Below are 57,671 nucleotides of genomic sequence, written 5' to 3'. Positions count from 1 at the left end.
AACTTTCTTTTAGGAAGTATGGGAATATATTTTGGAGCTTACTCCTTTAATTCTTATTTAACAGAAGAAGAGTTTAATATTCAAAGGATGCATATTGATGGAAACTCTGATAGACGAAGTATAAATGAAGGATATTATGATCCTTATAAAACTTTAATGATACATAGATTAGATTTAAAACCATTAAATTTTGTTAGAGTTTCAATAAATGAACTTAATTTAATTGGCGGTAAACTCCCTGATATTGTAGATTTAAATTTTATGAATATCCTTCATAATACATATGGTGAAGGATATTCCAATGCAATGTTTGCCATTGATGGAGAAATAGTACCTTTAAATGGGATAAAAATATATGGTGAATTGGCTATGGATGATTTTGTTGTTCCTTTGACAGAATCTGGAGCAGAAAGTTATAAGCCTACTGCATTAGCATGGGCATATGGTATTAAATCAGCTTTTAAGAAAAATAATTTTTATTTTACAGCTAAATATGAAGAATATAAAATTTACTCTTGGATGTATAATAGATGGCAAGAATTATTAAAATTCACAGGAAGATATATTGATGATAAAATTTATGATATTCCAATGGGATATGACTATGGAAGTGGTATTGAAAGTAAATTGATTTCTCTAGAGTTTTTAAAAAGTAATGTTGATATAAAAATAATGTTTGAAAAAATAAATCAAGGAGAGATTAATTTAAATACATCTTATTTTGATACTGATTTAAAAGGTAATACAGAAACATGGGAAGGGCCGTATGGCGATATTAAAGAGTATTATTATACTACATTAAACCTAGATTTAAATAACTTATTTTTCGAAGTAAAATTTGATAAATTTTTGCCTATTGAATATAAAATAAATTATAAAATTATATTTTAAAGGAGTTGAGGGGATTGAAAGTTGGATTAATATTTGGAACTAGGCCTGAAGCTATTAAAATGGCGCCTGTATATCATACTTTAAAAGAATATGGGATTGACACAAAGATTATTGCAACTGCACAGCATAGAGAGATGCTAGATCAAGTCTTAAAACTTTTTGAAATATCTCCATATTATGATTTAAATGTTATGACTCATAGGCAAACATTGCCAGAACTAACAAAAAATTTAATTGATAAAATAGATAAAATAATGAAAAATGAAAATTTTGATTATATTTTAGTACAAGGTGATACAACATCAACTTTTGTAGGAGCTTTAATTTCTTTTTACTATAAAATACCAGTTGGCCATATTGAGGCAGGTTTAAGAACTGATAATATATATAATCCTTTTCCTGAAGAAATGAATAGAAGGCTTACTAGTGTTATTAGTTCTTTACATTTTCCACCAACTAAAATATCTAAAAATAACTTATTAAAAGAAGGAATTTCCGAAGAAAATATTTTTATTACTGGAAATACTGTTATTGATGCATTGTTATGGGTTATAGATAAAAATAAAGATAAAATAGAAGAAATATTAAAAAAGTATAATTTATTAGATAAAAAATATATTTTAATGACTATGCATAGAAGAGAAAATTGGGGAGATCCAATGAAAAATGTAATGCAAGCAATAAAAGAGTTTTTATCAAAAAACAAAGATATTTATTTAGTATTTCCAGTTCATTTAAATCCAGCTGTAAGAGAAATAGTTTTTCCGGAATTAGAAAAGTTAGAAAATGCAATATTAATAGATCCGTTAGAATATCTCGAATTTACAGCAATAATGTCTGGAGCATATTTTATTATGACAGATTCAGGAGGCATTCAAGAAGAAGCTCCAGCTTTAGGAAAACCTACATTGGTATTAAGAGAAACTACGGAAAGACCTGAAGCTATTGAAGCTGGAACTGCTAAATTAATAGGTACAAATAAAGAAAATGTTTTAAAATATATAAATAAGCTATCTTTTGATAATGATTATTATTCTAAAATGTCAAAAGCAAAAAATCCATTTGGTGATGGAAAAGCTTCAATGAGAATTGCAAAAATTCTTTTAAAAGAACCTGTTGAGGAATTTAATATATAGTTCATAAATGCCAGCAAAAAGCTGGCATTTGTTTTTTATTTAATAGATGTTCTTATTAAAGTATCAAGGGCTGATGAAAATGAAAAAGTTAATGTATATAAATTTTTTGAAGGTATATAATATGTTCCGAATTCAAAATTTATAGGAATATTTTCATCAGTAATAATATAAAATTCTGGTGAAATATTAAATGTTATTCCAAATAAGTTTTCATTATCTATTAGTTTATATATGGCATTTAAATTATAATCCATGTCACCTATTGACAATATGTTAAATATATTTATTCTATTATCTGAATTATCAGAAAAATTAATTAGTTCTAAATTTATTCCATATATTTCTTTTACAAAATTATACAGCATAGGATCATTATCATATAATAACGAAATTTTGTCTAATAACGGATTAAAAATAGCATTATTTGAATATTTTAATTCTAAACTAAAAGAGTTTAATATTGGTAAATAATTATCAAATAAATAAGCAATATCAGCTGTATATGCATTTGTAAATGAATTTTCAGAATTAATAATATAATAACTACCAGTAAAATATAATCCTAAATTGTATAAGTTATCATAAATTATGGTTGGATTTAAATAATAATTGTCTGTATCTGTAAATTCACCGTTTAAAATAAATGTTGTTGAATAAGCTAATGCGTTTGAGAAGCTACCAATATCTAAATCTTTTGGAATTGAAATTTTAAATTGACCTATTAAATTTTGATATGAATAGTATAAACTTTTTAAATAACTCAAATTTAATCCAAACCATGGATTTGGATTAAAGGAAATTTTTGAATTTAATCCTAAATCTAACATATCAAAATTTTCAGAATATAATGAATAATAACCTAGTCCTAAACTATAATATGGGAATTTTTCAAAAGATAGTATTGATGAATTTCGATAATAATTATTAAATTCAAAACTTGTTTTAAAGTTTATTTCATAAGCATCAAATTTTGATATATTATTATTTAGTAAGTTAGACTTTATTAAAATTGGATAATGATTATTATGTCTTTCGACGTCAAAAGTATGCATTTGTGGATCAATATCTATAGCTATTATTTCGTTTTTGTTTAATTCAATGTTTTCTATTGTAATAATTTCTTTAGTTCCATCTTCTGTTAAAATTCTAACTTTTGTTGGAATTTTCATATTATTTAGATCAACAATTATTTTATCTTCTTTGCTTTTTATAGATGCGTCAAAGTTATTTTGATTAAAAAATAAGTCATGTAAAACATCTTTATCAACATATTCTGAAAGAAAATCAATAAAATCATTTTCTGAAGGATTTTTTTCATTATATTTATAATAGTATTCTGAAAGAAGGTGTTTAAATTTCTCTTTTCCTAAAAAATCTTCAAGAGATAACATAGCTCTTTTTCCCTTATTATAATATATATATGAAGTAAAATTTGCAGGTATTTTATCTATATCATCAGTTATAGAATTATTTATATTATAATAATTTAAGTTAAATAATCCATTTTGATCTAATTCTGAAAAGTTCTTTACTAATAATTCAGAAAAACTATCAGTTAAAATATCAGGTAAATAAATATTATATAATCTATCATCGCCATATTTTTCATACATAGAAATTTGAGCTGCATAATCAGCTAAAGATTCACTCATAAAATTATTTTTAGCAAAATCAACTCCAACTCCAATTCCAAACCACATATGAGCTAGTTCATGAGAAACTACATAAAAAGTCATAGGTTCTAATAATCCAGGTAAAAGTAAATCTGCTGTGGTAAAAAAACCGTCTCCTAATAGGAACATTCCATCAGCAGCCATACCATACATTCCTGGATAAGGATCTTGAAAAACATTAATATTTGTATACTTTAATTTTCCAAAATTTATTGTGTGTAATTCTAAAGCTTTAATTACATGTGAAGCCATTATAGCAGATCTTTGTTCTTGCCCTTTTCTATACCATATATTTACTGAATAATCTTTAGATTCTAACTTTAAATTTCTATACGAATCCTTTTTTACAAAAACAATGGGCATAGAAACGTATTTACCTTCAGAAAAATATTTATCATTTATTTTTTTTCCAGATAATATAGGTGCATATACCTTATTATTCTTAACTTTTATCGCAATATTGTGATGAACAAGAGAATAATCACTATTTTTATCAATTAGAATAGGGTACCAACCAAATCTCCAAATAAAAATATCATTAAAAGCTACATTATCAGGAGAACTTTTATCCAAAAAATATGTTTTAAAAGTAATTTTTATAATTTTTTTATTTGTATCAACTTTTAAAATTCCATTTTTCTTTTGATAATCTCTAAATTTTTTTGAATGATAATCTAAAAAAGAAAAATTTAAGTTATCATTATTTTTATCAGTTACACTTATTATTTCAATTCTATTTTTAATCTTTGGTTCAAATAATGCATTAATATATGGATTTTCATGGCTATCTAAATTTGGAAATAATGCAAAATATGGTTCTTCGTCATTTTCTAAAATAACAGTTAATTCACCTAAAATAGCTTTTTCTTTTTCTAATAATTCTATGTTTAAATCATAATTTGCTGAAAATAAGAATACGTTTATAAAAATAAATAGAAAAAAAATTATTTTTTTCATTTTATTCTCCTCCTAAATGTTCTTTTAAAAAGATATAAGCATCTTCCTTTGTATATCCAATATTTTCAAGTAGTTCTATTGCAAATTCCTTATTGATTTTTCCGCTTATATACAACTCTAATATCTTTTGTTCTTCAATAGTTAATAAATTATCATTTAGTAAATTATTATTTTTCTGAACACTGCTATTTTGATTAATAGTTTTCTCATTATTTTGATTTGTTTTAATATTAGTTCTTTCAATAAATAAATCCCCGCTTAATGTGTTAAAAATAATATATCTTTCATCAGATTCTTCAAATTTTACAGGGATATTTGTATTAATATCTCCGGATAAAGATGATTCTTTTTTTAAATAAATTTCTTTTTCTCCATTAATATATAGATGTGCATCTCCAGAAACTGACTTTATTTTTACTAATTTAAAATTTTCGTGCAAATAATCTATTACGCAATCTCCAGAAACTGTTTTTATATAAAATGATTTAATAGAAGAGTTATGAGTTTCTAAATCCCCGCTTGTACCGTTAATAATGAGAGAGTTTATTTTAGAATTATTGATATCTACATCTCCAGATACATTTTTTATATTAAATTTGTCAAGTAATATGTTATTTGCTGAAATATCTGAACTAACAGTATTTATGCGTATATTTAATACATCTTGATTTATATATAAATTAGCGTCTAAATCATTTGATTGAGTAAATTGGAAACCAAAAATTTTTGATAAAAAGCTTTCATTTTTTGGTTTGATATTTATATACCAAACATCGTTTTTTACAAAATTTTCTATTTCAATGTTTTTTGTTAAATCTTCTATTTCAAATGAATTATTAGTACTTGAATTAATAGTAATATCAACATTAACACAATTTATTTCTACATTTGAAAATGTATTATCTGGTTTTAAAATCATTATTTATCACCTCTTCTAAGAAGTTCTTTTGCTTCTTCAGGAGTGATTTCGCCTTTTTCTATTTTTTCTAAAATTAATAAAGTATCAATATTAGATTTTTTCTCTTCAAATCCCATAGCTCTAACTACACCTTCTAAACGAGCCTTAGCTGTTGGATATGAAATTCCAATTTCCTTTTGAACATCAGAAAGATTTCCTCTATTTTTGATAAAAATTTTTAAAAAATAAAGCTGTTCGTCAGATAATTTTGCAAAATCATCTAAATGAAAACTTCCTTTAATAGTAACATCGCATTCTGGGCATTTTAGCTCAGAAATAATAAGCTCTTTTCCACAAACAGGACAATGAGTTAATCTTTTATTTTTCTTCATTTTTTTCACCTTCCTTTTAGGAGTATATATAAATAATACCACCTGACTTTAAAAAAGTCAAGTGGTATTTTAGTATTTTTAAATATAGAATTATAATATTTAATAAAAATTACAATATACTATAATATTTTTATATTGTCTATTAAATTTTCTGAATTTAAAATATATTCCATATCTTTTTCATTGACACTTTTTATATAATCATTTAAAACAACAACTTCAAAATTTTTTTCTAATGCGGTTTTTATTGTTGCTAAAACACAAACGTCACCTGCTAATCCTAAAATAGCTAATTTTTTAATATTTTTTTCTTTTAAAAATTCTTCTAATCCATTTGAATTTTTTAAATTAATGTCTTCATAAAATGCTGAATAACTATCAGTACTTTCAGTAGTTCCTTTTTTTACAAGATAATCGTATTGATTTATAAATAATTCATTACCATATGTTCCTTTTATACAATGTGGTGGCCATGTATTAAAAGAAATATGATTTTCAGGGTGATCATCTTTACTTGCAATTATTAAATAGTTTTCTTTTTTTGCGCTAAATAAAAAGTTGTTTACAGAATTTATCCAATCTTCATTTGTTCCATTTACTGGGAGTTCATTTTCGCACCTTAATGTAAATCCGTTTTGACAGTCGACACATAAAATAGCTGTGTTATTAGAATTAAAATTTAAATCTTTTAATTTTTTTATAATTTCCATAATATCACCTCCAAATATATTCTATAACTCATTATATAAATATATTATACTATAATTATGAGAAAATCATAAATATAATGAAAAAATTTTCATTATCTTAATTAAATTGGATTTATTTAAGAATATACAAGGTTTTTTAAGTATAATAAGTATGGTATAATCACAATGGAAAAAAATATCAAGGAGGGATATAGATGGCAAAAATGATTAGAAAAAATTATTTATTAGCACCTGGACCAACACCAGTTCCTATTGATTTATTATTAGAAGGAGCAAGAGATACAATTCATCACAGAACACCTCAATATTTAGAAATTCAAAAAATTGCTTTAGAAGGAGCAAAATATATATTTAGAACAGAAAATCCTGTATTTATATTATCTTCTTCAGGTACAGGAGCAATGGAAACAGCAGTTGCAAATACATTAAACCCTGGAGATAAAGCAATTGTTGTAGTAGCTGGAAAATTTGGAGAAAGATGGATGGAAATATGTAAAGCATATGGAATAGATCCTATTGTTGTAGATTTAGAGTGGGGAGATTATGTAAGACCTGAAACTATTAAAGAGTTATTAGAAAAAAATCCAGATACTAAAGCTGTATTTACTACATTAAGTGAAACATCTACTGGAACAGTTCACCCAATTAAAGAAATTGCTGATATAGTTAAAGAAACAAATGCAATTATAGCTGTTGATGCGATTAGTGGTATGCTAGCTCAACCATTAGAAATGGATGCTTGGAACTTAGATATAGTTGTAACTGGAGTACAAAAAGGATTTATGATGCCTCCAGGTATTGCGTTAATAAGTGTAAGTGAAAAAGCTTGGAAAGTTATTGAAGAAAATAAAAATCATCATTATTATTTTGATTTAAAAGCTTACAAGAAAAAATATCCAGATTCACCATATACACCACCAGTTAATTTGGTATATCAATTAGCAAAATCTGTACAAATGATAGAAGAAGAAGGAATAGAAAATGTTTGGGAAAGACATAGAATAATGGCTGATGCTACTAGAGCAGCTGTTCAAGCTATGGGATTAGAGTTATTTGCTAAAAATCCTGGTAATGTTTTAACATCAATAAAAGTTCCTGAAGGTGTTGATGGAGGAAAGATATTAAAATATTTAAGAGATGAAGAAGGGGTAACATTTGCAGGTGGTCAAGAACATTTAAAAGGTAAAATTATTAGAATTGCACATTTAGGTTATATGTCAAAATATGATGTTATAGTTGGAATTAGTGCATTGGAAATGGCATTGAAAAAATTTGGATACGATGTTGAATTAGGTTCTGGTGTAAAAGCTGCTCAAGAAGTATTTATGAAAGAAGGTGTTTAATATGTGGATACATATTAATGACCCATTAGATTCAGAAGCTACAGAAAAATTAAAAAATGCATTACCTAATGCAAAAATTACAATAGAGCATTTTGAACAAGGTGTGTTAAAGGAAAAAGTTAAAGATTTTGATGTTTTAGTAGTTAGAAGCGCAACCAAAGCTACAAGAGAGATTATCGAAAATGGTAAAAATTTAAAATTAATAGCTAGAGCGGGAATGGGTTTAGATAATGTTGACTTGGAAGCTGCTAAAGAAAAAGGAATAAAAGTAATAAATACACCTGGAGCTAATTCTTTATCTGTTGCAGAACTAGTTGTTGGTTATATATTGGCAATTTATAGACATATTGTTACTGGTACAGTTACTTTAAGAGAAGGTAAATGGGAAAAGAAAAACTTAAAAGGCTTTGAATTAACAGGAAAAACATTAGGTATAGTTGGATTTGGAAATATTGGTAAATTAGTGAGAAAATTAGTTACAGGTTTTGATATGAATGTTTTAGTTTTTGATGTTTTTGAAATTCCTGAAGAAATTCAAAAAGAACATAATGTAAAACAAGTTTCACTAGAAGAATTAATTAAGAATTCTGATATTATTACATTACATGTTCCATTAACTGATAAAACTAAACATTTAATATCTGAAAAAGAGTTTGAAATGATGAAAGATAATGTAGTTATTATTAATGCTGCACGTGGTGGAGTGGTTGACGAAGAAGCATTATTAAAGTATTTAGAAAATGGTAAAGTGTTAGGAGCTGGATTAGATGTATTTGAAACTGAACCACCAAAAACTGATGTCCAAATGAAATTGTTAAATCATCCTATGGTTGTTGGTACTCCTCATATTGGGGCTACAACAAAAGAGGCACAAAAAAGAGTAGGATTAGAGTTAGTTGATAAAATAATAGAGTTTGTTAAGAATGCGTAATTTGTTAAAATAACTTAATATATTTTGAGAAAATTTGAGTTATAATAATACAGTGATTATTTTATGAGATGGAGGTGTTTAGGGTGAAAGTATTTGTAGATCAAGACGCATGTATCGGATGTGGAGTATGTGAAAATTTATGTCCAGATGTATTCAAAATCAATGATGAAGGTAAAGCAGAAACATTAATGGCTGAAACAGATTTACCTTGTGCACAAGATGCAGCAGATTCTTGTCCAACACAAGCTATTTCAGTAGAAGAATAATCACATTATGGCAGCCCGCAAGGGCTGCTTTTTTTTATTTTGATATTTTAAAAAAATATTGTATAATATGGATGAAATAAAACATATGTGTATATGGAGGGGCAAATATGAAAAAAAGCAAAGTTATAGTAGTTACCTCGGGGAAGGGAGGGGTAGGTAAAACTACTATCTCAGCTAATATTGGAACATCTTTAGCTTTATTGGGGTATGATGTTTGTTTAATTGATGCGGATATAGGATTAAAGAATTTAGATTTAGTGTTGGGATTAGAAAATAGAATTGTATATACTATATTAGATGTTATAAAAGGTGGTAAGTCGCCTTTAGAAGCTGTAGTTAAACACAAGCAAATAAAAAAATTAAATTTATTAGCTTCTTCACAAATTGCTAATAAGGATATGATATCTCCAGATGATATGAAAATGATTATAAACGAATTATCAAAGCATTTTGATTATATAATAGTTGATTCTCCAGCGGGTATTGAAAGAGGATTTAAAAACGCTGTAGTTGCAGCTCAACATGCAATTGTTGTAACCACTCCAGAGTTAACTGCAATAAGTGATGCGGATAGGGTTATAGGATTATTAGAAAATGAAAAATTTAGTGAAGATAGAATATCTTTAATAGTAAATAGAGTGAAAATGCATATGGTTAATAAAAATGAAATGCTTTCGCCAGAAGATATTAGAAATGGACTAGCTGTTGAATTATTAGGTATTATACCTGATAGCGAAGATATTATAATTGCTACAAATAAGGGAATACCAATTACATTGGAAGACAGTTCAAAAATTTCTAATATATTTATGAATATAGCTCAAAGGATTTCTGGAAAGGAAAATCCTATAGATAATGATTTTGCATTGTTAAAGGAAAATAGTAAAAAAGGCTTTAAGGGATTCCTGCAAAAAATGTTTGGTGGCAGGTGATGATGATGGGTTGGTTTAATTTTGGAAGAAAAAAAGCAAGTAGAGATGTAGCCTTAAAAAGAATGCAAAGTTTAGTTGGCGGAAGAAGAGAAAATATTTCTAATATATCTAGAAATTCTGGAAATGTTGCAGTAGTTGATAGATATGATGTATCAATAAACACTAATGAAATAACTAAAGTTATTAGAGATTATGTTAGAAAAAAAGCAAAAATAGATGATAAAAATGTAAAAATTCATATTAGTAAAGATGAAAATGGATATACTATAGTAACAAATATATTTTTTAGATGAGGTGAAAGAATGTTAAAAGAATTCACATTAAATACTTCATCTAGAAGTGAGTTTATTGATATAACAAATGAGATAAGAAATTTTATTAAAGAAAGTAAAATAAATAATGGAATAGCAATAATTCATATCCCACACACTACAGCGGGGGTAACGATTAATGAAAATGCTGATCCATCAGTTAAAAATGATATGAAACAATTTCTTAATAAGTTAATACCAGAGGAACCATATTTTAATCATTTTGAAGGAAATTCTGATTCTCATATAAAATCTACATTAGTAGGTCCGTCATTAACTTTGATTATAGAAAATAATGATATTTTATTAGGAACTTGGCAGTGTGTATATTTTTGTGAATTTGATGGACCAAGAAGAAGAAAGTTTTACGTTAAAATATTTAGAGATAAATAATCCCTCGTTTTGAGGGATTATTTTGATATAATATATTAATTTGGAAGTGATAAAATGCAAGAAATATTATATACACCTGAAAAAATACTTATAAACGAAGGAGAAATAAATGAATATTTAATTTTATTAAAAGAAGGAAAATTAGAAACATTTTCTAATTTTTGTGATTATAAAGCAATTGAAAATAACGGTATTTTTGGAAGTGAAATTATTTTACCAGGAATAAAATCATTTGAATCAGTTAGAGTTGTTGAAAATAGCAGAGTTGTTTTAATGGAAAAAGAATTGATAGAAAAATTTTTACTTTCAAATTATAGTTTGATAGTTTATTTAATAAAAAAATATATTTCAAAAATTATTAGTTTAAATAATAAGATGTTTAATTCTATGAAAAATGAAAACGAAAATATTGCTGATAAAAATTTATCTAAAGAAGAAATATCTAAGAAATATTTAAATATTTATAGAAGAAAGAAATTTAACCATATTGAGGATGAAGAAATAAAAAAATACTTTAAAGCAAGAAATTTATTTAATAAAGGTAATATAAAAGAAGCTTTGGAAGAATTAAAGAAGATACATTATTCAGAGTTTGATATATACTTCCAAGCTGAGATTGAAATTTGGAAATATTTATGTACAATTTTATTGTTTCCGGATAAAAAATACTATTTAGAAAAAACATTAAAGGAGAAATACCATTTTATTAGAGAGTTATTTTCATTTGAAATTTTTGAAAGGATTATAACAAATTCTCATTTGGAAAAACCTTTAGTAACTTATTTAAAAAGTGGGTATTTGATTCCGGCAAATACTGTTTTATTTTATGAGGGAGAATTTGGAGAATGGGCATTTATGATTTTATCAGGAAATGTAAGGGTATCTAAAATTAATGCCGAAGAGGAAAAATTACTTGCTATATTATCAAATGAAGAAGTAGTAGGGGAAATTGCATGTTTTAAAAATGTATTAAGAACAGCAACCGTATTTACATCTACTCCTTTACAGATAATTATAATTGAAAAAGATAATTTAGATGAATTAGTAAAAGGAAATCCAAATTTCGGTTTAAAAATAGTGAAGAATCTTATAAAAAGGTTAGATTTTGAAAGATATTGGAATTCGCCATTGTCTTTTGAAGAAAAATTAAACTATATGATAAAAAAATATGGTAAAAATATATTGAACAGTTCAAAATTAAAATCTGAAGAAATATATGATTTATTTAGATTGAATAATATTAATAAAAATGAATTAGTAAAATATCTTTTTAAATCGAATATAGCTACTTTGAGGCCAGATGGTACATTAAAGTTTTTATAGGAGGGAAAAATGAAAGTTCTATTATATTCTGAAGGAAAAAGTTTATTTAATGTTTCTGGAGTTGGAAGAGCTTTAAAGCATCAAATGGAAGCATTGGATTTAGCAGGAGTGGATTTTACATTAGATCCAAAAGATGAATATGATATAGCTCATGTAAATACAGTGGGTATTTTAAGTGAAAAAGTTATAAAACAAGCAAAAAAAAGAAATAAAAAAGTTATAGTTCATACACACACAACATATGAAGATTTCAAAAATAGTTTTATTTTAAGTAATCAATTAGCTCCTATTTTGAAAAAAAGGTTAATAAATATATATAAAATGGCAGATCTATTAATTTCACCATCTGAATATACTAAGCATTTAATTCAATCATATGGAATAAAAAATCCTATAGAAGTTGTTTCTAATGGTGTTGATACAAATAAATTTAATTGTGAAAAGTTTAAAGAAAAAAATTTTAAGAAAAATTTAAATTTAAAAGGACCATTGATTTTATCAGTTGGATTACCTTTTGAAAGAAAAGGTATTTTAGATTTTTATAAATTAGCAAAAGAGTTGCCTTATTATAACTTTGTTTGGGTAGGTGCAAAATTAAATGTAATACCTAAAAGGATAAAAAAGATATTAAAAAATGAATTACCTAATTTATTATTTCCAGGTTTTTTGTCAGATGAAATGTTAATGTCGGCATTTTGTGAAGCTGATATATTTTTATTTCCTAGTTATGAGGAAAATGAAGGTATTGTGGTTTTAGAAGCTTTGTCATCAAAAACACCATTAATTATTAGAGATATACCTGTTTATAATAATTGGCTTAAACACGGAGAAAATTGTTTAAAATCAAAAAATTTAGAAGATTTCATAAATAATATAAATTCTATTATAAACAAAAATATTAATGTTGAAAAATTAAGAGAAAATGGAAGAAAAATCGCAGAAGAGAGAGATTTAAAAATAATAGGGTTAAAGCTTAAAAAAATATATGGTGATATATATGAAAAAAAAGAAAAATGATATTATAGGTATAATTTCTTCAATTCTAATAGGAATATTTGTGATAATATTTTTAGAGAAACTATATAATACTAGTATAATTAATGAAATAAAAAAATTAAAATTAGCTGATATTGCTATAGTTTTTTTAATTTATTTTATTGGATATATTATTGATACTATTAGATATAAAATCATCTTAAAACAATTTGAAACAAAAATCAGTTTTTTTCAGTTATTGTATAATAATGTAATGGGATTGTTTTTTTCATCAATAACCCCCTTTGCTGCAGGAGGACAACCTTATCAAATTTATCATTTGAATAAGCATGGTCTTGATATTGAACATTCTACTAACATAGTTGTTTCAAGATTTATAACAGCAATGATACTTAATTTAGTAATAGCATTAACCTCATACAGAAAGGTCATAAATTCTTTATACGGAACGACAATTGAATCAGCGCTTATTAATATTGGATTAATTGTTTCATTTGTGATTACAATATTAATAATGTTGGTATTTATAAATTCTAATATTATTGTAAATATGATTGATAATTTCAAATCCAAGAAAATTAAAAAGCTAAAAGACAAATATTTAAAATGGTCAAATAATTTGAAAGTAAGTATTAAGTTTCTTTGGAGTGAAAAGTTACATATAATGATTTTAGATATTATTTTAAATATAATAATTTTATCTTTGCAATCATATGCTTTATATTATTTATTTTTGAAATATGCCAATTTAAACAATAATTTTAATAATTTTATAATTGTTTTTGGTTCTATGATGTTGTTAAATATGGTTGTATATTATATACCTACACCAGGAGCTAGTGGAACAATAGAAGCTACATATCAATTAGTGTTTTCTTCAATATTAAAAATACATAAAGGCGTTTTTTTATCTATTATAGGCTGGAGATTTGCAACGTATTATCTACAAATCTTATTTGGAATATTATTAAGAATTTTTGTAAAAACATTTATTAAAGAAGAAAATTAGGAGGGAAAATGAGAAATTTAATAGTTACAGCATGTAATGAAAAATATGAAAAATTTTTATATAATGATTGGTATATGTCGTTAAAGAATAATGTCAATCTTTACAATATAGACATATTAATTATTGATTTTGGTCTAAGTGAAAATATTATAAATAAGTTAAAGAAGGAAAAAAATATAATTATAAAAAAGGCTAATACTAAAGGTAATATTGTAAATGCACGATTTTTTGAATTATATAAATTTTTAACTGAAAACGTTAATTATAAAAATATTTTAAGTTGTGATTCTGGAGATATAATATTTCAAAATGATATTTCTAAAATATTAAATTCAGAAATAATAAATTTTATGGCAGTATGCGAAGATATAAAGCCACCAATGGATATAATTTTAAATAATGATAATATATCTAATGATTTAAAAAAAGATATTAAAGATTTATTAGAAAACAAAAAAATGATAAATGCTGGAGTTATTTTTGGCAATAGAGAATCTTTTATTTCATTACTAGAATTTATTATTAATAATATTAGAGATTTAAATGTATGGGGTTTAGATCAACTATTGATTAATTATTATCTATATAAATATGGATTTAAAGAATTAGATGATGAATATAACTTCATTCCTACCACTCATATAAGTTCTTTTGATATAAAAGATGGAAAAATATACAAAAGTAATGGGGAATTAGTATCTATTGTGCATAATGCTGGAGGAAAATCTTTTTTTAGACCATTAAAAAATTTTGGATATAAAAACAATAAGATTAGATTAAATAAAACTTTAGTTAAATCTTTGAGATTTGTGTATAAAGTTTTTAATAGAAATAAAGGGGTGTGAAATAATGAATATAGGTATATTTTCAGATGTATACTTCCCTCAAAAAAATGGTGTTTCAACTGCAGTAAAATTATATAAGGAAGAAATGGAAAAACTAGGACATAATGTATATTTATTTGTTCCTAAATATTCAAAAGATTATAAAAGAAGTGAAAAAAATGTATTTGAATTTCCTGCAATAAAGTTTTTATTTGAAAAAGAACAAAGAATAGCATTACCTATATCTACAGATATTTTTAAGATTAAAGATTTAAATTTAGATATAATTCATTCACAAGATCCTTTTTCTATGGGGATATTTGCAGAGTTTTTAGCAAAATTATTAAAAATAAAACATGTTGGTACTCATCATACTATGTATGAATATTATAGAAACTATTTACCTTTGATTATCAGACCGACTTTAAAACAAACACAAAGAATGATTAAAAATTGGTGCTTAAAATTAGATAAAGTAATCTCACCAACTAATAATATTAAAGAATTATTAGTTAGTTATGGTGTTCCAGATGAACACATAGTAGTAATACCTACGGGAATAGATATTAATAAATTTAATAATCCAGTTGAATGGGATATTAGAAAAGAATACGATATTTCTTCAGAAGAAAAAATAATATTATTTGTTGGAAGACTTGGCCCTGAAAAGAATATAGATTTTTTAATTAAAGTCATTCATAAAGTATATCATGAGGAAAAAAATATAAAATTTGTTATTGTTGGAGATGGTGTTGAGAGGGAAAAATTAGAAGATATTGTAATTGATTATGATTTACATGAAAAAGTCATCTTTACAGGAGGGCAACCTAGAGAAAAAGTGTTAGATGCCTATAAACAAGCAGATTTATTTATATTTGCCTCCTATACTGAAACACAAGGTTTAGTTGTGTTAGAGTCTATGGCAGCTGGTACACCTGTAGTTGCATTGGGGAAAATGGGAGTATATGATTTATTGAATCATGAAAATGCCGGAGGAATAATGATTGAAGAATTAAATGAAGATGATTTTTCTCATGAGATATTAAGAGTATTGAGAAATAAAGATTTGCATAAAAAATTATCAGAAAATGCAATTAATTTTGTTAAAGAAAATTATTCAATTGAAGTATCAGTAAAAAGAATTTTAGAAGTATATGAAAACCTTTTAAATATTGACAAAAAATAACTTTTATGATAAAATAATCTTGGTAGTGGGTGCTTAGCTCAGTGGGAGAGCGCTTCCTTGACGCGGAAGAGGTCGCAGGTTCAATCCCTGCAGCACCCACCATTTTTTTATAAAGGGGAGAAATTATGAATATTCTATTTCTTTCAATTGTTTTTTCAATGATTTTTCAATTGTTAGGTAAATATTTAAACTTATACAGGACATTTATGGCAAAAAAATATATTAATGAAAAAGATTTAAAGGTATCAATAATTATTCCTGTTTATAATGAAGAAGAAGTAATTGAAAAAAGTATAAGAACTATTTTAAATAATACGTGCGATAATTTTGAAATAATAGTAATAGATGATAATTCAAAAGATAATACATATGATATTGTAAAAAATATAAAAGATGATAGAGTAAAAATTTATAAAAAGTTAGGTGCAAAAGGTAAAGCCCAATCTATAAATGAAGCAATAAAATATATAGATGGGGATGTAGTTTTGTTTTTAGATGCTGATACGTTATTACCAGATAACTTTATAGAAGAACATATTAAATATTTTTCTAATGAAAAAGTTAATATGATTTATGTTGACTTTGAAGCTTATAATTATAGGAATAAAATGATATATGATTTTCAAGAAATTTATTTTGAATTTGCTAGAAATATTTTATATTCGAATTTGTTTTCTAAAGCTGTATTTATGGGGAATGGGGTTTTTATTAGAAAGAAAATATTAGATAAAGTAATACCTCTTAAAGATGAAACACTTGTAGATGATGTTAATTTATATATTAAATTAAATCAAATAGGAATTTCTCAAAGATTTATATTAGAACCTAAAACTAAAATTCAATATGCTACAAATTTTAAAGATTTATTTTTTCAACACAAAAGATGGTATGTAGGAGGTTTAACGGAATTATTTGAATTTGCTGCTAAAGGTAATAAAAATTTATGGTGGGTAATATTTATTATTCTTTTTGTAATATTCTTTCCTATAATCACTATTATTTTTTCACTATTTAAAGGATATTTGATACTCAACTATTTATTTAAATTCTTGGTTATAATCTATGGGATTATTGCTGGAACATTATTTATAAGTAAAAATATTCGGTGGAATAGGTATTTATTTAATTTGATTATAACAATACCTTTTATGTTATCTTTTGAATATGTGATTTTGATTTATTCTTTTATTTCATTAAAAAATAAGGAAAATAAATGGTATAAAGTTAAAAGAGAAAAAATATAATGGCCAGTGATGGCCATTATATTCTGGATATTTTACCAAAATTTGTATTCTTAACAATTCCAGCAATTAATAAAAATAGAATTATGTAAAAGAATTCTGAAAAGTTATTTCCCATAGTTACCCAAAAAGGTAGTTTGTTCAATAAAAGAATTAAAGCAATAGAATAAGAAAATCCTTCCAAACCTCTCAAAAGAATTCGTTTCATTAAAAATTTATAAAAATATGATTCTCTAGTATATCCAAAAGATAAAATCATAGACCTAAATCTACTATCAAATTTATCTTTAGCAGTAATAAAAGATCTAACATAAAAAATAATTAATATAATATATAATAGAAAATTTGATAATTTGGAATTTTCCACCTTTAAAATATTTATTATAATAACCGATAAAGTAAATACATAAGTATTCATCATTTCAAAAAAATAAGGTATTTTTTTATTAGTAATAATATAATATTGTGCAATAAAAAAAGCTATAAAAGATGCTATAAAACATTCAAATAATATATAAAAAAGATAATACATATATTACTCCTCTCTATTACCTTTTATATTCTGATTTTTGTTTTCTATATCAGCTTTTGCTTCAAAAATTGTAGCAACTGAACCTAAAACTCCAACTACATCATAAGGAATAAATAATTTTGAAGCATTTCCGTTAGCAATATCTTTAAGAGCTTCTAAATATTTTACAGTTAGTAGATCTTTAGTAGGTTTCCCTTCATGAATAGCATTAAATACGTTTATAATGGCCTGTGCTTGACCTTTAGCCTCGACTTCATATTTGTATTTTTGAGCTTCTGCAACTCTTTTTACAGATTCTGCTTGACCTTCAGCTTTTAGAATTGCAGATCTTTTGTCCCCTTCAGCTCTTAATATAGCAGCTTGCTTATAACCTTCTGCTTCTAAAACGGCAGCTCTTTTCATTCTTTCGGCTTTCATTTGTTTGCTCATAGCTTCCATTATATCATTTGGTGGATCTATTTTCTTTATTTCAACTCTAGTGACTTTTACTCCCCATTTATCTGTAGCTTCATCCAAAACTTCTCTTAGTCTAGTATTTATCATTTCTCTTGAAGTTAAGGTTTGATCTAACTCCAATTCCCCTATAACATTTCTTAAATTTGTTTGAGCTAATTTAATTGCAGCAATTTCGAAATTATTAACATTATATATAACTCTAAAAGATTCTGTTACTTCGTAATATATTACAGCATCAACAGTTACAATTACATTATCTTTTGTAATAACTTCTTGTGGAGGAACATCAATAACTCTTTCTCTCATATCAACTTTAATTAATCTATCAAGAAAAGGTATAATAAATTGTAAACCAGGCTGAGCTTCTCTATGGAATTTACCTAATCTTTCTATTAAACCTTTTTCATATGGTCTAATAATTTTTAAACTAGTAGATGCTAAAAATAATAAAAATAAAGCTATAATACCATAATAAAACATAATACCCCCTCCTTAAGATATTTTCTTTACAATTAAAATATTAGATTCTCTTTTTAAAACTATTATTTTATCCCCTTTATTTATATTTCCTTCATCAGAGTACGCTTTCCATTCCTCGCTATAAACTTTAACGATTCCGGGTTCTTCAGTATTAAAATCAGTTAATGCAATTCCTTTTTTTTCAATCAATTCATCTAAATGAAATAATTTAGTTTGTTTTGGTTCTAGCCATTTTTTAACAATTTTTTTAGAAAATAACCATAGTATTGCAGATAATATAATAAAAACTGCTGATGTAATAAACTTGTTTGTAATAAATATACCTAAAATTGATGTAATAAAAGCACTAATACCAAACCATAAAAAAAAGAATGAAGGAGTTAATACTTCTAATACTATAAAAATAATCCCCATAATAAGCCAAAATTGCCATTCTAACATTTTATCCCCCCTTTTTTATTTTTATATTATAGAGATCTCTTCAGGGTGAACAATATGAAATTCTATATTATCAAATTCATTTTTTAAATCTTTTAATATTTTATCAATTAATTTATTATACCTACTAGACACATGATATAATATAACTTTTTTTGGTGATATTTGTTTTAATAAAACCTTTATTTCATCTAAAGAAGTATGATTCCTTAATTTTCTATCAGATTCTTTTATGAATGTACATTCATGTAATAGAATATCAGAATCTTCTATTATATCAGGAGATATTGGCAAAGAATCTCCGCTAATAGTAATTAATTTTTTTGTGTATTCTTCTGTAATATAATCTTTTCCATAATCACTTACAAGTTTTTTAATTTTTTCACCTGATAAATTAATGAATTCGTTTTTTAATTTTTTTCTTTTTTCAATAATTTGAAATCCTAACGATTTTTCTCCGGGGGTATGTCTAGTTTTAAAGGCACTTAAAAAACGATTGTTTCTTAATTCTACAATATCATTGTGTTCAATCTCTTTTATAGTTATATTAAATCTAAGATGTCTATTCATGGATTTAATAAAATTTAGATATTCAGATATATTTTTTGAATTTTTAGGAAAATATATTTCTAAATCTTTTTCTCTGCTTCCCATAGCATTATTTCTGGTATTAATAAATCCCCATAATCCTGCAATATGATCAACATGTGAATGAGAAAGAAAAATTTTTTCTATACTATATATTTTATTTCCTAATGCAGCACTTATGCCTTCACCGACATCAAATAATAATCTATCTGGTTTATAATAAATCCATGTTGTATATAATGCTTTTGAACGTATTATAAATTCCAATATAATTCACCATCCATATCTATTCCAGTGGCTCAACTTTCAATTTGATTTCACCTTTTACACCTTCTGGTAATTTAACTTTTAATGAATATAATCCAATTTCCTTTATATTAATTTTTTCATCAAACCATCTTTTATCAAATTCTAAATTTGTAGATTCTTTTATCAATTTAGCAACATCATTTGCAGTAATTGAACCAAATAGTTTACCATTGCTACCAGATTTAATTTTTATTATATAAACTCTTTCTTGCAATTTTTTCAACAATTGTTCATTTTTCTCTTTTCTTTTTTGTTTTACTTCATTTTTAACTTCTTGGATTTTTTTAACATGTTTAATCTCTCCTTCTTTAGCTTCTACTGCTAATCCTCTTGGAATTAAAAAATTTCTTCCATAACCATCAGAAACCTTAACAATTTCACCTTTTTTTCCAACTTTAGCAACATCTTTTAATAACATAACCTTCATATTATCGCCCTCCTAATCATTTTAATTTAAGTATACCACAATTGTTTTAAAAAATAGTTTTCAATTATTAAAAAAAGAAGGAGGCAACGCCTCCTTCTATTATTCGCTTACAAAAGGTAATAAAGCCATTTGTCTTGATCTTTTAATAGCTGTTTTAACCATTCTTTGATGTTTAGAACAATTTCCATTTAATCTTTTTGGAACAATTTTACCTTTTTCGTTCATGAAATCTTTTAATAAATCTGTATTTTTATAATCTATATATTCAACTTTCATTGAGCATAATTTACATTTTTTAACTCTTCTAGGTCTTCTGTTAAATGCCATTTTATTCACCTCCTAAAAATTTGGTGGAGTATCATCATCTGGATTTACATCGTCAATTGGAAAAAACTGTGGAAAATTATCATTTGAGAAATCATCCAAATCATCAGATACTTCATCTATTGTCGGTTCAATAACTTCTATATTTGAATTATTTTCAAAATTATCTGTTATATATGCATCTCTGCTAGCTTTTGATTCCATAAATTGTATTGCTGATGCAGAAACTTCAGCTCTTTCCTTATAATTATTGTTTTGGTCTCTCCAAGTATTAATTCTTAGTGATCCTTCCACTAAAATTAATACACCTTTTTTTAAATAATTTTCAGCAAATTCAGCTCTTTTCCCAAATACTACAATTCTTATAAAATCTGTTTTTTGACCATTGAAATCGCTGTTCCAATTAGGTCTATCAACAGCAATAGTAAAATTTGCCACTTTGTCACCAGAAGTAGTCATCCTAACTTCCGGATCGCGAGTAAGTCTCCCAACTAAGATTACTCTATTAAATGAATAACTCATATTTTCATCCCTATCATTCTTCTGTATTTACAGGTTCTTCAACAACGACTTCTTGATTTTCAACAGCTTTATTTTCTTTATTTTTTTCTGCTTTTTCTAAATCTTCTCTTCTAAATACTTGCCATCTAAATGTATTTTGGCTATTAATTCTAAATAATCCATCCAATTCATTAACTTTTTCAGGAGAAGCTTTGAAAATACCCCAAGTATAATCTCCTTCAGTATATCCTTGATGGGTTCTATAAGCTAATTTTCTCATACCCCATCTTTCCCAGTGTTGAACATTTCCTCCAACTTTCTCTTCTATCCAACCTTTAACCTTTTCAACTTCCGCGTTTCTTGCTTCTTCTGATAATTCAGGAGAAACAATAAACATAACTTCGTAAATTCTTTCCTTCATACTACACCTCCTCGGACAATTTTGGCCCTTTAAAAGAGCGGAATTTTTTTCCATAGTATTATACCAAAAAAAATTCTAAATAAAAAGAATTTAACATAAATTTATTCAAAATAAAAATTTATTGAAACTAAATTGCAAGTTATTCAAAATTATGCTATACTTAAATTAGGAGGTAATTACATGAATCAACAAGTTTTTGTATCCTTTGATTTAGAAACAACAGGATTAAAACCTTATTTAGGAGATAGAATAATTGAAATAGCTGCAATACCTATTTTCAATGGAAAAATAAAAAGAAAGTATGAATTTCATACATTAGTTAATCCAAATATTAAAATTCCAGTAGAAGGTTCACAATTTCATAAATTAAATAATAAAGATATTGAAAATGCTCCTACAATAATTGAAGTTTTTCCAAAGTTTAAAGAATATATATCTGACACTATTTTAGTTTCACATAATATAAAAATGGATATGATGTTTTTAGATTTAGCAGCAAAAGAAAGTGGGATTTTACCTGTTGATAATTATTATATTGACACACTTGAAATTGCTAAAGAACTATTAGGTAAAGGACCTTACTCATTAGAACATTTAGCTAAAAAATTTAATGTATATGTTGGTAAATCACATAGAGCATATGAAGATGCGTTGATGACAGCAAGAGTGTTTTTATTTTTTGTTAATAAATTTGGGATAAAAAGTTTAAGGGATTTCATAAAAAAATGGAGGGGGTAGTATGATAAAAAATTATATTCTTGACACAAATGTTTTAATTCATGATCCAAAAGCTATATTTAATTTTGAAGATAACAATGTTTTGATTCCATTTCCTGTATTAGAAGAAATAGATGATTTAAAAACAAGAAGTGAAAGAACTGGTGCTGCTGCTCGAGAAGTTAATAGAATATTTGATAATTTAAGAAAAAATGGAAATTTAAGGGATGGAATTAAACTTGAAAATGGTGGTCTTTTAAAGATTATCACATTAGACAGTAAAAATTTAGAAATTCCTAAATATTTAGGAAAGAAAGTTGACGATTTTATTCTATATTATGCTTTGCATGTAAAAAATGAAAGTAAAATTCCCACCTATTTAGTAACTAAAGATTTAAATTTAAGAATAAAAGCTGAAGCTGTTGGTGTGGAAACTCAAGATTATTTAACCGATAGAATAGAATATGAAAATTATTTTACGGGATATATTGATCTTAAGGTAGAAAAATCTTTAATTGATAAAGAAAAAATAAATATCAATCTATTAAATTTAGATGAAAAACCATCACCAAACACATATTTTGATTTAAATGAAGGGAATTATTATAGATATTCAGAAAAAGAAAAATCATTATTAAAACTAGATATTTCTCTATTTACTAATGTATTTGGGATAAATCCGAGAAATAGAGAACAAATTTTTGCATTTGATGCATTGTTAAATGATGAAATACCTTTAGTTACTTTAGTTGGGAGTGCTGGTACTGGTAAAACATTATTAGCTTTGGCTATAGGTTTGGGAAAAGTATTAGAAGAAAAAAAATATAAAAAACTGTTAGTATCAAAACCAGTTGTTCCTGTTGGTAAGGATATTGGATATTTACCTGGTTCTATTCAAGAAAAGATGAAACCTTGGTTACAACCAATATATGATAATTTAGAATTTCTTTTTCAAGGGAAAGGTAAGAAACCTGATGAATATTTGGAAAAAAAAGATATTTTAGAAATAGAAGTATTATCTTATATTAGAGGTAGATCTATTCCGCAGCAATATATGATAATTGATGAGGCGCAAAATTTAACCCCACATGAAATAAAAACAATAATTACTAGAGTTGGTGAAAATACAAAAATAATTTTAACAGGAGATCCATTTCAAATTGATAATCCTTATTTAGGATTTTCATCAAATGGTTTAATATATGTATCTTCAAAATTTAAAGATTCTGATTTGGCTGCTCATATTTATCTTGTTAAAGGAGAGCGTTCGGAATTAGCTACTAAAGCTGCAGAACTTTTGTAAAAAAATTTTAAGATACATATTGTAAAATATTGTAAAAAAATAGAAAGGGTGAAATTATGATAGAAGAAAAAGTGTTAGAATATGATGTATATTTAAAAGTGAAAAAAGAAGACATTCATCTTGTAACCTATTTATTGGAATCCGTAGATAATTTGATGAATGTGAGAAATGTTGTAGAAAATAATATGATGAAAATAATATGTCCTAAGGATACTTTAGAGGAAGCTTTAAAATTAATTAACTCATTAAAAGAAATGACTGATTTGGAGGTAGCAAAGATTGAACCAAATAACGGGGAAGTATAATATCTATAAATATATTCCAATCCCCTACGAACATCATCCAACCATATTTGATATTGACTACTTAAAATTGAAAAAATTGGGTTTTAATACTATACTTTTTGATTACGACTTTACTTTAGCTCCTTGGAAACAGCAAATAGATGATAAAACATTAAATCTATTTAATAAGTTATATGAATTAGGATTTAAAGTTGCTGTAGTTTCGAATGGTCCAGAGAAAAGAATTAAAAATGTTGAAGAAAAAACCAAAGGTAAAGTAAAAATATATTGGAGAATGAGAAAGCCTTTTTCAAGAAAATTAAAAAAGGTTTTAGAAGATTTAAGGTCTGACCCTGGTAGCACTGTTTTAATAGGGGATTTGTTTTTTACTGACATGTTAGTTGGAAATAAAAATGGCTTTTACACGATTTTGGTTAATCCATATACTTATGAGATAGATTCCATGTATAAAAAAATAGCTGCAGTAATTTCAAAAATTATGTATTTTCTCTTTTTTTATACTTTTGGATGGTTGTTTAGAGTTATGGATTTGGCGGTTCCTAATGAATTTGTAGAAAATGTTTTTGATATAGATTACAAAAAATTAAAAAAGAATAATTATAAATTAATTATTTTTGATTTTGATAATACTTTAACTACATGGAGATCTGAAGAACTTCCAAAAGAGATTATTGAACTTTTTGAAATATTATCAAAAGATTTTAAAATCTTAATAGCCTCAAATGGAAAAGAATATAGATTTAATAATATAAAAAAAACATTAAAAAAATATAATATAGAAGTAATGGGATATTCCTTAAAACCTTTTCCATATAAAATAAAAAGAAAAATAAAAGAATATGGAATTGAACCAACACATGTAGCGCTTATAGGTGATCAATTATATACTGATATAATAGCTGGTAATAAGAGTGGTTTTTATACTATTAAAGTTAATCCTATCTCAAATAAAGAAAGAATATTTACTAAAATATTAAGATTTTTCGAAAAAATTAGTATTAAAACTATGAGGGAAAAACCAAAATTTTAGGGGGAGAAAATATGTCATTTGATAAAGAAGTATTTGGGAATAAAGTAAAAAGTGTTACTAAATACTTATGGTTTAATACTAAAAATAAAATTGAAATTATTCATTTAACAAATGAAGTAAATAATTTTGTCAGGGAATCAAATATTATTGATGGATATGTTATGGTTTCTGCTATGCATTTAACAGCATCAATATACATTAATGATTATGAATCTGGATTAATGGAAGATATAAAAGAATGGTTAGAAAAATTAGCTCCAGAGAATTATCCATATAAACATCATAGAACAGGAGAAATTAATGGACATGCGCATTTAAAAAATCTATTAATGCATCATCAAGTTATAGTTCCTATTACTAACGGAGAATTGGATTTAGGACCATGGCAAGAAATTTTCTATGCGGAATTTGATGGACAAAGGAGAAAGAGAGTTATTTTAAAGGCATTTGGTATAACAAAAGAATAGTTTTTGGGGGGGTTTTGTGAATAAAAATAGTATAGTTTTTCCCAAAGGTTTTTTATGGGGAGGGACATTTTCATCGTATCAAATTGAGAAAAAAAATAATAAAACCAATTGGGATATATGGCAAAACAAAGGTCATATAAAAGATGGTAGTGGTTTGCAGATATTAAATGAGGTTAATATAAATTTATTTAATGAAACAGTTGAAAAATCAAAAGAAATGAAATTTAATTCTCTTTCTTTTTCAATTGAGTGGGCAAAGATTATGCCTGAGATTAATTTAATTAATTATAAAAAAATAGAGAGTTATAAGAATTTTGTTCTAAACTTAAAAAATAATAATATTGAACCAATAATAATATTGAATTATTATACAATTCCATTCTGGTTTGAAGAAAAAGGTGGATTTAGTAAAGAAGAAAATTTAAAATTTTTTATTGATTATATAAGATTAATTCTAGATTATCTAGGTGGGTTAGTAGATTATTACATTACTTTTTTTGAACCCGTAAAATTCGTTGAAAAATCAATTAATAATTTTTTTCCCCCGATATCTGAAAAAGAGAATATTTTAGAAAATATATATAATTTGCATAAAGAAGCATATTTATTAATTAAAAAGAAAAATAAATATGCCAAAGTTTCTATAACAAAAAATATTGAATATAATATTGACATTAAAGAAAGTAATCTATTAAAATATTTAGATTTTATATCATTAAGTTATGAAGGTAATAGTGATTATGAAACAAAAAAACCATATCAAAAAGATGATATAGGAAAAATAATTAATCCAGATTTTTTTTATAATTCATTATTAAAATTAAAAAAATTTGATAAACCTATATTAATTCATTCTTTAGGAATAGCTGATGAAAATGATATATATAGATCTGTTTTTCTAATAAATATATTATCTAAAATGTATTTTTTGTTAAAAAATAACATAAAAATATTTGGTTTTTTACATAAAAGTATATTTGATACATTTGAGTGGGATAATGGTTTTCTAGCAAAATACGGTTTGTATGAGTTTGATTATGAAAATTCAAAATCTCATATTAGATCAAGTGGTAAAATACTTAGTAAAATTATAAAAAATAATGCTATTCCAGCATATTTAGAAAAATATACTTTGTAGTTGACAAAGAAAAAATATTGTGGTATAATCGTGAAAAATTTTGGAGGAGATATTATGAAAAAAATATATTCATTAAATATTAATATAAGACATCATTCAAGGTGTGGCCTAAGGCTAACACCTTGAGTTGTCGTATTTTATCTCGAGGAATCCTAGGCCACACTTTTTTTAAGTGTGGCCTTTTTTATTTATAAAATTCTAGAAAGGAGAATTTATATGAAAAACAATTTTTTACAAAAGGCAATCTCATCTTTTCTTTTCTTTTTTTTAGTATGTTTATTATATATTGAAATATCAAAATCATATCCTTTTAATTGGACAAAAGTGCCATTTAATTATATTTTATTATATTTAAAAGGATTTTATATGACATTAATTATTTCATGTTTTTCTATGTTTTTTGCAATGATAATAGGAATAATATTTGGTGTAATAAAAACTACTAAAAATATTATTTTGAAAGAAATTTCAAATATATATACAACTATTTTTAGAAATATTCCATTATTAGTAATTATTTTAATAGTATATTATGGTATGGGTTCAATAATGGATATAAGTGCAATTATTGGTTCAATAATTTCTCTTTCTTTGTTTGAAGGAGCTTATATATCAGAGATAATTAGAGGTGGTATAGAATCTATTTCAAAGGGACAAATTGAAGCTGCTAAAACAATTGGATTAAATGATTTTTATTTATATACAGACATATTATTGCCTCAAGCGTTTAGGATGACTTTACCTTCATTGACAGGACAGTTTATTAGTTTAGTAAAAGATAGTTCGTTAGCATCAGTAATAGCTTTACAGGAATTAACGATGGTTGGAAGACAGATTGCAACATCATCATTTGCCTCTTTTGAATCATATATTACCGTAGCTATACTGTATTTTTCAGTAAATGCATTTTTGCAAGTTTTAGGAAAATATTTTGAAAGGAGGTATTCTATTATATGATAAAAATATTTGATTTAAAAAAAAGTTTTGGAGATTTAAATGTTCTAAAAGGTGTAAATTTATCAATTTTAAAAGGAGAAGTGTTAATTATTATGGGCCCTTCGGGATCTGGGAAATCAACACTTTTAAGGTGTATAGCTGGATTAGAAGAATATCAAAGTGGATTAATTAATTTAGATGGAAAAAATATTTTGAATTATTCTAGAAATATATTAGTTCAAAAAATTGGGTTTGTATTTCAACAACATAATCTTTTTCCACATTTGAAAATTATAGAGAATATAGCTCTGGGATTAATAAGGACAAAAAAAATAAAAAAAGAAGAAGCTTATAATATTTCTTTTGAAGTTTTAGAAAAAGTTCAATTAAAAGATAAGGCATATAATTATCCTTCACATTTATCTGGTGGGCAACAACAAAGAGCGGGAATAGCAAGAGCTTTAGCGATGGATCCAGAAATTATTTTATTTGATGAACCAACATCCTCTTTAGATCCTAGTTTAGTTCATGAAGTAACAGAAGTAATGATGTTTTTAGCAAGACTTGGAAAAACTATGGTTATAGTTACTCATGAAGTAAATTTTGCTAAGAAAGCAGGAGATAGAATAATATTTATGAAAGATGGAAAAATTCTAGAAAATGTTGATCCTGAATTATTTTTTAATAATAAGTTAAAATATGAATTTGCATAGTGTGTAATTAAGAAAATTATATTATGTTTATATAATAAAAAGGAGGTAAGATTATGAAAAAGTTAGCATTAGTATTTGTTATTTTGGTAATAAGTTTAGCTATTTTTGGTGGGAAAATAGAAGAAATTCAAAAAACGAGGAGTATTATTAATTGGTCAAGATCCGGCATATGCACCGTTTTATGGTATTGATGAAAAAGGAAATAGAATAGGGCATGATATTGAATTTGCTGAATTAATAGGTGAGTTGTTGGGAGTGAGGGTTGAATATGTAATAACAAATTGGGATGGAATAATACCTGCATTGATGACAAATAAATTTGATGTTATATTAGCGGCAATGACAATTACTCCTGAAAGAGCTTTAAGAGTTAACTTTACAAATTCCTATTTTCAAACTGGACAAGCCTTAATGTATAATTCCAAAAAATATAATAATCTTACAATAAAAGATATAATAAATATGGGAGAAAAGGCTAAAATAGCTGTTCAATTGGGATCTACGGGAGAAATTGTTGCTCGAAAAAAATTTCCAAAGGCAAAAATACTAACATTTGAAACGGTTGATAATGCTGCATATCAAATAATAATAAATAAAGCAGATGCAATAGTTTTTGATGATTTATATTTTGGAACTCTTGTAAAAAAATATAATTCAATAAAGATGGTTCCAGAATTATTAACAAAAGAAAATTTAGGTATAGCTGTAAAAAAAGAAGATATTGATTTATTATTATGGTTAAATACAGTAATTGAATGTTTTAAAACTGATGGAACATTAGAAAAATTAAAACAAAAATGGATTATAGAATATAATTGATAAATAAATAGTTAATAAAAAATTACATTAATATATTTGTAAAAAAATACTTGACAAATAATAATATATCATGATAAAATCAAAAAAAAATTAGGAGGAATAAAAATGAAATACATTATAAAAATATCCAATATAAAAGTTAATAATACATTAAATAATGAACCCGAACAAAAGGTGAGGTCTTTGAAACACCTTAAGTTCGGTATATTTCCATTGTTATAAATCTTAAGGGAATCAAAGGCCACACTTATTAAGTGTGGCCTTTTTATTTTAAATTTGGGGGTGAAATTATGGAAACGAAATGCGAAGTAAAACATGGACTCGAGGGAGTTGCAGTTGCTATAAGTTCTATTTCTTATGTTGATGGTGAAAAGGGGGAGTTAATATATAGAGGCTTTAGTATTGAAGATTTAGTTGAATATTCAAATTTTGAAGAAACTGCGTATCTAATATGGTTTGGTAATTTGCCTAATGAAAATGAATTAGATTTTATTAATGCGATGTTAACTAAAAAAAGAGAATTGCCAAAAAATATAATTCGATTAATGTATCTATTTCCTAAAAATGCACATCCAATGGAAGTCTTGAGAAGCGTAGTTTCAGTATTAGGAATGTATTCTAGTGATAATAATTCTACGTTTGAAGATGCGATAAATTTAACTGCGAAAATCCCAACAATTATTGCATATTGGTATAGAATAAAAAATAATTTCTCACTTATTCACCCTAATGAAGATTTAAAACATTCAGAAAATTTTCTATATATGATGTTTGGAGATATTCCACAGGAAAAAGAATTGTTTGATAAAAGTTTAATACTTCATATGGAGCAAGGAATGAATGCGTCAACATTTGCATCTACTGTGACAGCTTCTACATTATCAGATGTTTATTCAATTATAACAACGGCATTAGGCACATTGAAAGGTCAATTACATGGGGGTGCAAATGAGAAAGTATTAATGATGTTAGAAGAAATAAGAACAATTGATTATGTTGAAAAATATGTTAATGATTTAATATTAAAAAGAAAAAAAATAATGGGATTTGGGCATAGAATATATAAAACTTTTGATCCAAGAGCAAAAATATTGAAAAAATGGCTAAATGAGATCAAAGAAGAAATAAGATATTATAAAATAGCTTTAAAAGTAGAAGAAGTAGTATTAAAAAATTTTAAAGGCAAGAAGATATATCCTAACGTAGATTTTTATTCAGGTATATTATATAACTACTTTAACATTCCTAAAGATTTTTTTACAACAATTTTTGCAATGGCTAGAATTGTAGGTTGGACAGCGCATGCGATGGAATATTGTAAAAACAATAGAATTTTTAGACCTAGATCAATATATAATGGTCCAAAAAACTTAGATTATAAAAAAATAAAGGAGGTAAAAATTAATGGGTAAAACAATGGTAGAAAAAATATTAAGTTTTCATACAAAAAAAGATGTAATACCTGGAGAAATTATTACTGTAAATGTTGATTTAGCATTTGTACAAGATGGGACAGGACCTTTAACTATAGACCAATTTGAAAAATTAGATTTTAATAATGTAAAAACAAAATCTTTAGTATTTATAGATCATGCTTCTCCTAGCCCAAGAAAAGAATTATCAAATACACAAATTAAATTAAGGGATTTTTGCAAAAAAACATCAGCAAAAATATTTGATGTTGGGGAGGGAATATCCCATCAAATAGTAGTAGAAAAATATGCAAGACCAGGAGATGTTATAGTAGGAGCTGATTCTCATTCATGCACATCTGGTGCATTAGGAGCATTTGCTACAGGTATGGGTTCAACTGATGTCGCTTTAGCATACGGATTAGGAAAAGTTTGGATTAAAGTTCCAGAAAGCTATAATATTGTACTAAATGGGTATTTGGAAAAAGGTGTGTATGCTAAAGATATAATATTATATTTAATAGGATTAATTGGATCAGATGGAGCTACATATAAAGCATTAGAATTTTCTGGAGATGCATTAAAGTATTTAAGTATGGAATCAAGATTAACAATATCAAATATGGCTGTAGAAGCAGGAGCTAAGGTTGGTTTGTTTCCAACAGATGAAAAAACAAAAGAATTTTTAAAAACTTATGATAGAATAAAAGATTTTAAAGAAATATTTCCTGATAAAGATGCAATATATGAAAAGGTAATAGAAATAGATATATCGAAAATAGAACCTCAAGTTTCATTTCCTCATACTGTAGATAACACGAAGAATATTAGTGAAGTGAAAAATATAAAAATAGACCAAGTATATATAGGTACATGTACAAATGGAAGAATGGAAGATTTAAGAATAGTTGCATCAATATTAAAAAATAAAAAAAAGGCAGAAGAAGTAAGATTATTAATAGCTCCAGCATCTAAACATATTTATTTAAAAGCACTTAGAGAAGGATTAATAGATATATTTGTTAATTCTGGGGCAACAATACTTCCACCTGGTTGTGGACCATGTGTTGGAGTTCATGCAGGAGTACTTGCTGATGGAGAAAAATTATTATCTACACAAAATAGGAATTTCAAAGGGAGAGCTGGGAATCCAAATAGTGAAATCTATTTAGCATCACCAGCAACAGCAGCTGCTACTGCTATAACTGGATATATTACAGATCCAAGGGAGGTGTTGAAATGATTTTAAAAGGTAAAGTATGGAAATTTGGTGAAAATATATCTACTGATCATATAGCACCAGGTAGATATTTTCATTTAAGATCTAATCTTCCAGAATTAGCAAAACATGTATTAGAAGATTCAAGGGAAGATTTTCCTAAAAATGTAGAGAAAGGTGACATTATTGTTGGAGGAAAAAACTTTGGTTTAGGATCTTCAAGAGAACATGCACCTAGAATAATTAAAGTTGCAGGTGTTTCCTGTATAATTGCTAAATCTTTTGCAAGAATTTTTTATAGAAACTCAATAAATATAGGGTTACCAGTTATAGAGTTAAAAGATAATGGAATAGATGAAATAAATGAAAAAGATTTGTTAGAAATAGATACTGAAAAAGGGATTGTATTAAATTTAACTCAAAATAAGAAATATACATTTATACCATTTCCGGATTTTATTAATGCATTATTAGAAATTGGCGGAATAGATAAATATGTAAAAAAATATAATGGTTATGGAGTGTGAAAATATGAAATTAGGAATAATTGGTATTGGGAATATAGGAAGTATGTTATTAGAAATATTACAAAATGAAGAACATGATTTTTATATAATAGATAAAAATAGAGAAAAAATAAAAAAATATGAAAAAAAATGTAGAGTTAAAATAGGAGAAAATATTGAGGATATTTATTCAAATTCCAAATATATTTTTGTAACTGTAAAACCAAAAGATATGGATGATGTATTAAATGAAATATCAAAAATAGATAATGATAATGCAGTAATTATTAGTACTGCAGCTGGGAAAAGTCTTAATGAAATATTAAAAAAATCTAATAAAAAAAATGTAATAAGAATTATGCCAACTATTATTTCAAAAATAGGAAAAGGTATAACTGCTATAACATTTAATAATTCAATAAAAAGTGACGTAAAGGAAGAGGTTATATCTATGCTAAGACCATTAGGAGAAATTATGGAAATAGATGAAAAAAAATTTGATGCTTTTACTATTTTAAATAGTAGTGGTCCAGCATTCGCTGCTTATATACTCGAAAGCTATATTGAAGGAGCAATAAATATTGGATTCAATGTAGAAGATGCAAAAGAAATTATTTTAAAAACTTTTGAAGGAACTATAGAATTTATAAAAAAAGAAAATATTGAATTATCTCAATTAAAATATAGGGTATCTTCACCTGGAGGTGTTACAATTAAAGGATTATATGAATTAGAGCAGAAAAGTGTAAAGGGAGCGATTATGAAGTCACTATATGAAGCGTATTTAAAGAATAATAAATTTTGAGGTGATAAAATGAATGAATTACTTGTAAAAGCGAAGAAATTAAAAAAAAGTTTTGAAATTTTGAAAAACTTAAACGCTAAACAAAAAAATAATGCAATATTAGAAATATCCAAAACAATTGAAAAAAATATAGATAGTATATTAAAAGTGAATATATTAGATATTGAAAATGCTAGAAAAAAAGGAATAAAGAAATCTTTAATAGATAGATTAGTTTTAAATGAAAAAAGGATAAATGGAATGATAGATGCTTGTAAAACAGTAATGAACTTAAATGATCCAGTTGGTGAAATATATGACTCTTTTTTAAGAGAAGATGGTTTGAGAATAAGCAAAATAAGAGTTCCTCTAGGAGTAATAGGGATAATATATGAATCTAGACCTAATGTAACCTTAGAAGCAACAATATTAGCCTTGAAATCAGGGAATTCCATTATGTTAAGAGGAGGATCTGATGCAATTAATTCTAATAAGGCTATAGTAAAATCTATAAAAGAAGCATTAAAAAAATCTGAGATACCAGATAATGCAGTAGAATTACTGGAAAATACAAATAAAGATTTAGTGTATGAAATGCTTAAATTAAATAATTATTTGGATTTGATTATTCCTAGGGGGGGGAAAGGTCTCATTGAATTTGTTATAGAAAATTCTACAGTCCCTGTTTTAGAAACAGGTGTTGGTGTTTGTCATATATATGTAGATGAAAGTGCTAATATAGAAAAATCTGCTGAAATTATTGTTAATTCAAAAACTCAGAGGCCAGGAACATGCAATACCGTTGAAACTGTATTGATTCATAAAAATATTGCAGAGGAAATTCTTCCTATATTAAAAAAAAGATTGGAAGATAAAAATGTAGAAATTAGAGGATGCGAAAAAGTACTAAATATTATTAATGTGAAGAAAGCTATAGAAGAAGATTGGGAAACAGAATATTTAGATTTAATTCTTTCAATAAAGGTAGTTGAAGATGTTAATGATGCAATTAATCATATAAAAAAATATTCAACAGGTCATTCAGAATCTATTTTAACGGAAAATTATTTTAATGCTATGAAATTTATTAATGAAATAGATTCTGCAACAGTATACATTAATGCATCTACTAGATTTACAGATGGTGGAGAATTTGGAATGGGAGCAGAAATGGGTATTAGTACTCAAAAAATACATGCAAGAGGTCCAATAGGGTTAAGGGAATTAACTACCTATAAATATGTAATTCAAGGTAATTATAATGTGAGGGATTAAAAATGGAAAAGATTGTAATAAAAATAGGGAGTAACATATTAATTAAAGAAGATAAAATCGATGAATCTTTTGTTTTTAAATTAAGTTCAGTTGTATCAAGATTAATAGATAATAATAAAAAAGTTGTTCTAGTATCTTCTGGTGCAAAAGCAGTTGGTTTAAAATATTTAAAATTAAATCCAATTAAAAGTTTATCTCAAAAACAGGCATTGTGTGCAATTGGTCAAGTGCAATTAATGAAAATATATGAACAAGCTTTTAATTTTTATAATAAAAAAGTTGCACAGGTTTTATTAACAAGAGATGATTTTTCAAATAGGTCTAGATTTATTAATTTGAAAAATACTTTAATAGGTTTAAATCAATTAAAAATAATACCTATAATTAATGAGAATGATACAGTGTCTGTTGAAGAAATTAAATTTGGAGATAATGATATTCTTTCAGCTTATTTTGCTATTGGATGGGGAGCTGATTCTTTGATAATATTAACTTCTGTTGATGGGATATATGATAAGGATAAAAAAATAATAGAAAATTATAATAATGCAATTGATTTATTAAAAATAAAAAATACATCTTTAGGAACAGGAGGCATAAATTCAAAAATAGAGGCTGGAAAAATAGCCTCAAATTCAGGAGTAAAAACTTGTATTTGTAATGGTAAAAATTTAGAAAATATTGAAAAATTTATAAATGGAGAAAATATTGGGACGATTTTTCTGCCACATAAAAAAATAAAAAATAAAAAAGCCTGGATAGCATATTTATCTAAAAGTAAAGGAAAATTATTTATAAACAAAGGTGCAAAAGAAGCTATTCTTGAAAGAAAAAGTTTATTGCCTATTGGTATTGAAAAAATAGAAGGCAAATTTTTAAAAGGGGATTCAGTAAATGTTTATTATAATAATAAATTGATAGCAAAAGGAATTAGCAATTACTCTTTTTTAGAAGGGAAAAATATTATTGGAAAAAAAAGTATAGATAATGATTATGAAGAATTTATACATGCTGATAATTTAGTATTATTTTAAGGGGTGGTAAAATGGAAAAAATTCAAATTTTATATATAGAAGGAGATGGGATAGGTCCATATATTATGAAATCAGCAATGAAAGTTTGGAATTCAGCAATGGATTTTATATATAAAGGTAAAAAGAAAATTATTTGGAAAGAAATATATGCAGGTAAAAAAGCAATAGAAAAATTTGGAACTCCTTTGCCGGAAGAAACAATAAAATTATTGAAAGAATTTAAAATAGGGATTAAGGGTCCTCTTGAAACACAAGTTGGAAGCGGATATAGAAGCTTAAATGTTGCTTTAAGACAAGAATTGGACTTATATGCATGTATAAGACCCGTTAAATATATAAAAGGTATAAATTCACCTGTAAAAAATCCAGAAAAAATTGACATTATTATATTTAGGGAAAATACAGAAGATGTATATTGTGGTATTGAATGGGAAGAAAATTCTGAAGAATCAAATGAATTAATAAGAATTTTGAATAAAAAATTTGGAACAAATTTAAACAAAGCATCAATTGGAATAAAACCAATTAGCGAATATAAAACTAAAAGACTTATGAGAAAAGCTATTGAGTATGCTATAAAGAAAAATAGAAAAAAAATAACTATAGTACATAAAGGGAATATAATGAAATATACAGAAGGAAACTTTAGAAAATGGTGCTATGAAGTTTTTAATGGATTTAATAATCAAATAAATCATCTTGAAATAAATGATATTATTGCAGATAATATGTTTCAACAATTATTGTTAAATCCTTCAAATTTTGACATATTAATAACAACCAATCTAAATGGAGATTATTTGTCTGATGCAGCATCTGCTCAAATTGGTGGTGTTGGACTTGTTCCAGGAGCTAATATAGGAGATAAAATTGCATTATTTGAACCAACACATGGTACAGCTCCAGGAATAAAAAATCCTGAAATGGCCAATCCAACTTCATTGATTTTATCTGGAGTTATGATGTTTGAATATATCGGATTTAATGAAGTCGCTAATTTGATTAAGAATTCAATTGAAAAAACAATTTTAGATGGGTATGCAACAATTGATATATCTCCTAAAGCCTTATCAACTAATGAATATGTGGATAAAATTATAGAGAATTTTTAATCAATATCAATTCTCACCTAGCGGTGGGAATTGTTTTTTTATTAAAAAGAAAAATTGAAATGAATTTAAAACAATATTAATTATAATATAAATATATGATAAAAATTGTTGCATAAAAAAAATGTGACATTTTCGAAAAAAATGTGATATAATTTTATAGAAAAAGAAAATGGGGGTGATTTAGTGAAAAAAAGTTTTTTCTTAAAGCAACCTATGATGAGAAGAGTTTTGTATGCATTAGCCCCAATATATTTATTTGCTTTATATTTTTATGGGGTTCGATTGCTAATCCTAAGTGTGGTTGTTTTTGCTGGAGGTATTTTTACAGAATACATAATGGAAAAGAGAGTAAATAAAAAGGTTTCAGAAGCTGTTTTAGTAACATCTATGCTTTTTGTATTATCTCTGCCTCCGTTAACTCCTTGGTGGATTGCATTAATTGGAATTATTTTTGGAGTATTATTTGGTAAAGAGGTTTTTGGTGGGTTTGGAAGGAATCCTTTTAATCCTGCTATTGTTGGAAGATTATTTATCTACATAACATTTCCAAATGTCATGACATATGGATGGATGAAGCCGGGAGGTTTTGGTATTGATGTAGTAACAACAGCTACTCCATTAAAAATCATGAGAGATTCTGGGGAAACTATAGATTTGTTAAAGGCATTTTTTGGTTTTAGATCAGGATCTATGGGTGAAAGTTTTATTTTCTTAATTATTATAGCAGCAATTTATTTAATTTACACCAAAACTGCAAGTTGGAAAATTATTGTATCAACATTTTTAAGTGCAACTGCATTAACTTATATTTTTTATTTTGCAGGGTTTATTAATTTTCCATTAGAATTTATAATGTCTGGTAGTTTATTGTTTGTTACTGTTTTTATGGCTACTGATCCAATAAGTGGTCCAAAAAATCAAAAAGCACATTGGTATTATGGATTATTAATTGGTACAGTAACAATTTTAATTAGAACTTTTTCATTATTCCCAGAAGGAACGAGTTTTGCGGTGTTATTAGGTAATACATTTGCACCATTAATGGATGAATTATTAGCAAAAAAGAAGGTGAAAAAATGAAAAAAGATAGTAAATTATATGTAGTATTATTCACCTTTATAGTTTCATTTGTTTTTGTTTTTGTACTAGCCTTAGCAAATGAATTAACTAAAGAAAAAGTACAAATTAATGAAGAGTTATTTCAAAGGAAAGCGATTTTATCAGCAATGGGTATAGAATATAATTCTGATGAAGAAGCATATAAGCTTTTTGATAAAAAGATTTCAAAGAAAAAAATAAATGATATTGATGTATATATGTCAAATGTTGATGGAGAAGATGTATATGCAGTTATTTTTGTTGGAAATGGATTATGGAGTACAATTAGAGGTGTTTTAGCAGTAAATCGTGATTTAACAGAAATAGTTGGTATTGATTTTATTACTCAAAGTGAGACTCCAGGATTAGGCGGAAGAATTGAAGAAGCATGGTTTAAAGAGCAATTTAAATTTGAAAAAATCAAAGATGGAAAAATAGAAATGATTATTGGTGGGACAGGTAAAGGAGATTTTGATCATGAAAATGGTAAATTTGAAGCAATCACTGGAGCAACAAGAACATCAGAATCTGTAGCTAATATGATTAATAATTATTTAACAATATTAAAAGACCTCCTAGGAGGTGAATTATAATGAGTGAATATAACAAGATATTAAAAGAAAATGTTTGGTACAATAATCCTGTTTTTGTTCAAATATTAGGTATTTGTTCTGCTTTAGCTGTAACTAATAATCTTACAAATACATTTATTATGACAATAGCTGTTAGTTTAGTTACTGCTTTTTCTAGTTTAACAGTATCAATAATAAAAGGATTTATACCAAGAAAAGTTAGGATGATTGTTCAAACGTTAATCATTGCTTTTTATGTTATTATAGTTGATATTATTTTAAGGGCATATTTGCCCGATATTAGTAAGGCTTTAGGACCTTATGTCGGTTTAATAATAACAAATTGTATAATTATGGGAAGAGCTGAAGGATTTGCTCAATCTAATGGTCCAATAATATCATTTTGGGACGGTTTTACATCTGGATTGGGTTATTTAGTTGTTCTAATTTCAGTTGCTTTCTTTAGAGAATTACTTGGATTTGGCACCTTGTTTGGAATAAGAGTTTTACCTGAAGGATTTATGTCATGGACAATTATGTTGATGGCACCAAGTGCTTTTTTTATGTTAGCTATATTTATTTGGGTGGCTAAGGGGATTATGTTAAGAAAGGAGGCTAAATAATGGCTCCAGATATAAGTCCATTCGTATTATTTTTTGCATCAATATTTACTAGTAATATATTATTAGCAAATTTCTTAGGAATGTGTTCATTTATATCAGTTTCAAAGGATATAACATCTTCAAATGGTTTAGGTATGGCTGTTACAATGGTTATGACAATTACTACAGCCTTAAACTGGATTGTATACCATAAGATAATAATTCCATTTGAAATTGAATATTTAAGATATATTATATTTATTATAGTAATAGCTGCAGTAGTACAAATTTTAGAGATGTTAATTGATAGATTATCTCCAAATTTATATATGAGTTTAGGCATATTCTTACCTTTAATTACAGTTAATTGTGCTATATTAGGGGTAACATTATTTATGCAATTAAGATATTATACATTTATTCAATCAATTTTCTATGGTTTAGGTTCTGGATTAGGATGGTGGCTTGCAATTATGGCATTAGCAGCTATAAGAAAGAGAGTGGATAATAGTCCTAATGTTCCTGCAGCACTAAAAGGACCAGGTTTAACATTAATTATTATTGGTATTATGGCTATGGCATTTATAGGTTTTTCTGGAATGCTTAATGTACAGTGAGGTGATATAATGAGTCCTATAATTACTGCACCATTAGTTGTTTCTATTATTAGTGGTGTTTTAGCTGCAATTATTGCAGTTGTTGATGGAATTGTAAATAATTATGGAGAAGTTAAAGTTAAAATAAATGGAGAAAAAGAATTAACGGTAAATGGAGGAGCATCACTTTTAACTACATTATCAGAAACAGGAATTTTTGTTCCTTCTGCTTGTGGTGGAAGAGGTAGTTGTGGTGCTTGTAAAGTAAAAGTATTATCTGATGTAGGTCCTCATTTACCTACAGAAACACCGTTATTAACTCCAGAAGAAATGAAGGAAAATGTTAGATTGTCATGTCAAGTGAAAGTTAAAAAGGACATTGATATATGGTTACCTGAAGAATTATTTAATGTAAAAAAATATAAAACAAGAATAGAAAAGATCACTGATGTCACACATGACATTAAAGAAGTTCGTTTTAAATTATTAGATCCAAATGAAGTTAATTTTAAAGCGGGCCAATATATGCAAATAGTTGTTCCGCCATATGAAAAAATTAAAGAGCCTACCCAAAGAGCATATTCAATATCTTCTATTCCATCTCAAAAAGATTCATTTGAACTATTGATAAGGTTAGTTCCTGGAGGGATTGCAACAACATATGTTCATAATTATTTAAAAGAAGGAGATGAAATGGAAGTTATTGGACCTTTTGGCGATTTTTATTTAAGAGATACAGATGCAGATGTTATTGGTGTTGCGGGTGGATCTGGTATGGCTCCTTTAAAATCAATAATTTTAGATATGTTTGAAAAAGGAATGACAAATAGAAATGTTTGGTATTTCTTTGGAGCTAGATCATTAAGAGATGTGTATTATATAGATTTATTTAAAGAATTAGAAAAGAAATGGCCAAACCTACATTTTGTTGTTGCTTTATCAGAACCTTTACCTGAAGATAACTGGGATGGTGAAGTTGGATTAATTACAGATGTATTAGATAAATACTTTAAGGAAAAAATGGATCCAAATACTCCCAAAGAAGGTTATTTATGTGGAAGCCCTGGAATGATAAATGCATGTGTTAATGTTATGAAAAACAATGGAATACCTGAAGATAAGATTTATTATGATAAATTTGCTTAAGGGGGGAGAAGTATGAAAATGACTCCTGAATTTCAAAAGGCGCAGGAAAATATGAAACCTGGAGTTATAACAGCAGAAGGCTTTATGGGTAATGACGATAGAAATTTAGTTGATATAATAATTGAAGATGAAGAATTACTTTCTACGTTGAATATTACCATTGAATCTATTGTTGGAAAATTGAAATATTTTAAAGAAAAAGGTGAAAAAGGTTTAGGAGAGCCAATAACAGTTGATGAGTATTGGGAAGTTCAAGTAGGAGAAGCAAGAGGTCATTTGCCTTGTCCATTTGAAGATGGTATTTTTAGAAAAGTAGTTACAAAAGTTACTAATTTAAAAAATAATGAAAGTGTAATATATAGCGATTTATCAATTCATTTAATAGAAAAGCATCATTTTTTTCAAGGGAAAGATTCACCCTTTAGACTTGATCCTGCAAAATTAAAAAAAGTATTTGAATTATAGAGGTGGTTAATCCACCTCTTTTTGTATAGGAGGGGAAATATGTATGATATTATTATAATAGGTGCAGGTGTTGTTGGTAGTACAATTGCACGTGAATTATCAAAATATAGTTTAAAAATTTTAATGTTAGAAAAAACTGATGATGTAAGTAATGGCGCATCTAAAGCAAATAGTGGTATTGTTCATGGAGGATATGCTGCTAAATATGGTACGTTAAAAGGTAAATTGTGTTTTGAAGGAAATAGAATGTATGATAAATTAAATAAAGAACTCAATTTTGGGTTCAAAAGAACAGGGGCTTTAGTAATAGGATTTGATGAAAATGATGAAAAGACATTAATTGAATTATATAAAAATGGTTTAAATAATGGAGTAAACGAAAATGAAATGAAAATATTATATGGTGATGAAATATTAAAAATTGAACCAAATATAAATAAAGATGTAAAAGTAGCTTTATTAGCAAAAGATGTGGGAATAACTTCTCCGTATGAAATGACGATAGCTTTAGCGGAGAATGCAGTGAATAATGGAGTAGAAATAAAATTAGAAAATGAAGTAATAAAAATTGAAGAGAAAAATGATTATTATATAGTTATAACTAATCAAAATTCGTATGAAACTAAGTATATAATAAATGCGGCTGGAGTATTTAGCGATAAGATATCGGAAATGGTTGGGATAAAAAATTTTCATATAATTCCAAGAAAAGGACAATATATTATTTTTCATAAGGGATACGGAGAAATAATAAACAAAGTAATTTTTCAAGTTCCTACAGAAAAAGGAAAAGGTATTTTAGTAACTCCTACATATCATGGGAATTTAATGATTGGACCTGATGCACAAGAAAGTTCTAAATATGATTTAAATACAGATATAGAAACATTAAAATATATTATTAGAACTGCAAAACTATCTGTTCCTAATATAGACTTAAAAAAGGTATTAACTTCATTTTCTGGTATTAGACCCACGCCTTCAACAGGAGATTTTATAATAGAAGAATCTAAAGAAAGATTTATCAATGTTGCAGGAATTGAATCTCCAGGGTTGACATCTTCACCAGCAATTGCTAAAATGGTTTTGAATATATTAAAAAAATCAGGATTAAAGTTAATTGAAAAAAATGATTTTAATCCATATAGAAAACCTATAATTATAAAAAAAGATCTGACATATAAAGAAGTAAATAATATGTTAGAATTAAATTCTGATGAACAAATTATTTGTAGATGTGAAATGGTTAGCAAAAAAGAGATAATAGATGCACTAAAAAGGGGAATTCCAATAAAATCTATAGATGCTATAAAAAGAAGAACAAGAGCTACAATGGGCTTTTGCCAAGGAGAGTTCTGTATCCCCAGAATTAAAAAAGTAATTTCTGAAACATTGAATATTAATGAAGATGAAATTCCTTTGAGAGGTAAAAAATCAGGAATATTACCAAAAAAAGTGAATTTAAATTATTTTAAGCAATTAGATATAAAATGAGGTGATATATTGCATTATTTATTTGCTATATTATCAGCATTTTCTTCATCTGTTACATCTATTTTAGGCAAATATTCTTTTAATATAGGAGCATCACCATCGCAAATATTATTTTTGAGATTTTTATTTTCGTTTATTATTTCGGGAATTATTTTTATTTTTTTAGGATATAAATTTGATTTCAAAAAATTTTTGTTATATTCTGTTTTAGGTATTTTAAATTACGGGATAGCAGCATATGCTTTTTTTGTTGGATTGCAATATTTAAATCCAGCATATGCAACGGTACTTTATTTTACAAATCCAATATTTGTCTCTTTTTTTCAACATAGATTAACAAAAAGAAAAATAAATATAGTAAATATAATAGCAGTAGCATTATCTTTTGTTGGAGTAATAATAGCAAATATGGGAGAACGGGCTTTTGGAAATAATGAAAGTATAATCTTTGGTACATTAATAGTTTTGTTTAGTTCTTTTGTAAATGCGATATTTATAGTTTCTGTCAGTGAATATATAAAACAAAATGAATCGAAACCTTTTGAAAGCGTTTTTTATACATTTACTGGTGTCTTTATTTATTATTTTATTTTTGTCATAAGAACAAATGAAATATATACTTTAAATGGAAGATATTTATTATCAGGTTTTGTTTTAGCAATATTAGCAACATTTGTTCCGTTAACACTAAATTTTTTTGCTTTAAAGAAATTACAGTCACATACCTTATCTTTAATAATGCCATTGGAACTTTTGTTTGCGTCGATTTTATCAGGAATATTTATGAATGAGTCCTTTAATGTTTTAAAGGTTTTAGGTTTAATAATGGTTGGTATGGCACCAATAATAGATATAACTGGTGTAGAATCATAATTTAAAAAGGGGGAATGAAATGTTAAAAGATATTTTATTTGATCAAGTAAAACCTGCATATGGTTGTACAGAACCCATAGCAGTTGCATTGGCTGTTGCAACAGCAAAAAAATATTTAAAAGGTGAATTAAATAGTATAAATATTATACTTGATAAAAACACATATAAAAATGGATTAGAGGTAAATATTCCAGGGACTTCGTTTGTAGGTCTCGAAGTTGCTGCAGCGCTTTCCTATGTTTGTGGGGATTCAAAATATGGACTTGAAGTTTTAAAAGATATAAATCAGGAGTGTATAGATGCCTCTCATAAATATTTAGGAAAAATAAATTTAAAAGTAGATAAAGAATTTTTAGGTTTAAAAGTAGATTGTACATTAAAAGGAGAAAATTATGTAAATGTAATAATAGAGGGAAAACATGATAATATAGTACATATTGAAGAAAATGGAAATAAAATATTTGATGTTCATTTTGAAGCTGGTGGAGCATTACTAAATGAAATAAAAAAATATAATATAGATGATATAATAGAATATTTAGATAAATATGATAAGGATGTAGATGAATTATTAGAAAAAACAATAGTATTAAATACAAAAATTGCAGAAAAAGGATTAAAAACAGATGGGAATTTTGGTCATGTTTTAGATTTTGAGCCTGTTAATATTGTTCAGGCTGCTGTTGACGCAAGGATGAGTGGTGAATTAATGCCTGTTATGACTGTTGCTGGGAGTGGTAATCAAGGTTTATCTTCTACACTGCCAATAATAAAAATTGGACGAAAATATGATGATGAATTAGTGAAAAAATCTATATTATTAAGTGTTTTAATAACTATATATATAAAATCATATACGGGATTATTAACTCCAATTTGTGGTGCTGGTACTATTTCATCTTCTGGTGTTGCCGCTGGAATTACATATTTAAAAGGTGGAAATTCAGAACAAATAAAACATGCAATTAATAATGTACTATCTACTCTTTTTGGTTTAACTTGTGATGGTGCAAAAAAAAGTTGTGCATTAAAATCTGGAACAGGAACATTTGTAGCATTACAAAGTTCAGAATTGGCTTTAAAGAATATAAATGTTCCATGTGGAAACGGTATTGCAGCGAAAGATGTAGAAGAAACTATTAAAAGAGTTGGTAAATTAACACAATCTATAAAAAAATTTGATGAAGACGTTTTAGACTATATAGGAAAATGTTGAGGTGAAATATTGTCTGTTAAAAAATGTATAAATTGTAATGAATTAGTTGAAAATAATGAAAAAATATGTCCTAATTGTGATGGATTTTTTTTAAAAAAGAAATGTCCAAAATGTGATGAAATAATGAAAGATAATATAAAAAAATGCTGGTATTGTGGTTACGATTTCTCTCTTAAAAATAAAAAAAATATAAAATCAAATGTATATGATAAATATTTAGACGAATTAAAAAATACAAAATTTATAGAAACCATTAATAAAAACAATAATAAATATATTAGATTAACTGATGAACAAATAGATATAATAAAAAATGCAAAAGAAAATAATTTAATAATAAATGCTTTTGCTGGTTCTGGAAAATCTACTACGCTTTTAAGTATTGCTTATGCATTAAAGAGTAAAACATTTTTATTTTTGGCTTTTAATAATTCAGTAAAAAAAGACATTGAAAATAAAATAAGAAGATCTAATTTAAAAAATATAAAAGTAATGACTACACATGGATTGGCATATAAATTTGTTAAAAAAGATCTGAAGTTTAATAAAATTGGAAAAGAATTAAATACTTCAGAAATTTCTAAAATTTTAGAAATAGATATATTCATTGCAGATTTAGTTAGAATAGCTTTTAATGATTTTTGTAATGGAAGTTATAGATATATTTCGGATGAAACAATTGAAGAAATAATAAAAAATAACATTAAACTAAAATTTATTGATGAAAATAAGGAATATTTAAAAGATAAATTAAATATTATTTGGAATATGTACATGGATAATAAATTGGACGTTTCACATAATGTTTATTTAAAATATTTTCAATTGAATATAGAGAGGTATAGAATTAATTTTGATTATATACTTTTAGATGAAGCTCAAGATACTAATGATGTAGTTTTAGATATTTTTAATAAATTGAATGGAAAAAAAATTATTGTTGGTGATCCTCATCAACAAATATATTCATTTAGAGGGTCGATAAATGCTATGTACAAAATTAGAAATGAAATGGAAGCGAAAGTGTTATACTTAACTGAAACATTTAGATTTCCTAAATATATAGCAGAAAAAGCAAATTATATTTTAAGAAATTTTAAGGGAGAAGAAAAAGAAATTATTTCATCTAAAAGTGAAAATGATAATGAATTTAATACTATTTGTTATATAACAAGAACAAATTCTACCTTAATAAAATTAATAGATGAATTTAAAAATTATGAAATTACATTGGTAAGAGCACCAACTGAAATATTCAAATTACCTTTAAGTATATATTATTATATAAAATATTTAAATACAGGAAAGCATAAGGATAAAATAAAAGAAAAATGGATTTTGAATTTTAAAGATTTAGAAGAATTAAAAGATTATGCAGAAGATTTTGAAGATTATGAATTAATATCAGCTATTAATATAGCAGAAGAATATGATAATAAATTATTTGATTTATTAAAAATTGCAGAAGAAAAATATAACATTAATAATGGGAAAATTTATTTAACTACAGCACATACAAGTAAAGGTTTAGAATGGGATAAAGTGATTATTACTCATGATTTTCCAAATATTATTGATTTAATAAAAAAGGAAAAATATAAAAGTATAAAGGAATTTACAAAATCTTTTAAGAAACATATTGATAAAATAATAAATGGTTTAAACGATAAATTTAAACATCAAAATATAATTGATGAAATAAATTTATTTTATGTTGCTTTAACAAGAGCAAAGAAAAAAGTATTATTTTATTCAAATGAAAATATATTTGATTTTGATATTAACAAATTGCTTGAGTAATCTCAAGCAATTTTTATTATGAAGCGACTTCCAACCATCCATTCTGATTTAAAATTTATTTTATATCCCGCTAATTCACATAAATGCTTAACTATTGATAATCCTAATCCAGAACCTTTAGCATATTTTCTTGAATCTACTCCTCTATAAAATCTTTCAAAAATTCTATTTTTTTCATTTTCCCGTATTCCTATACCATTATCTTCAACAATTATTTCATTTTTGGAAATAGTAACAAAAACTTTTGAATTTTTATAAGAGTATTTTATTGAATTTGATATTAAGTTTCTCAGTAAAGTATATATTATGAATGGATCACCATTCAAATATTCAACTTCTAATTTATTTATCACCTCAATGTTTTTTTCTTTTATTTTATGTTCTAAATCAGAAATAACTTCATTATATATTTTATTTGTATCTAATAATTCATTTTTTATTATATAATTATCAAATTCTGCCATATAAAGAATACTTAATTGATCTAATATTCTTTCGATTCTATTTAATGATTTTTTAGAATTATTAATGGGCTTAATTAATAAATTATTTTTATTTAAATCTTCAATTAAATATATATTCCCCTTTAAAATAGACAATGGAGTTCTTAATTCATGAGATAAAGATGTTATAAAATCAGATTTAACTTTTTTAATTAATTCTTTTTCAGTTTTATCCTCGATGATGATTTTGTTTTCATTACTTAAATAAATAATTTTACAAAATTTGCTAGAACCTTGAAAAAAATAAATTGTTGTTTCTATAAAATAATCTTTTTTATTTATAATATGATATATTAATTTATCAATTTCATTAAATGTAAAAACGTTTATTATTTCAATATTTTCTTTAAAGCCGTATTCTTTTGCGGTTTTATTTGAATATTTTATTTTATATCCATCTAATTCAATAATTATTTCATTTAAATAATCTAAAAAATTCATTTTATTCACCAACTTCAGAATTTTTGTTAAATTTGTATCCGAGATTCCTAATTGTTTTTATCCAATTTTTCCCAATTTTAGATCTTATCATACTAATATGAACATCTATTACTCTATCAGTAATAAATTCATCATCAAACCATATTTTTTCTATTATTTCATTTCTAGTATAAATTTTATCATCATTTTTTGCTAAAAGGTATAAAATTTCAAATTCTTTTGCGGTTAAATCAACAAATTTACCATTATATTTTACAGTATAATTATTTGAAAAAATCTCTAAATTTCCAAATTTCAATTTATCATCTTCATTTTTAATTCTTTTTAATAATGCTCTGATTCTAGCTATTACTTCACGGGGATTAAAGGGTTTAGTAATATAATCATCAGCGCCAATTTCTATACCATATATTTTATCTCTATCAGTATTTTTAGCAGAAATAATTATTATTCCAGTGTTTTTATTTTTAGCTCTTATTAAAGGTAATATATCAATAGAATCACCATCAGGTAACATAATATCTAATAATAATATATCAAATTTATTATTATTCATTAAATTTTTCATACAATTTATATTTTCACATTCAAATATATCAAATTTCTCAATTTCTAAATAAGCTTTTAAAATATCTCTAATATCCTTATCATCTTCAACTATTAAGATTGAAGGCATATTTTTCCTCCTTATAATAGATTTGTGATTTTTTCACCTTTTTCTATATATACAATTTCCTCGCATAAATTTGTAATATGATCTGAAATTCTTTCAATGTCTCGTGCAATTAATACAAAAGGTATAATAACATTTTCATCATATATTCCATCTTTAAAATTTTTTAATATATCTTTTCTTATTTCAATTTCTAAATTGTCTATAATGCTATCTTTTTTCCATATTTCAATTGCTGAATTAGTATTTCTTTCATTAAAAGCTTTAAAAACTTCTTTTAACATTTCTAAAGACATACCAATCATTTTTAGTATTTTTTCATTTAACGAGGGATTAAAATTTATTTTGTTAAATTCAAAAACCTTTTGCGAAATATTACAAGATAAATCCCCTATTCTTTCTAAATTATTTGAAAATTTTATCATTGTTATAATATATCGTAATTCTTTTGCCAACGGATTATATCTAGCAATAATTTGATAAACTTCATCTTCTATTTTTCTATTAATGTCATCTATTTTATCATCTAATTCAAAAACATTTTTTGCTAATATTTCATCGTTTTTTTCAAGAGATAATATGGCTAGATTAAATGAATTTAAAACAAGAGATAACATTTTTGATATATCGGCTTTTAATATTAATAATTCGTTTTCAAAATGATGTAAATTTTGCATTTTATCCCCCCATTATCCTATTCTTCCATTTAAATAATCTTCTGTTAATTGATTTTTAGGTGACTTTATTATATTAGAAGTTAAACCATGTTCTATTAATTCCCCTTGATACATAAAGTATAAATAATCTGAAATTCTAATAGCTTGAGATAAATTATGAGTTACAATTATTATTGTATAATTTTCTACTAATTCTTCAAGTAATCTTTCTATTTTTTGCGTGGATATTGGATCTAAAGCAGATGTTGGCTCATCTAGAAGTATAACTTCTGGAGATACTGCAAGAGCTCTTGCAATAACTAGTCTTTGTTGTTGACCGCCAGACAATTCATATGCTGATTTATGCAATTCATCTTTAACTTCATCCCATAATGCGGCTTGTATAAGCGATTTTTCAACTATCTTATCAATTTTATTTTTATTTCTCATACCATGAATTCTCAAACCAAATGCTACATTTTCATATATTGACATTGGAAATGGTACTGGTTTTTGAAAAACCATTCCAACTTTTTTTCTATATAATGTTATATTTAGATTTTTGATGTTATTGTTCTCGAAGATAATTTCTCCAGAGGTTTTATAATTTTCTATTTCATCATTTATCCTATTAATACTTCTTAACAATGTGGATTTTCCACATCCAGATGGACCAATTATAGCTGAAATTTTATTTCTTTTAAAATCTATATTTATATTTTTTAATGCTTGTTTATTTGAATACCATGCATTAAAGTTTCTTATTTTGATTATATCATCATTTTTTGTCATTATATCCATTATCATTATAATTCCTCCTTATTTTAAATGCCAGTAAATAAATGAACAATATTAATAACATTAAAAACGATGCTGAACCTTTTGCCATCCATTGCGCATCTTCTCCATAAGCCATAGCAATATTATATATATGTGTAGGCAATGTCATAATAGGATCTTTAATAGATTTAGGCATATGTGTTGAATAAAATACAGCTGCTGTTAATAATACAGGAGCAGTTTCTCCCATAACTCTACCAATAGAAATTAAAATAATAGTAATTAATCTTGATTTTGCTGAAGGTAATAATATTTTATATATAACTTCAGTTTTTTTTGCTCCTAATGCATAAGCAGATTCTCTTAATGTATTTGGTATTGAATTAAAAACTTCTTTTGTGGAAGAAGAAATAATTGGTAAAGCCATTATAGATAAAGTTAGAGATCCTGATATTAAAGAAGTTTTTAATCCAAGTTTTATTGAAAATAAAGATAACCCAAATAATCCAAATACAATAGAAGGAACACCGGATAATGAAGTAATAGCAGTATCTAAAAATATTCCAATATTGTTATTACTATATTCTGATAAAAAAATTCCAGTTAAAATCCCAAGTGGAATAGAAATAATTAATGTCACAAATAATAAATATATGGTTCCAATAATTGCAGGAAAAATTCCACCACTTGTCATCATATTTTTGGGAAATTCAGTGAAAAAATTTATTGAAAAATATTTTATTCCATCAAATATTATAAAAAAAATAATTAATACTATACTAAAAAATATTAAATAACTTATTATTCTAAATATAAAAGATATTATTTTATCTGTATTCATTTATCCCATCTCCTAGATATTTGTTTGGAAATTAAAGTAAGAAAAAAAGATATTAATAATAAAATCAATCCTGAAAAAAACAATGCTGAATAATGAATACTTCCAATTTCCACCTCTCCAATTTCACTTGCTATAACTGCAGTTAATGGTCTGACAGGATCAAATATGGATGTTGGGATAATATTAGCACCTCCAGCCGCCATTAATACAACCATTGTTTCGCCAATAATACGGTTAATTGTTAATATAAATGCATTAATAATTCCTGGGTAAGCGGCTTTGGAAACTATTTTAAAACCTGTGGTAAATCTTGTCGCTCCTAGAGACAACGCTCCTTCTTTAATATTTTTATCAACAGAACTCATAGCTTCTTCAATCAACGAAGATGTATATGGAAGTGAAAGAACGGTTAATCCAATTGACGCTAACAATATATTTTCTGGGGACCATGCCCCTATTTTAAGCATCCAAGGTGAAATATGTATTATCAAAAACATACCTATAATAACAGATGGAATACCTGATAATAATTCTATAGTGCCTTTAATATATTTTTTTTCAAATTCTTTTGCATAATCATATAAAAAAAATGCTATTATATATCCTAAAGGTAAGACTATTAAGGAAGATAATATAGTTAAAAGTATTGAATTTATTAACATATTTAATATACCAAAAGTTGGTATATCATATGTTGGATACCAATCAAATGATGTAAGCATTTCCATACCAACTTTTTTCAAAGCTGGTATGGATTCCATTATAATAAATTCAAAAATTAATATTAGTATTATTATTCCAATTAATGACACTAGCCTTATTATTAAAGAATTTATTTTGTTTTTAAATTCTCTCAAATAAAACACTCCTTTTTAAAATCCGTATGCAGCAATATATCCAGCTTTTTCCACTAATTCTTGTCCCTTTTTTGATAATCCAAAAGTTATATACTCTTTTAGAATTCCGGATTCTGGCCATCCGTTAGTTACATCAATAAACATATATAAAGGTCTGGAAATAGGATAAATTGATTTTAAAATATTTAATTTTGTCGGTTCTGTATTTTCTACTTTTAAAACTTTAACAGAATCATTTACGTATCCTACTCCTACATAAGCAATAGCATAAGGATTTTTAGCGACTTGCTCAATTTCGAATTGTGTTGATTCAACCATTTTGACACTTGGATCCATTCTTTCCCCATTTAAAACTATATTTTCAAATGTTTCAAATGTTCCTGAAGCAGTATTTCTTGAATAGGCAACTATTCTTTTTTTGGGTAGCGATGTATTGATTTGGTTCCAAGTTTTAAATTTACCAGTGTATATACTTTTTAAAATTTCTAATGAGATATTATCTATATGAAGTTTTGGATTAACAATTATTGCTATACCATCATATGCAATAATAATTGGAGCAAAATATTTGCCTTCTTCGTTCATTTTTTTTATTTCTTTATTTTTAAGGAATCTACTAGAGTTTGCAATATCTGTTGTTCCACTAAACAATGCAGCTATACCTGTCGAAGACCCTGCGCCTTCTAAAGTTATTTCTAAATTTTTTAGTTCTTCTATCCATAATTGAGCAATTGGGAAAATTGTGTTTGAACCTTTAATAATCAATTTTTCTGAGAACGAAATAATTATAATACTTATAATAAATACTAAAGATATCCATTTTTTCATACATATCCCTCCTTAAATATTTTTGCACATTAATTTTATAAATATTTCTTTTTTTTATTATATAAAAATATTAAGAAATATTAAGTTAATTCCGATATTTTTTGTGGTATAATATAATTAGTAAGACTAATTATATTATGGGGGTGATTGTATGAAAAACTTTGTTTTTCATAATACAACAAAATTAATTTTTGGAGAAGGCACAATAGCTAAAATTGGTGAGGAAATAAAAAAAGAAGGAGTAAAGAAAATACTTTTACATTATGGTGGAGGATCTATTAAAAAAAATGGAGTATATGATCAAGTTGTCAATTCTTTAAAAGAAAATAATATTGAATGGGTTGAAGTTTCTGGCGTAAAACCAAATCCTAGATTATCTAAGGTATATGAAGGAATAGATGTTGCCAAAGAGAATAATGTAGAAGGTATTTTAGCTGTTGGTGGTGGAAGTGTTATAGATTCAGCAAAAGCTATTGCTGGAGGTTTTTATTATGATGGGGATATATGGGATGCTTACTCAGGGAAATATTATGTTTCAAAAGCTCTTCCTTTATTTACTGTTTTAACTTTATCGGCAACTGGATCTGAAATGAATGGAAATTCTGTTATTACAAATGAAGACACTAAGCAAAAATGGTCAACAAGTTCAAAAGCATTATACCCAAAAGTTTCAATAATAGATCCAACTGCACAATACACATTACCAGAAAGTCAAACTGTTAATGGTGCTGTAGATGCAATAAGTCATGTTATGGAATTTTATTTTGATGGTACTAAGGGAACTGAAATTCAATCTCAATTAGCTGAAGGTATAATAAGAGCAGTTATAAACAGTACGGAAATATTGTTAGAAAATCCTAAAGATTATGATGCAAGATCTAATCTTGCATGGAGTGCTACATTAGCTTTAAATGGATTATTAGGAGCAGGTTCTTCAGGAGGAGATTGGGCAAGTCATGCATTAGAACATTCTGTTTCAGCATTATTTGACGTTGCGCATGGAGCAGGATTAGCAATAATTTTTCCTGCATGGTTGGAATATGTAAAAAATGAAGATATTGATAGATTTGATAGATTTGCTAAAGAGATATTTAATATTGATACAGGTAATTCTGGTATAGATGCAAATTTGGGTATTCAAGCATTAAAACAATGGTATAAGAAAATCGGACAACCAATCTCTTTAAAAGAAATTGGGGCAAAAGAGGAAGATATTGAAAAACTTGTTGAAAATGCAGCTCAACGAGCACCTATAGGGAAATTAAAGAAATTAGAAGAAAAAGATATAAGAGAGATATATAAAATAGCTTTTGATAATAAATAAGAGATTGAGGCATTGCCTCAATCTCTTATTTCTGCTATATAATTACCTAATAAAACTAATATAATACCTAAAATTGTTAAATAATTAGGATAATTTTTCAATATTATCGCATCTGCTATAACAGTTACAATTGGAATGAAAAAAATTCCATTTGTTGTAGTTTTTGCTCCTGCCAATCTAATAGCTTTATTCCACCAAATATATCCTAATGCTGTACAAAAAACGCTTAGGAAAATAAAAGCAATAATAACTTTAGGTTGTAACCATAATTGGTAAAAAGGACATGTGCCATTACCTTTTAATTCAAAATAAACAAAAGGTAAAAAGAATAACATTCCATAGAAATTTAAATCTTTAGTAATTATAAGATTGTCATGTAGTTCAAGTTTTTCAATAAAAACAGTGTAAAAAATCCATGAAAAAGCAGCACCGAACATTAATAAATCACCTAATGGATTTAATTTTAAAACAAACTTCCCATTTAATACAATTATTGATACTCCTACAAAAGCTAATAATGTACCTAAGTATCTAATTTTATGTGAAAATGATTTGTTTAACAGGTCAGAAAAAAATAAATACATTATAGGAGTTGCTGAAATTATTAAGGAACCATTTGATGGTGTTGTAAATTGTAAAGCGGTATTTTCAAATAAAAAATATGCAGTAACTCCAAAAAAACCAGATAACATAACATACAATAATTCTTTTTTAGTATATTTTATTTCTTTTCTAACAAAAATCAATAATACTGCAGTAGCTAAAAAAAATCTCAAAAATGCAGCTGTCATAGGTGGAACATTTTGTACAATTATTTTGGTAGCAACAAAAGAAATTCCCCAAAAAATTACTGTAATAACCATATAAAATATTCCTAAAGTTTTTTTTGTCAAAATACCACCTCTAATATATAAACATAGAATCCCCAAATGAAAAGAATCTATATTTTTCTTTTACAGCAGTATTATATGCATGCATTATATAATCATAACCTCCAAATGCTGATACTAACATTAATAATGTTGATTTAGGTAAATGAAAATTAGTAATAAGAGCGTCTATTAATTTAAATTCATATGGGGGATATATAAATATATTAGTAGTTCCAATATATGAATTTTCTTCAGGTAAATTAGCTATTGTTTCTAAAGTTCTTACTACAGTTGTTCCTACACTAATTATTCTGCCCTTATTATTTTTATATTCTCTTATTTTTTTAACTGTTTCCTCAGGTACTTCATAATATTCTTCATGCATTTCATGATCTTCAATATTGTCAACTTTCACCGGTCTAAAAGTACCTAAACCAACATGAAGTGTAACTTCTGCAAATTCTATACCCTTGTTTTTTATTTTATCTAATAATTCTTTAGTAAAATGAAGTCCAGCTGTAGGAGCTGCTACAGCACCGTGAACTTTTGCATAAGTAGTTTGATATCTATCTTTAGGTCCATTATAATTTTTTATATATGGAGGTAGCGGCATATTACCAATTCTTTCAATTTCTTCCCAGACGTCATTTTTAGAAAAGAATTTTATAATTCTAGAGCCATCATCATTATGTTGTATTATTTTTGCAAATAAATTTTCTGAAAACTTTATTTCAGCACCTGTTTTGAGCTTTGATCCGGGTTTTACAAGTGCTTTCCAGGTATTTTCTTCATGAGTTTTTTCCAAAAGTAATACTTCAACATTTGCACCTGTAATTTTTTGTCCGTATAATCTTGCAGGTATTACTTTTGTATTATTAACAACTAATAAATCTCCAGGATATAAATAATCTATAATATCTCTAAAAATCTTGTGTTCTATACTTTTTTCTTTTCTATTTAATACCATTAGTTTTGATGAGTCTCTTGGTTCAACAGGTTTTTGAGCAATATATTCTTCAGGTAAATTATAATCAAAATCATCTACTTCATATAATGGTTTTCTCATTTTTTCCTCCTATGCATTTGCTCTAATGGTTAATATATCACCATCTTTTACAATTTCTTCTTTTCCAGCTAATCTCCATAATCCTGCTTTTTTAACTTCTTCTTCACTACCTAGTCTAATTAAATCATCATAATGCATAACTTCAGCTTTTACAAAACCTTTTTCTAAATCTGAATGAATTTTTCCTGCAGCTTTTTTCATAGTTATACCTTTGTTAATTGTCCATGCTCTAACTTCATCTTCTCCAACAGTAAAGAATGTTATTAAACCTAAGTGATCATATACAACTTTAGATAGCCTTTCAATACCTGATCTTTCAATACCTAATTCTTTCATAAACTCTTCTTTTTCATCATCTTCAAGTTCAATTAAATCAGCTTCTGTTTTTCCACATATTTCTATATATGCAAAATTTTCTTCTTTACAAGTATTAATCAATTCATCTTTTCCTGGGTACTCACTATTTAATAATTGTTCATCATCAATATTAACCACAGTTATGATTGGTTTTAAAGTAAATAAAGCTAAAGAACTAATTAATTTTTTATCTTCTTCATTTAATTCAATTTTTGATGCGAATTTTCCATCTTCTAATATAGGTTTAATTTCTTCAAGTATTTTTACTTGCCTTTCATCTTCTTTTGTTGGTTTTTTCTTTTTGTTTTGTTCAATTAATCTAGCTAATCTATTTTCAACAACTTCTAAATCTCTTATAATCATTTCAGTTTTTAAAGTATCTAATTGATCAACAGGTAATTCATTTCCTTCTGGAAGAGGTACAGAATCATTTTTGAATGCTCTTATTACTAATATTATTGCATCTACTGTTTGTATCATTTGTAATATTCTATTTTTTTCTTTTCTATCAGCTGAAGTATTATAACTAGGAATATCAATAAAATTCAATGTAGCGTGTACAGTCTTTTTTGGATTATACATGGCTGTTAACTTTTCAAGTCTTTCATCCATAACATTTGCTACTCTTTCTTCAGCATCTTGCTTATAACTACCATCATATGGTTTATTTGTTAAAAGAGAAAAAATTGTTGTTTTTCCAGTTAAAGGTAATCCTAAAATACCTATTTTCATTATATTGCCTCCTCTATATGTTTATATTTTTCACCAATAGCCTTAATCTTTATATCTCTTTTTGTCATGTCTTCATTATTGTAATATAATGTAATTTCTAAATATTCATCAGGAATATAATATTCTAACCTTTCTGGCCATTCAATTAAATAAATTCCATTTGGATCTTCAAATAATCCTACATATGGAATTTCTTCTGGATCTGTTAATCTGTATAAATCTGCATGATATATATGATTATCATATACTTTAACTAATGCAAATGTTGGTGAGGTTACTGATAATGAATTATCATTTAAAAGACTTCTAATAAACCCTTTAGTAAAGGTGGTTTTCCCAGTACCTAAATCACCATATAATAATATATTCATTCCAGGGAATGCACATTTTGATATATTTTTTGCTATTTCTAATAGCTTATGTTCGTTGATTTTATCCAGCCTTTTGATCTTAGAACGGCCTCCTTCCAAATATAATATTCTTTTTCTATCTTATCTGAATTTTTTGGCAATATGTTTATACCTGAAAAATGCAAATTTTTTATGTCATTAATAGAAATATTTTTTGAACCAATTGCGGCCATAAATGCAGCACCTAAAGCAGTGATTTCTTGGAATTCAGGAACAAAAATTTCTGCATTTATTAAATCACTTTGTATTTCCATTAATAATCTATTTTTTGTAGCGCCTCCATCAACATTCATTTTCTTTATTTTTGTCCAAACAGCTTCTTGCATAGAATCTATAACTTCTCTAACACTAAAAGCTACAGATTCTAAAGCAGCTCTAATTATGTTTTCTTTTTTAGTAGCTCTAGTTAATCCAATAATTAACCCTCTAGCATCTGAATCCCAATATGGAGAACCTAAACCGCTTAACGCAGGAACAATATATACTCCACCATTATCAATATCCTTTGAATGTTTTTCTAAATCTTCATATTCGTCTATCATTTTAATATCTTTTAACCATTTAAAGAATGCTCCTACAGTAAAAATACTTCCTTCTAATGAGTATATTGCATCATTATTTATTTTCCAACCAACGGAAGTTAATAATCCAGGATGAGGTCTAGGTGGTGTTGATCCAGAATTCATTAAAACAAATGCACCAGTTCCGTATGTACATTTTGCATCTCCTACTTCAAAAGCTCTTTGTCCAAAAAGTGCAGATTGTTGATCTCCTATCATGCCGTATATTTTAGGGCCAAATTTTGTTTCTA

66 protein-coding genes and 1 tRNA gene (2 of these 67 running past the window's edge) are annotated in these 57,671 nt (G+C 25.9%); 43 read left to right on the top strand and 24 right to left on the bottom strand.

What is annotated here, in order from left to right; all coding sequences use genetic code 11:
- A protein-coding gene (locus tag AS160_RS01025; RefSeq protein ID WP_165144115.1) for a hypothetical protein crosses the window boundary here: on the top strand, nt 1-891 show its 3' portion. It extends 447 nt beyond the left edge of the window; only the last 891 of its 1,338 coding nucleotides appear in the window; its start codon lies off the left edge, out of view; its stop codon occupies nt 889-891.
- A gap of 14 nt (nt 892-905) precedes the next feature.
- Nucleotides 906-2,027: a UDP-N-acetylglucosamine 2-epimerase (non-hydrolyzing) gene (wecB, locus tag AS160_RS01020; protein ID WP_165144114.1), complete on the top strand. Its 1,122-nt coding sequence runs from the start codon at nt 906-908 to the stop codon at nt 2,025-2,027.
- A 35-nt stretch (nt 2,028-2,062) separates the two neighbouring features.
- Here wecB and AS160_RS01015 read toward each other — a convergent pair whose 3' ends face one another.
- From AS160_RS01015 to AS160_RS01000, 4 genes are all read right to left on the bottom strand, one after another.
- Nucleotides 2,063-4,657, bottom strand: a complete 2,595-nt coding sequence (locus AS160_RS01015; RefSeq protein ID WP_165144113.1) for a M1 family metallopeptidase — start codon at nt 4,655-4,657, stop codon at nt 2,063-2,065.
- A 1-nt stretch (nt 4,658) separates the two neighbouring features.
- On the bottom strand, nt 4,659-5,576 hold the full coding sequence (locus AS160_RS01010) for a DUF4097 family beta strand repeat-containing protein (protein ID WP_165144112.1): 918 nt from the start codon (nt 5,574-5,576) through the stop codon (nt 4,659-4,661).
- Nucleotides 5,576-5,947, bottom strand: coding sequence for a DUF2089 domain-containing protein (locus AS160_RS01005; RefSeq protein ID WP_165144111.1), 372 nt, complete (start codon nt 5,945-5,947; stop codon nt 5,576-5,578). The genes AS160_RS01010 and AS160_RS01005 overlap by 1 nt, the downstream gene beginning before the upstream one ends.
- A gap of 119 nt (nt 5,948-6,066) precedes the next feature.
- Entirely contained in the window at nt 6,067-6,657 is a 591-nt protein-coding gene (locus tag AS160_RS01000) for an isochorismatase family protein (protein WP_165144110.1), read from the bottom strand.
- Nucleotides 6,658-6,851: 194 nt separating this feature from the next.
- On the opposite strand from AS160_RS01000, the gene AS160_RS00995 reads away from it, so the two are divergent.
- The 13 genes from AS160_RS00995 (at nt 6,852) to AS160_RS00935 (ending at nt 17,415) form a co-directional block, all read left to right on the top strand.
- Nucleotides 6,852-8,000 (top strand): alanine--glyoxylate aminotransferase family protein, encoded by a 1,149-nt coding sequence (locus AS160_RS00995; protein WP_165144109.1) that lies wholly within the window; start codon nt 6,852-6,854, stop codon nt 7,998-8,000.
- A gap of 1 nt (nt 8,001) precedes the next feature.
- Nucleotides 8,002-8,931 carry a D-2-hydroxyacid dehydrogenase gene (locus tag AS160_RS00990; protein WP_165144108.1) on the top strand — a complete coding sequence of 310 codons (930 nt, stop codon included), beginning with the start codon at nt 8,002-8,004 and terminating at the stop codon, nt 8,929-8,931.
- A gap of 83 nt (nt 8,932-9,014) precedes the next feature.
- The gene (locus AS160_RS00985; RefSeq protein WP_165144107.1) at nt 9,015-9,197 is read left to right on the top strand and encodes a ferredoxin; all 183 of its coding nucleotides are present in this window, start codon (nt 9,015-9,017) and stop codon (nt 9,195-9,197) included.
- Nucleotides 9,198-9,304: 107 nt separating this feature from the next.
- Nucleotides 9,305-10,129, top strand: a complete 825-nt coding sequence (gene minD / locus AS160_RS00980; protein WP_165144106.1) for a septum site-determining protein MinD — start codon at nt 9,305-9,307, stop codon at nt 10,127-10,129.
- Nucleotides 10,129-10,422, top strand: coding sequence for a cell division topological specificity factor MinE (locus AS160_RS00975; protein WP_165144105.1), 294 nt, complete (start codon nt 10,129-10,131; stop codon nt 10,420-10,422). Before minD ends, AS160_RS00975 begins: the two co-directional genes overlap by 1 nt.
- Nucleotides 10,423-10,431: 9 nt before the next feature.
- Entirely contained in the window at nt 10,432-10,833 is a 402-nt protein-coding gene (locus AS160_RS00970) for a secondary thiamine-phosphate synthase enzyme YjbQ (protein WP_165144104.1), read from the top strand.
- A 54-nt stretch (nt 10,834-10,887) separates the two neighbouring features.
- The gene (locus tag AS160_RS00965) at nt 10,888-12,156 is read left to right on the top strand and encodes a cyclic nucleotide-binding domain-containing protein (RefSeq protein ID WP_165144103.1); all 1,269 of its coding nucleotides are present in this window, start codon (nt 10,888-10,890) and stop codon (nt 12,154-12,156) included.
- Nucleotides 12,157-12,165: 9 nt separating this feature from the next.
- Nucleotides 12,166-13,173 (top strand): glycosyltransferase family 4 protein, encoded by a 1,008-nt coding sequence (locus tag AS160_RS00960; protein WP_165144102.1) that lies wholly within the window; start codon nt 12,166-12,168, stop codon nt 13,171-13,173.
- A complete protein-coding gene (locus AS160_RS00955) occupies nt 13,154-14,161 on the top strand; it encodes a lysylphosphatidylglycerol synthase transmembrane domain-containing protein (protein ID WP_165144101.1) in 1,008 nt (335 codons plus the stop codon). Before AS160_RS00960 ends, AS160_RS00955 begins: the two co-directional genes overlap by 20 nt.
- 8 nt (nt 14,162-14,169) lie before the next feature.
- Entirely contained in the window at nt 14,170-15,006 is an 837-nt protein-coding gene (locus AS160_RS00950; RefSeq protein ID WP_165144100.1) for a hypothetical protein, read from the top strand.
- A gap of 4 nt (nt 15,007-15,010) precedes the next feature.
- On the top strand, nt 15,011-16,171 hold the full coding sequence (locus AS160_RS00945; protein WP_165144099.1) for a glycosyltransferase: 1,161 nt from the start codon (nt 15,011-15,013) through the stop codon (nt 16,169-16,171).
- A gap of 27 nt (nt 16,172-16,198) precedes the next feature.
- Nucleotides 16,199-16,273 (top strand) — tRNA-Val (locus AS160_RS00940).
- A gap of 23 nt (nt 16,274-16,296) precedes the next feature.
- Entirely contained in the window at nt 16,297-17,415 is a 1,119-nt protein-coding gene (locus tag AS160_RS00935) for a glycosyltransferase (RefSeq protein WP_165144098.1), read from the top strand.
- A 16-nt stretch (nt 17,416-17,431) separates the two neighbouring features.
- Here the strand turns inward: AS160_RS00935 and AS160_RS00930 are convergent, their stop codons facing one another.
- The 8 genes from AS160_RS00930 to rpsF all read right to left on the bottom strand — a co-directional run bounded on the left by AS160_RS00930 (nt 17,432) and on the right by rpsF (nt 21,888).
- Nucleotides 17,432-17,944, bottom strand: coding sequence for a hypothetical protein (locus tag AS160_RS00930; RefSeq protein WP_165144097.1), 513 nt, complete (start codon nt 17,942-17,944; stop codon nt 17,432-17,434).
- 3 nt (nt 17,945-17,947) lie between these two features.
- On the bottom strand, nt 17,948-18,880 hold the full coding sequence (locus tag AS160_RS00925) for an SPFH domain-containing protein (protein WP_165144096.1): 933 nt from the start codon (nt 18,878-18,880) through the stop codon (nt 17,948-17,950).
- 12 nt (nt 18,881-18,892) lie between these two features.
- Nucleotides 18,893-19,321, bottom strand: a complete 429-nt coding sequence (locus tag AS160_RS00920) for an NfeD family protein (protein WP_165144095.1) — start codon at nt 19,319-19,321, stop codon at nt 18,893-18,895.
- Nucleotides 19,322-19,342: 21 nt separating this feature from the next.
- Entirely contained in the window at nt 19,343-20,173 is an 831-nt protein-coding gene (locus tag AS160_RS00915) for an MBL fold metallo-hydrolase (protein ID WP_165144094.1), read from the bottom strand.
- 19 nt (nt 20,174-20,192) lie between these two features.
- Nucleotides 20,193-20,642 (bottom strand): 50S ribosomal protein L9, encoded by a 450-nt coding sequence (gene rplI / locus AS160_RS00910; protein WP_165144093.1) that lies wholly within the window; start codon nt 20,640-20,642, stop codon nt 20,193-20,195.
- 99 nt (nt 20,643-20,741) lie between these two features.
- Nucleotides 20,742-20,969 carry a 30S ribosomal protein S18 gene (gene rpsR, locus AS160_RS00905; protein WP_165144092.1) on the bottom strand — a complete coding sequence of 76 codons (228 nt, stop codon included), beginning with the start codon at nt 20,967-20,969 and terminating at the stop codon, nt 20,742-20,744.
- A gap of 12 nt (nt 20,970-20,981) precedes the next feature.
- Nucleotides 20,982-21,488, bottom strand: a complete 507-nt coding sequence (locus AS160_RS00900) for a single-stranded DNA-binding protein (RefSeq protein WP_165144091.1) — start codon at nt 21,486-21,488, stop codon at nt 20,982-20,984.
- 13 nt (nt 21,489-21,501) lie between these two features.
- The gene (gene rpsF / locus AS160_RS00895) at nt 21,502-21,888 is read right to left on the bottom strand and encodes a 30S ribosomal protein S6 (protein WP_165144090.1); all 387 of its coding nucleotides are present in this window, start codon (nt 21,886-21,888) and stop codon (nt 21,502-21,504) included.
- Between the two features lie 180 nt (nt 21,889-22,068).
- Between rpsF and AS160_RS00890 the strand changes: the two genes are divergently transcribed.
- The 27 genes from AS160_RS00890 to AS160_RS00765 all read left to right on the top strand — a co-directional run bounded on the left by AS160_RS00890 (nt 22,069) and on the right by AS160_RS00765 (nt 46,520).
- Nucleotides 22,069-22,626, top strand: a complete 558-nt coding sequence (locus AS160_RS00890; RefSeq protein WP_165144089.1) for a 3'-5' exonuclease — start codon at nt 22,069-22,071, stop codon at nt 22,624-22,626.
- A 1-nt stretch (nt 22,627) separates the two neighbouring features.
- Nucleotides 22,628-23,908 (top strand): PhoH family protein, encoded by a 1,281-nt coding sequence (locus AS160_RS00885; protein ID WP_165144088.1) that lies wholly within the window; start codon nt 22,628-22,630, stop codon nt 23,906-23,908.
- Between the two features lie 56 nt (nt 23,909-23,964).
- Nucleotides 23,965-24,213 carry a DUF4911 domain-containing protein gene (locus tag AS160_RS00880; RefSeq protein ID WP_165144087.1) on the top strand — a complete coding sequence of 83 codons (249 nt, stop codon included), beginning with the start codon at nt 23,965-23,967 and terminating at the stop codon, nt 24,211-24,213.
- On the top strand, nt 24,188-25,243 hold the full coding sequence (locus AS160_RS00875; protein ID WP_165144086.1) for a YqeG family HAD IIIA-type phosphatase: 1,056 nt from the start codon (nt 24,188-24,190) through the stop codon (nt 25,241-25,243). Before AS160_RS00880 ends, AS160_RS00875 begins: the two co-directional genes overlap by 26 nt.
- Nucleotides 25,244-25,254: 11 nt before the next feature.
- Nucleotides 25,255-25,710 carry a secondary thiamine-phosphate synthase enzyme YjbQ gene (locus AS160_RS00870; RefSeq protein WP_165144085.1) on the top strand — a complete coding sequence of 152 codons (456 nt, stop codon included), beginning with the start codon at nt 25,255-25,257 and terminating at the stop codon, nt 25,708-25,710.
- A gap of 16 nt (nt 25,711-25,726) precedes the next feature.
- Nucleotides 25,727-26,848 carry a family 1 glycosylhydrolase gene (locus AS160_RS00865; RefSeq protein ID WP_165144084.1) on the top strand — a complete coding sequence of 374 codons (1,122 nt, stop codon included), beginning with the start codon at nt 25,727-25,729 and terminating at the stop codon, nt 26,846-26,848.
- 216 nt (nt 26,849-27,064) lie between these two features.
- Nucleotides 27,065-27,805 carry an amino acid ABC transporter permease gene (locus AS160_RS00860; RefSeq protein WP_165144083.1) on the top strand — a complete coding sequence of 247 codons (741 nt, stop codon included), beginning with the start codon at nt 27,065-27,067 and terminating at the stop codon, nt 27,803-27,805.
- Complete coding sequence (locus AS160_RS00855) at nt 27,802-28,497, top strand: amino acid ABC transporter ATP-binding protein (protein ID WP_165144082.1); 696 nt, start codon at nt 27,802-27,804, stop codon at nt 28,495-28,497. Before AS160_RS00860 ends, AS160_RS00855 begins: the two co-directional genes overlap by 4 nt.
- A 53-nt stretch (nt 28,498-28,550) precedes the next feature.
- Complete coding sequence (locus tag AS160_RS11180) at nt 28,551-28,688, top strand: hypothetical protein (RefSeq protein ID WP_206528017.1); 138 nt, start codon at nt 28,551-28,553, stop codon at nt 28,686-28,688.
- Complete coding sequence (locus AS160_RS00850) at nt 28,648-29,316, top strand: transporter substrate-binding domain-containing protein (protein ID WP_206528021.1); 669 nt, start codon at nt 28,648-28,650, stop codon at nt 29,314-29,316. Before AS160_RS11180 ends, AS160_RS00850 begins: the two co-directional genes overlap by 41 nt.
- A 290-nt stretch (nt 29,317-29,606) precedes the next feature.
- Nucleotides 29,607-30,728, top strand: a complete 1,122-nt coding sequence (locus tag AS160_RS00845; RefSeq protein ID WP_165144081.1) for a citrate/2-methylcitrate synthase — start codon at nt 29,607-29,609, stop codon at nt 30,726-30,728.
- Nucleotides 30,721-31,971: a 3-isopropylmalate dehydratase large subunit gene (locus AS160_RS00840; protein WP_165144080.1), complete on the top strand. Its 1,251-nt coding sequence runs from the start codon at nt 30,721-30,723 to the stop codon at nt 31,969-31,971. Before AS160_RS00845 ends, AS160_RS00840 begins: the two co-directional genes overlap by 8 nt.
- A complete protein-coding gene (locus AS160_RS00835) occupies nt 31,971-32,474 on the top strand; it encodes a 3-isopropylmalate dehydratase small subunit (protein WP_165144145.1) in 504 nt (167 codons plus the stop codon). The genes AS160_RS00840 and AS160_RS00835 overlap by 1 nt, the downstream gene beginning before the upstream one ends.
- A gap of 4 nt (nt 32,475-32,478) precedes the next feature.
- Complete coding sequence (gene proC / locus AS160_RS00830) at nt 32,479-33,258, top strand: pyrroline-5-carboxylate reductase (protein WP_165144079.1); 780 nt, start codon at nt 32,479-32,481, stop codon at nt 33,256-33,258.
- A 9-nt stretch (nt 33,259-33,267) separates the two neighbouring features.
- Nucleotides 33,268-34,512 carry a glutamate-5-semialdehyde dehydrogenase gene (locus tag AS160_RS00825; RefSeq protein ID WP_165144078.1) on the top strand — a complete coding sequence of 415 codons (1,245 nt, stop codon included), beginning with the start codon at nt 33,268-33,270 and terminating at the stop codon, nt 34,510-34,512.
- Nucleotides 34,513-34,514: 2 nt separating this feature from the next.
- On the top strand, nt 34,515-35,546 hold the full coding sequence (proB, locus tag AS160_RS00820; protein WP_165144077.1) for a glutamate 5-kinase: 1,032 nt from the start codon (nt 34,515-34,517) through the stop codon (nt 35,544-35,546).
- Nucleotides 35,547-35,557: 11 nt separating this feature from the next.
- Nucleotides 35,558-36,658 (top strand): isocitrate/isopropylmalate family dehydrogenase, encoded by a 1,101-nt coding sequence (locus AS160_RS00815; protein ID WP_165144076.1) that lies wholly within the window; start codon nt 35,558-35,560, stop codon nt 36,656-36,658.
- Nucleotides 36,659-36,871: 213 nt separating this feature from the next.
- Nucleotides 36,872-37,738, top strand: a complete 867-nt coding sequence (locus AS160_RS00810; RefSeq protein ID WP_165144144.1) for an RnfABCDGE type electron transport complex subunit D — start codon at nt 36,872-36,874, stop codon at nt 37,736-37,738.
- Complete coding sequence (locus AS160_RS00805; RefSeq protein ID WP_165144075.1) at nt 37,735-38,349, top strand: FMN-binding protein; 615 nt, start codon at nt 37,735-37,737, stop codon at nt 38,347-38,349. The genes AS160_RS00810 and AS160_RS00805 overlap by 4 nt, the downstream gene beginning before the upstream one ends.
- The gene (locus AS160_RS00800; protein WP_165144074.1) at nt 38,349-38,951 is read left to right on the top strand and encodes an NADH:ubiquinone reductase (Na(+)-transporting) subunit D; all 603 of its coding nucleotides are present in this window, start codon (nt 38,349-38,351) and stop codon (nt 38,949-38,951) included. Before AS160_RS00805 ends, AS160_RS00800 begins: the two co-directional genes overlap by 1 nt.
- Entirely contained in the window at nt 38,951-39,547 is a 597-nt protein-coding gene (locus AS160_RS00795) for an Rnf-Nqr domain containing protein (RefSeq protein WP_165144073.1), read from the top strand. The genes AS160_RS00800 and AS160_RS00795 overlap by 1 nt, the downstream gene beginning before the upstream one ends.
- 9 nt (nt 39,548-39,556) lie before the next feature.
- On the top strand, nt 39,557-40,672 hold the full coding sequence (locus tag AS160_RS00790; protein WP_165144072.1) for a 2Fe-2S iron-sulfur cluster binding domain-containing protein: 1,116 nt from the start codon (nt 39,557-39,559) through the stop codon (nt 40,670-40,672).
- A gap of 12 nt (nt 40,673-40,684) precedes the next feature.
- Complete coding sequence (locus tag AS160_RS00785; RefSeq protein ID WP_165144071.1) at nt 40,685-41,137, top strand: hypothetical protein; 453 nt, start codon at nt 40,685-40,687, stop codon at nt 41,135-41,137.
- 39 nt (nt 41,138-41,176) lie between these two features.
- Nucleotides 41,177-42,631 carry an NAD(P)/FAD-dependent oxidoreductase gene (locus AS160_RS00780; RefSeq protein WP_165144070.1) on the top strand — a complete coding sequence of 485 codons (1,455 nt, stop codon included), beginning with the start codon at nt 41,177-41,179 and terminating at the stop codon, nt 42,629-42,631.
- A 9-nt stretch (nt 42,632-42,640) separates the two neighbouring features.
- Complete coding sequence (locus tag AS160_RS00775; protein ID WP_165144069.1) at nt 42,641-43,504, top strand: DMT family transporter; 864 nt, start codon at nt 42,641-42,643, stop codon at nt 43,502-43,504.
- 19 nt (nt 43,505-43,523) lie between these two features.
- Nucleotides 43,524-44,720, top strand: coding sequence for an L-serine ammonia-lyase, iron-sulfur-dependent, subunit alpha (locus AS160_RS00770; protein WP_165144068.1), 1,197 nt, complete (start codon nt 43,524-43,526; stop codon nt 44,718-44,720).
- 9 nt (nt 44,721-44,729) lie between these two features.
- Nucleotides 44,730-46,520, top strand: coding sequence for a UvrD-helicase domain-containing protein (locus AS160_RS00765; protein WP_165144067.1), 1,791 nt, complete (start codon nt 44,730-44,732; stop codon nt 46,518-46,520).
- 2 nt (nt 46,521-46,522) lie between these two features.
- Here AS160_RS00765 and AS160_RS00760 read toward each other — a convergent pair whose 3' ends face one another.
- The 7 genes from AS160_RS00760 to AS160_RS00730 are packed head-to-tail and all read right to left on the bottom strand — an operon-like array spanning nt 46,523 to nt 52,099.
- Entirely contained in the window at nt 46,523-47,464 is a 942-nt protein-coding gene (locus AS160_RS00760) for a HAMP domain-containing sensor histidine kinase (RefSeq protein WP_165144066.1), read from the bottom strand.
- Nucleotide 47,465: 1 nt separating this feature from the next.
- On the bottom strand, nt 47,466-48,140 hold the full coding sequence (locus AS160_RS00755; protein ID WP_165144065.1) for a response regulator transcription factor: 675 nt from the start codon (nt 48,138-48,140) through the stop codon (nt 47,466-47,468).
- An 11-nt stretch (nt 48,141-48,151) separates the two neighbouring features.
- Complete coding sequence (phoU, locus tag AS160_RS00750) at nt 48,152-48,814, bottom strand: phosphate signaling complex protein PhoU (protein WP_165144064.1); 663 nt, start codon at nt 48,812-48,814, stop codon at nt 48,152-48,154.
- A 12-nt stretch (nt 48,815-48,826) separates the two neighbouring features.
- A complete protein-coding gene (gene pstB, locus AS160_RS00745; RefSeq protein WP_165144063.1) occupies nt 48,827-49,600 on the bottom strand; it encodes a phosphate ABC transporter ATP-binding protein PstB in 774 nt (257 codons plus the stop codon).
- The gene (gene pstA / locus AS160_RS00740; protein ID WP_165144062.1) at nt 49,572-50,414 is read right to left on the bottom strand and encodes a phosphate ABC transporter permease PstA; all 843 of its coding nucleotides are present in this window, start codon (nt 50,412-50,414) and stop codon (nt 49,572-49,574) included. The genes pstB and pstA overlap by 29 nt, the downstream gene beginning before the upstream one ends.
- Nucleotides 50,411-51,271 carry a phosphate ABC transporter permease subunit PstC gene (gene pstC, locus AS160_RS00735; RefSeq protein WP_206528014.1) on the bottom strand — a complete coding sequence of 287 codons (861 nt, stop codon included), beginning with the start codon at nt 51,269-51,271 and terminating at the stop codon, nt 50,411-50,413. The genes pstA and pstC overlap by 4 nt, the downstream gene beginning before the upstream one ends.
- 15 nt (nt 51,272-51,286) lie before the next feature.
- The gene (locus AS160_RS00730) at nt 51,287-52,099 is read right to left on the bottom strand and encodes a phosphate ABC transporter substrate-binding protein PstS family protein (RefSeq protein WP_165144061.1); all 813 of its coding nucleotides are present in this window, start codon (nt 52,097-52,099) and stop codon (nt 51,287-51,289) included.
- Between the two features lie 151 nt (nt 52,100-52,250).
- On the opposite strand from AS160_RS00730, the gene AS160_RS00725 reads away from it, so the two are divergent.
- Nucleotides 52,251-53,423 (top strand): iron-containing alcohol dehydrogenase, encoded by a 1,173-nt coding sequence (locus tag AS160_RS00725; protein ID WP_165144060.1) that lies wholly within the window; start codon nt 52,251-52,253, stop codon nt 53,421-53,423.
- A 17-nt stretch (nt 53,424-53,440) separates the two neighbouring features.
- Here AS160_RS00725 and AS160_RS00720 read toward each other — a convergent pair whose 3' ends face one another.
- The 5 genes in view from AS160_RS00720 to glpK are tightly spaced (at most 38 nt apart) and all read right to left on the bottom strand, a layout consistent with a single transcriptional unit that may run on beyond the window.
- Nucleotides 53,441-54,316, bottom strand: coding sequence for a DMT family transporter (locus tag AS160_RS00720; protein WP_165144059.1), 876 nt, complete (start codon nt 54,314-54,316; stop codon nt 53,441-53,443).
- A gap of 10 nt (nt 54,317-54,326) precedes the next feature.
- Nucleotides 54,327-55,361 (bottom strand): tRNA preQ1(34) S-adenosylmethionine ribosyltransferase-isomerase QueA, encoded by a 1,035-nt coding sequence (queA, locus tag AS160_RS00715; RefSeq protein WP_165144058.1) that lies wholly within the window; start codon nt 55,359-55,361, stop codon nt 54,327-54,329.
- A gap of 9 nt (nt 55,362-55,370) precedes the next feature.
- The gene (gene ychF / locus AS160_RS00710; protein WP_165144057.1) at nt 55,371-56,450 is read right to left on the bottom strand and encodes a redox-regulated ATPase YchF; all 1,080 of its coding nucleotides are present in this window, start codon (nt 56,448-56,450) and stop codon (nt 55,371-55,373) included.
- Nucleotides 56,450-56,821: a tRNA (adenosine(37)-N6)-threonylcarbamoyltransferase complex ATPase subunit type 1 TsaE gene (gene tsaE, locus AS160_RS00705; protein ID WP_241244191.1), complete on the bottom strand. Its 372-nt coding sequence runs from the start codon at nt 56,819-56,821 to the stop codon at nt 56,450-56,452. Before tsaE ends, ychF begins: the two co-directional genes overlap by 1 nt.
- A 38-nt stretch (nt 56,822-56,859) precedes the next feature.
- Nucleotides 56,860-57,671, bottom strand: partial view of a glycerol kinase GlpK gene (glpK, locus tag AS160_RS00700; protein ID WP_165144055.1) — the 3' portion only. Its footprint extends 661 nt past the window's final position; the window shows 812 of its 1,473 coding nt (coding positions 662-1,473); its start codon lies beyond the right edge, outside the window — the gene reads right to left on this strand; its stop codon occupies nt 56,860-56,862.

The organism is Marinitoga sp. 38H-ov (genome assembly GCF_011057715.1).
Classification (GTDB): domain Bacteria; phylum Thermotogota; class Thermotogae; order Petrotogales; family Petrotogaceae; genus Marinitoga.
Note: the sequence above shows the minus strand (reverse complement) of the source record. Positions and strands in the feature narration are given on the sequence as shown.

Excerpts from the sequence above, each read along its gene's own strand:
- AS160_RS00825 (WP_165144078.1), top strand. The coding sequence starts at position 33,268 with ATGAATGAATTACTTGTAAAAGCGAAGAAATTAAAAAAAAGTTTTGAA.
- AS160_RS00770 (WP_165144068.1), top strand. The coding sequence starts at position 43,524 with ATGTTAAAAGATATTTTATTTGATCAAGTAAAACCTGCATATGGTTGT.
- AS160_RS00810 (WP_165144144.1), top strand. The coding sequence starts at position 36,872 with ATGATGAGAAGAGTTTTGTATGCATTAGCCCCAATATATTTATTTGCT.
- AS160_RS00930 (WP_165144097.1), bottom strand. The coding sequence starts at position 17,944 with ATGTATTATCTTTTTTATATATTATTTGAATGTTTTATAGCATCTTTT.
- proC (WP_165144079.1), top strand. The coding sequence starts at position 32,479 with ATGAAATTAGGAATAATTGGTATTGGGAATATAGGAAGTATGTTATTA.
- AS160_RS00800 (WP_165144074.1), top strand. The coding sequence starts at position 38,349 with ATGAGTGAATATAACAAGATATTAAAAGAAAATGTTTGGTACAATAAT.
- AS160_RS00860 (WP_165144083.1), top strand. The coding sequence starts at position 27,065 with ATGAAAAACAATTTTTTACAAAAGGCAATCTCATCTTTTCTTTTCTTT.
- AS160_RS00790 (WP_165144072.1), top strand. The coding sequence starts at position 39,557 with ATGAGTCCTATAATTACTGCACCATTAGTTGTTTCTATTATTAGTGGT.
- AS160_RS01010 (WP_165144112.1), bottom strand. The coding sequence starts at position 5,576 with ATGATTTTAAAACCAGATAATACATTTTCAAATGTAGAAATAAATTGT.
- ychF (WP_165144057.1), bottom strand. The coding sequence starts at position 56,450 with ATGAAAATAGGTATTTTAGGATTACCTTTAACTGGAAAAACAACAATT.
- AS160_RS00970 (WP_165144104.1), top strand. The coding sequence starts at position 10,432 with ATGTTAAAAGAATTCACATTAAATACTTCATCTAGAAGTGAGTTTATT.
- AS160_RS00815 (WP_165144076.1), top strand. The coding sequence starts at position 35,558 with ATGGAAAAAATTCAAATTTTATATATAGAAGGAGATGGGATAGGTCCA.
- AS160_RS00900 (WP_165144091.1), bottom strand. The coding sequence starts at position 21,488 with ATGAGTTATTCATTTAATAGAGTAATCTTAGTTGGGAGACTTACTCGC.
- AS160_RS00870 (WP_165144085.1), top strand. The coding sequence starts at position 25,255 with ATGTCATTTGATAAAGAAGTATTTGGGAATAAAGTAAAAAGTGTTACT.
- AS160_RS00855 (WP_165144082.1), top strand. The coding sequence starts at position 27,802 with ATGATAAAAATATTTGATTTAAAAAAAAGTTTTGGAGATTTAAATGTT.
- rpsR (WP_165144092.1), bottom strand. The coding sequence starts at position 20,969 with ATGGCATTTAACAGAAGACCTAGAAGAGTTAAAAAATGTAAATTATGC.
- AS160_RS00955 (WP_165144101.1), top strand. The coding sequence starts at position 13,154 with ATGAAAAAAAAGAAAAATGATATTATAGGTATAATTTCTTCAATTCTA.
- AS160_RS00780 (WP_165144070.1), top strand. The coding sequence starts at position 41,177 with ATGTATGATATTATTATAATAGGTGCAGGTGTTGTTGGTAGTACAATT.
- proB (WP_165144077.1), top strand. The coding sequence starts at position 34,515 with ATGGAAAAGATTGTAATAAAAATAGGGAGTAACATATTAATTAAAGAA.
- AS160_RS00975 (WP_165144105.1), top strand. The coding sequence starts at position 10,129 with ATGATGATGGGTTGGTTTAATTTTGGAAGAAAAAAAGCAAGTAGAGAT.
- tsaE (WP_241244191.1), bottom strand. The coding sequence starts at position 56,821 with ATGAATATATTATTATATGGTGATTTAGGTACTGGGAAAACCACCTTT.
- AS160_RS00925 (WP_165144096.1), bottom strand. The coding sequence starts at position 18,880 with ATGTTTTATTATGGTATTATAGCTTTATTTTTATTATTTTTAGCATCT.
- AS160_RS00840 (WP_165144080.1), top strand. The coding sequence starts at position 30,721 with ATGGGTAAAACAATGGTAGAAAAAATATTAAGTTTTCATACAAAAAAA.
- AS160_RS00990 (WP_165144108.1), top strand. The coding sequence starts at position 8,002 with ATGTGGATACATATTAATGACCCATTAGATTCAGAAGCTACAGAAAAA.
- AS160_RS00965 (WP_165144103.1), top strand. The coding sequence starts at position 10,888 with ATGCAAGAAATATTATATACACCTGAAAAAATACTTATAAACGAAGGA.
- queA (WP_165144058.1), bottom strand. The coding sequence starts at position 55,361 with ATGAGAAAACCATTATATGAAGTAGATGATTTTGATTATAATTTACCT.
- AS160_RS00960 (WP_165144102.1), top strand. The coding sequence starts at position 12,166 with ATGAAAGTTCTATTATATTCTGAAGGAAAAAGTTTATTTAATGTTTCT.
- AS160_RS00795 (WP_165144073.1), top strand. The coding sequence starts at position 38,951 with ATGGCTCCAGATATAAGTCCATTCGTATTATTTTTTGCATCAATATTT.
- AS160_RS00950 (WP_165144100.1), top strand. The coding sequence starts at position 14,170 with ATGAGAAATTTAATAGTTACAGCATGTAATGAAAAATATGAAAAATTT.
- AS160_RS01005 (WP_165144111.1), bottom strand. The coding sequence starts at position 5,947 with ATGAAGAAAAATAAAAGATTAACTCATTGTCCTGTTTGTGGAAAAGAG.
- AS160_RS00755 (WP_165144065.1), bottom strand. The coding sequence starts at position 48,140 with ATGCCTTCAATCTTAATAGTTGAAGATGATAAGGATATTAGAGATATT.
- AS160_RS00725 (WP_165144060.1), top strand. The coding sequence starts at position 52,251 with ATGAAAAACTTTGTTTTTCATAATACAACAAAATTAATTTTTGGAGAA.
- AS160_RS00760 (WP_165144066.1), bottom strand. The coding sequence starts at position 47,464 with ATGAATTTTTTAGATTATTTAAATGAAATAATTATTGAATTAGATGGA.
- rplI (WP_165144093.1), bottom strand. The coding sequence starts at position 20,642 with ATGAAGGTTATGTTATTAAAAGATGTTGCTAAAGTTGGAAAAAAAGGT.
- pstA (WP_165144062.1), bottom strand. The coding sequence starts at position 50,414 with ATGAATACAGATAAAATAATATCTTTTATATTTAGAATAATAAGTTAT.
- AS160_RS00880 (WP_165144087.1), top strand. The coding sequence starts at position 23,965 with ATGATAGAAGAAAAAGTGTTAGAATATGATGTATATTTAAAAGTGAAA.
- AS160_RS00845 (WP_165144081.1), top strand. The coding sequence starts at position 29,607 with ATGGAAACGAAATGCGAAGTAAAACATGGACTCGAGGGAGTTGCAGTT.
- AS160_RS00805 (WP_165144075.1), top strand. The coding sequence starts at position 37,735 with ATGAAAAAAGATAGTAAATTATATGTAGTATTATTCACCTTTATAGTT.
- AS160_RS01000 (WP_165144110.1), bottom strand. The coding sequence starts at position 6,657 with ATGGAAATTATAAAAAAATTAAAAGATTTAAATTTTAATTCTAATAAC.
- AS160_RS00920 (WP_165144095.1), bottom strand. The coding sequence starts at position 19,321 with ATGTTAGAATGGCAATTTTGGCTTATTATGGGGATTATTTTTATAGTA.
- AS160_RS00730 (WP_165144061.1), bottom strand. The coding sequence starts at position 52,099 with ATGAAAAAATGGATATCTTTAGTATTTATTATAAGTATTATAATTATT.
- AS160_RS00885 (WP_165144088.1), top strand. The coding sequence starts at position 22,628 with ATGATAAAAAATTATATTCTTGACACAAATGTTTTAATTCATGATCCA.
- AS160_RS00945 (WP_165144099.1), top strand. The coding sequence starts at position 15,011 with ATGAATATAGGTATATTTTCAGATGTATACTTCCCTCAAAAAAATGGT.
- AS160_RS00785 (WP_165144071.1), top strand. The coding sequence starts at position 40,685 with ATGAAAATGACTCCTGAATTTCAAAAGGCGCAGGAAAATATGAAACCT.
- AS160_RS01015 (WP_165144113.1), bottom strand. The coding sequence starts at position 4,657 with ATGAAAAAAATAATTTTTTTTCTATTTATTTTTATAAACGTATTCTTA.
- AS160_RS11180 (WP_206528017.1), top strand. The coding sequence starts at position 28,551 with ATGAAAAAGTTAGCATTAGTATTTGTTATTTTGGTAATAAGTTTAGCT.
- AS160_RS00935 (WP_165144098.1), top strand. The coding sequence starts at position 16,297 with ATGAATATTCTATTTCTTTCAATTGTTTTTTCAATGATTTTTCAATTG.
- AS160_RS00890 (WP_165144089.1), top strand. The coding sequence starts at position 22,069 with ATGAATCAACAAGTTTTTGTATCCTTTGATTTAGAAACAACAGGATTA.
- minD (WP_165144106.1), top strand. The coding sequence starts at position 9,305 with ATGAAAAAAAGCAAAGTTATAGTAGTTACCTCGGGGAAGGGAGGGGTA.
- pstB (WP_165144063.1), bottom strand. The coding sequence starts at position 49,600 with ATGATAATGGATATAATGACAAAAAATGATGATATAATCAAAATAAGA.
- AS160_RS00995 (WP_165144109.1), top strand. The coding sequence starts at position 6,852 with ATGGCAAAAATGATTAGAAAAAATTATTTATTAGCACCTGGACCAACA.
- rpsF (WP_165144090.1), bottom strand. The coding sequence starts at position 21,888 with ATGAAGGAAAGAATTTACGAAGTTATGTTTATTGTTTCTCCTGAATTA.
- phoU (WP_165144064.1), bottom strand. The coding sequence starts at position 48,814 with ATGCAAAATTTACATCATTTTGAAAACGAATTATTAATATTAAAAGCC.